Annotated in this window: 32 protein-coding genes (2 of these 32 only partly in view); 28 read left to right on the top strand and 4 right to left on the bottom strand. The window is 62.8% G+C overall.

All coding sequences use genetic code 11. The annotated features are described in order from the left end of the window. A protein-coding gene (locus tag ACZ9XP_RS03925; RefSeq protein WP_147684699.1) for an efflux transporter outer membrane subunit crosses the window boundary here: on the bottom strand, nt 1-825 show its 5' portion. 615 nt of this gene lie to the left of the window's left edge; only the first 825 of its 1,440 coding nucleotides appear in the window; the start codon lies at nt 823-825; its stop codon lies off the left edge, out of view. A 102-nt stretch (nt 826-927) separates the two neighbouring features. Between ACZ9XP_RS03925 and ACZ9XP_RS03930 the strand changes: the two genes are divergently transcribed. Beyond that, nucleotides 928-1,542 carry a TetR/AcrR family transcriptional regulator gene (locus tag ACZ9XP_RS03930; protein WP_465188022.1) on the top strand — a complete coding sequence of 205 codons (615 nt, stop codon included), beginning with the start codon at nt 928-930 and terminating at the stop codon, nt 1,540-1,542. Between the two features lie 69 nt (nt 1,543-1,611). Here the strand turns inward: ACZ9XP_RS03930 and ACZ9XP_RS03935 are convergent, their stop codons facing one another. Next, the gene (locus ACZ9XP_RS03935) at nt 1,612-2,718 is read right to left on the bottom strand and encodes a hypothetical protein (protein WP_465188023.1); all 1,107 of its coding nucleotides are present in this window, start codon (nt 2,716-2,718) and stop codon (nt 1,612-1,614) included. 209 nt (nt 2,719-2,927) lie between these two features. Continuing rightward, the gene (locus tag ACZ9XP_RS03940) at nt 2,928-4,610 is read right to left on the bottom strand and encodes an AarF/UbiB family protein (RefSeq protein WP_147685092.1); all 1,683 of its coding nucleotides are present in this window, start codon (nt 4,608-4,610) and stop codon (nt 2,928-2,930) included. A gap of 269 nt (nt 4,611-4,879) precedes the next feature. Here ACZ9XP_RS03940 and ACZ9XP_RS03945 point away from each other — a divergent pair, with 269 nt between their 5' ends. From ACZ9XP_RS03945 to ACZ9XP_RS03985, 9 genes are all read left to right on the top strand, one after another. Next, nucleotides 4,880-5,686 carry a C40 family peptidase gene (locus ACZ9XP_RS03945; RefSeq protein WP_147684706.1) on the top strand — a complete coding sequence of 269 codons (807 nt, stop codon included), beginning with the start codon at nt 4,880-4,882 and terminating at the stop codon, nt 5,684-5,686. A 115-nt stretch (nt 5,687-5,801) separates the two neighbouring features. Next, nucleotides 5,802-6,014 (top strand): hypothetical protein, encoded by a 213-nt coding sequence (locus tag ACZ9XP_RS03950; protein ID WP_147684708.1) that lies wholly within the window; start codon nt 5,802-5,804, stop codon nt 6,012-6,014. Between the two features lie 8 nt (nt 6,015-6,022). Continuing rightward, nucleotides 6,023-7,270, top strand: a complete 1,248-nt coding sequence (locus ACZ9XP_RS03955; RefSeq protein WP_147684711.1) for a lipoprotein-releasing ABC transporter permease subunit — start codon at nt 6,023-6,025, stop codon at nt 7,268-7,270. Further along, a complete protein-coding gene (lolD, locus tag ACZ9XP_RS03960) occupies nt 7,263-7,952 on the top strand; it encodes a lipoprotein-releasing ABC transporter ATP-binding protein LolD (protein ID WP_147684713.1) in 690 nt (229 codons plus the stop codon). Before ACZ9XP_RS03955 ends, lolD begins: the two co-directional genes overlap by 8 nt. 29 nt (nt 7,953-7,981) lie before the next feature. Further along, the gene (locus tag ACZ9XP_RS03965; protein WP_465188025.1) at nt 7,982-9,265 is read left to right on the top strand and encodes a mechanosensitive ion channel family protein; all 1,284 of its coding nucleotides are present in this window, start codon (nt 7,982-7,984) and stop codon (nt 9,263-9,265) included. Between the two features lie 9 nt (nt 9,266-9,274). After that, on the top strand, nt 9,275-9,898 hold the full coding sequence (locus ACZ9XP_RS03970; protein WP_465188027.1) for a response regulator transcription factor: 624 nt from the start codon (nt 9,275-9,277) through the stop codon (nt 9,896-9,898). Beyond that, on the top strand, nt 9,895-10,341 hold the full coding sequence (gene nudB / locus ACZ9XP_RS03975; RefSeq protein WP_147684720.1) for a dihydroneopterin triphosphate diphosphatase: 447 nt from the start codon (nt 9,895-9,897) through the stop codon (nt 10,339-10,341). Before ACZ9XP_RS03970 ends, nudB begins: the two co-directional genes overlap by 4 nt. An 88-nt stretch (nt 10,342-10,429) precedes the next feature. Then, nucleotides 10,430-11,143, top strand: coding sequence for a response regulator (locus tag ACZ9XP_RS03980; protein ID WP_465188028.1), 714 nt, complete (start codon nt 10,430-10,432; stop codon nt 11,141-11,143). Between the two features lie 25 nt (nt 11,144-11,168). After that, nucleotides 11,169-15,455 (top strand): ATP-binding protein, encoded by a 4,287-nt coding sequence (locus ACZ9XP_RS03985; protein WP_465188029.1) that lies wholly within the window; start codon nt 11,169-11,171, stop codon nt 15,453-15,455. Nucleotides 15,456-15,519: 64 nt separating this feature from the next. Here the strand turns inward: ACZ9XP_RS03985 and ACZ9XP_RS03990 are convergent, their stop codons facing one another. Continuing rightward, nucleotides 15,520-16,173, bottom strand: coding sequence for an SOS response-associated peptidase (locus tag ACZ9XP_RS03990; protein WP_465188030.1), 654 nt, complete (start codon nt 16,171-16,173; stop codon nt 15,520-15,522). A gap of 143 nt (nt 16,174-16,316) precedes the next feature. Between ACZ9XP_RS03990 and ACZ9XP_RS03995 the strand changes: the two genes are divergently transcribed. From ACZ9XP_RS03995 to ACZ9XP_RS04080, 18 genes are all read left to right on the top strand, one after another. After that, nucleotides 16,317-16,811 carry a hypothetical protein gene (locus ACZ9XP_RS03995; protein ID WP_465188031.1) on the top strand — a complete coding sequence of 165 codons (495 nt, stop codon included), beginning with the start codon at nt 16,317-16,319 and terminating at the stop codon, nt 16,809-16,811. A 99-nt stretch (nt 16,812-16,910) separates the two neighbouring features. After that, the gene (locus ACZ9XP_RS04000; protein WP_465188032.1) at nt 16,911-17,654 is read left to right on the top strand and encodes an endonuclease/exonuclease/phosphatase family protein; all 744 of its coding nucleotides are present in this window, start codon (nt 16,911-16,913) and stop codon (nt 17,652-17,654) included. 205 nt (nt 17,655-17,859) lie between these two features. Next, nucleotides 17,860-18,516: a PepSY-associated TM helix domain-containing protein gene (locus ACZ9XP_RS04005; RefSeq protein WP_465188033.1), complete on the top strand. Its 657-nt coding sequence runs from the start codon at nt 17,860-17,862 to the stop codon at nt 18,514-18,516. Nucleotides 18,517-18,522: 6 nt separating this feature from the next. Further along, entirely contained in the window at nt 18,523-20,283 is a 1,761-nt protein-coding gene (locus ACZ9XP_RS04010; RefSeq protein ID WP_465188034.1) for an efflux RND transporter periplasmic adaptor subunit, read from the top strand. After that, complete coding sequence (locus ACZ9XP_RS04015) at nt 20,280-22,226, top strand: MacB family efflux pump subunit (RefSeq protein WP_465188035.1); 1,947 nt, start codon at nt 20,280-20,282, stop codon at nt 22,224-22,226. Before ACZ9XP_RS04010 ends, ACZ9XP_RS04015 begins: the two co-directional genes overlap by 4 nt. Before the next feature lie 8 nt (nt 22,227-22,234). Then, nucleotides 22,235-23,623, top strand: coding sequence for an efflux transporter outer membrane subunit (locus ACZ9XP_RS04020; RefSeq protein ID WP_465188036.1), 1,389 nt, complete (start codon nt 22,235-22,237; stop codon nt 23,621-23,623). Nucleotides 23,624-23,804: 181 nt separating this feature from the next. After that, the gene (locus ACZ9XP_RS04025; protein WP_465188037.1) at nt 23,805-24,317 is read left to right on the top strand and encodes a DUF2271 domain-containing protein; all 513 of its coding nucleotides are present in this window, start codon (nt 23,805-23,807) and stop codon (nt 24,315-24,317) included. 15 nt (nt 24,318-24,332) lie between these two features. Beyond that, nucleotides 24,333-25,193, top strand: coding sequence for a DUF4198 domain-containing protein (locus tag ACZ9XP_RS04030; RefSeq protein WP_438698638.1), 861 nt, complete (start codon nt 24,333-24,335; stop codon nt 25,191-25,193). A gap of 96 nt (nt 25,194-25,289) precedes the next feature. After that, the gene (locus ACZ9XP_RS04035) at nt 25,290-26,303 is read left to right on the top strand and encodes an FAD:protein FMN transferase (protein ID WP_465188038.1); all 1,014 of its coding nucleotides are present in this window, start codon (nt 25,290-25,292) and stop codon (nt 26,301-26,303) included. Beyond that, a complete protein-coding gene (locus tag ACZ9XP_RS04040; protein WP_465188039.1) occupies nt 26,303-27,655 on the top strand; it encodes a sulfite reductase subunit alpha in 1,353 nt (450 codons plus the stop codon). The genes ACZ9XP_RS04035 and ACZ9XP_RS04040 overlap by 1 nt, the downstream gene beginning before the upstream one ends. A 216-nt stretch (nt 27,656-27,871) precedes the next feature. Then, nucleotides 27,872-30,115, top strand: coding sequence for a catecholate siderophore receptor Fiu (locus tag ACZ9XP_RS04045; RefSeq protein WP_465188040.1), 2,244 nt, complete (start codon nt 27,872-27,874; stop codon nt 30,113-30,115). 102 nt (nt 30,116-30,217) lie between these two features. Beyond that, nucleotides 30,218-30,406, top strand: a complete 189-nt coding sequence (hemP, locus tag ACZ9XP_RS04050; RefSeq protein ID WP_465188041.1) for a hemin uptake protein HemP — start codon at nt 30,218-30,220, stop codon at nt 30,404-30,406. Between the two features lie 131 nt (nt 30,407-30,537). Next, nucleotides 30,538-31,299, top strand: a complete 762-nt coding sequence (locus ACZ9XP_RS04055) for a hypothetical protein (protein ID WP_465188042.1) — start codon at nt 30,538-30,540, stop codon at nt 31,297-31,299. Between the two features lie 272 nt (nt 31,300-31,571). Beyond that, on the top strand, nt 31,572-32,309 hold the full coding sequence (locus ACZ9XP_RS04060; RefSeq protein ID WP_147684755.1) for a methionine ABC transporter ATP-binding protein: 738 nt from the start codon (nt 31,572-31,574) through the stop codon (nt 32,307-32,309). Beyond that, complete coding sequence (locus ACZ9XP_RS04065) at nt 32,310-32,996, top strand: methionine ABC transporter permease (RefSeq protein ID WP_147684757.1); 687 nt, start codon at nt 32,310-32,312, stop codon at nt 32,994-32,996. Between the two features lie 43 nt (nt 32,997-33,039). Then, the gene (locus ACZ9XP_RS04070) at nt 33,040-33,849 is read left to right on the top strand and encodes a MetQ/NlpA family ABC transporter substrate-binding protein (protein ID WP_465188043.1); all 810 of its coding nucleotides are present in this window, start codon (nt 33,040-33,042) and stop codon (nt 33,847-33,849) included. Between the two features lie 415 nt (nt 33,850-34,264). Further along, entirely contained in the window at nt 34,265-36,748 is a 2,484-nt protein-coding gene (locus ACZ9XP_RS04075) for a TolC family outer membrane protein (protein WP_465188044.1), read from the top strand. A gap of 87 nt (nt 36,749-36,835) precedes the next feature. Beyond that, nucleotides 36,836-57,671: the 5' portion of a VCBS domain-containing protein gene (locus tag ACZ9XP_RS04080; RefSeq protein ID WP_465188045.1), read on the top strand. The gene runs 8,489 nt beyond the window's last position; the window shows 20,836 of its 29,325 coding nt (coding positions 1-20,836); it begins with the start codon at nt 36,836-36,838; the stop codon falls past the right edge of the window.

A 57,671-nucleotide genomic window follows, 5' to 3' on the forward strand; every position in this document is an offset into this window, starting at 1 on the left:
GCGTTGCAGTGCCAGGCCGCGGTCGGGGCCAGCGCCCAGCAGGGCAGCCAGGGCCTGGCGCTGCAGGGTGATGGCTTCGTCGGCGGCCAGCAGGTCGGCGGCTGCGGCGGCGCGGCGCGAGGCGGCTTGTGCCACGCTGGCGCGGTTTTCCAGGCCCTGGCTTTCGCGCTCGCGTATCAGGCCTTCGCTCTGGGTACGTACTTTCAGCGCTTGCTGGCAGGCATCACGGTCGGCGAACAGCCGTGCCAGCTCGGCGTACTGGCTGGCGACGGCGGTGGTGAGCAGTAGCTGGCTTTGTGCCAGCTCGGCCTGGGCGGCGGCTTGCTCGCTGCTAGCGGCAGCAATCGCGCTGCGGTTTTTACCCCAGAAATCCAGCTCGTAGCTGACGTCCAGCGCCACGCGGCTACTGGTGTTGAAACCCGGCGGCACGAAGGCGGCCGGCATGCCGTTGTTCAGGCTCTGGCGCAGGCGGGTGAAGTCGCCGTTGGCGCTGACGCTGGGCTGCTGGGTGGCGCCGGCCTGTTGTGCCAGGCCTTCGGCTTGCAGCAGACGGGCGCGGGCACTGTCCAGCGATGGCGACTGCGCCAGCGCTTCCTGCATCAGCTGGTCCAGCTGCGGGTCCTGATAGCGCTGCCACCAGTGCGCGCCGGCCCACTCGCCGTGGCTGTCCGGCAGCGTCTGCTGGCTTTGCAACTGGCTGGCCGGCAGCAGGGTGGGGCTGGCAGGCAGGTCGGGAACGCTGGCGCAACCGGCCAGCAGGCTGCCGGCACCCAGCAGCAGGGCTAGCCGGGTACGCGCATGAGAAGCGGGAAGGGTCTGGTTCATGATCTCGCTCAATAATTAAACTGTACGGTACAGTTATAATCGTGGTGTACAATGGCTGTCAATAGAAAATTGAACTGACTGGTTCAGTATTGAGGGGTGAGCATGCGCGTCAAGACCGAAGCAAAGCGCCAGAGCATCGTGGATGCTGCGGCCGAGGTATTCATGGAGAAGGGCTACGAAGCGGCGTCGATGGCAGAAATTGCCAGCCGCGCCGGCGGTTCCAAGGCCACGCTGTACAGCTACTTTCCGTCGAAGGAAGAGCTGTTCCTGATGGTGATGAAAACGCTGGCGGAAGAGCGCATGAGCCAGGCCCACGCGCGCCTGACGGCCGATGGCGACCTGCGCGGCGCGCTGCTGCGCTTTGGCGAGCAGATGCTGCGCAACCTGCTGAGCCCGGAAATCGCCGCCCTGCGCGGCATTGTGCTGGGCGAGGGGCGCCGGTCCGGCGTGGGGCAGCTGTTTTTTGATAATGGCCCGGCCATCGGCTGGGGCAAACTGGCCACGTTTCTGGAAGGGCAGATGCAGGCCGGCCGCCTGCGCCAGGCCAAGCCGTGGACCGCAGCGGTGCACCTGCTGGCCTTGCTGGAGGCCGAGTTCATGGAGTGGTTTATTGTGGGGGCGCGCGAAATGCCCGCCGACGAGGCCATTACCGGGGCGGTAGTGGCGGCGGTAGAGGTGTTTATGGCCGGTTACGCGCCACCGTCTGGCGCGGCCTGAGGCGGGGGGTTAACGGCACAAGGCCAGTCTGCAGCGCAGGCCGGCCTTGTTGTTGCTGGCAGGGCAAAATCAGGCGGTAAGGTCTAGCTGCGAAATCAGCCCGGCCTGGCCGCCTTCGGTCAGGTAGACACCGGCTTTGCGCATCTGCGCTACGGTCTGGTTGGCCGCATCGGTGTGGCGGAATTCGGCGTCGACGTGCGGTAGCAGCAGAGCGCCGATGCCGACGTCCATCAGGCTGGTCAGCTGGTCTTGGCCACCCTGTTGGCCCTGCCATAGTTGCAGGCGGGCAAACAGCGGATCACCCTCGTCGATGGCGCCGTTGCCGTCGCTGTCCAGTGCGGCCAACTCGCCAAAACCGTTGCCGCTTTGTGGGCCGAACAGCTCGTTTTGCTGGTCGATCTTGCCGTTGCCGTTGCGGTCCAGCGCCAGCCAGCCGCCGTTTTTCGGTACCGGCAGGGTGTTTTTCTGGCCATCGTTATCGATGTCGAACTGCACGGTGGCGCCAGACAGCGTGCCGGCATCGCTGCCCAGGCTAATCATCAGCGGGTCGCGCGCGGCGGCGCCAAAATTCAGTGTTTCCTTGCTGCTGATGGCAAAGCTGCGCTGCAGGCTCACCTCCAGCTGAAAGCTGAGACTGCGCCCGTCTCGCGTGGTGATGTTGCCACTGGCGGAAAACTGCAGCGACTCCTGCTCGCTATGGCGGGTTTCGCGCTCGATGCGCAGCCCCCAGTCTTCGTTGCCCTGGTTGCGGCGCTGCTCGCCCTGTTGCTGCTGATTCCCCTGCATGGCCTGGTCTTGCGCGGCCGCTTGCAGGTGCTGCTTGTCCAGCGGGTACACGTCGGACAGGTCGATGCGGATGCCGAAGGTGGATTCCAGAATATTGCGCAGCAGCGATAGCGTGGGGCTCAGGTCGGTTTCCAGCGGGTTGTCGCTGGCGGCGACGCTACTGCTGGCCTGGCTGGCATTGCTCTCTGCCAAGTGCTGGCTGATGTCCCCCAGCGAGCCGCCTGGCTGGGCTGCGGCGGCGCGACGGCCGTCTTCGCTAATCTCAACCTGATCTTGCGGGCTATTTTGCCGCGCGCCCTCCTGCCAGAAGGTGACGCGCTGCTGTGTGCTGTGGGTCTGTTCCAGATAGTGCTGGCTACTCAGGTCTAGCGACAGGCTATCGATTCTCATAGCGATGCTCCTGCTGGCCTGTTTGGGCCGTGCTGGCCGCAATGCAGGCGATGTGATGCCCCTATATCGGCAGCATGCGGGGAAGGCTTAGCGTTTTTTAATAGCGAATGCTAATAAAAATGCCCGGCGCTGGCGCGACCGGGCAGTATGGCTGTACAGATGAAAAAACCTGCTGTATCAGCAGGCTGGCTGGTCGTGGTCTGCCGGGCTTACAGGTGCTTGCCGGCGCGCCAGATGGACCAGATTAACCACAAACTGTTTAAAAAAGCGGCCATAAAGCCAAGGAAACCGAATAGTGGCAAGCCAAACAGCGTGGGGCCGCCTTTTACCGTCATCACAATCGACGAGCCGATAATCAGGCAGCCAGTAACAATGCCCATGGTGAGGCGGTTCACGCTCTTGTCCAGTTGGTGGCCAAACTGTTCCAGTCGCTTCAGGTCCAGGTTGATGCGGAAGCGGCCGTGGCGGATGTCCTTGCCCAGGCGGATGATGTCGCCAGGCAGCCCTGCCAGCATGCCCAGGCCTTCGGTAACCGTGGTCTTGCCGCGCTTGAACAGGTTGCGCGGGTCGTAGCGCGCCAGGATCAGCTGTTTGACGAACGGTGCCAGGTGCTCTACCAGCTGGAAATCCGGGTCCAGCTGGCGGCCCAGGCCTTCCAGCGTGATCAGCGCCTTGAACAGCATGGCCATGTCGGGCGGCAGCAGAATGCCGTGGTTGCGGATCAGCGCCATGATGTCGTTGATCAGCTGGGTGATATTCAGGTTTTTCAGTGGTACGTGGTCGTACTGGAACAGAATCTCGCCAATGTCCTCGGCGAACTGTTCTTCGTCCACCGGCGTGCTGCCGGTCCACTCCAGCAGCACATTCATGATGCCGCGCTCATTGCGCTCGGCCAGTGCGGCCAACATGTCCACGATCTCGTCGCGGCGCTTGTGCGACAGCCGCCCCACCATGCCAAAGTCGATAAAGGCAATGCCGTTGTCGGCCAGGAAAATCACGTTGCCGGGGTGTGGGTCGGCGTGAAAAAAGCCGTTGAGCAGAATCATCTTCAGCACCGCGTCGGCGCCGCGTTTGGCCAGCAGCGGTGGCGACAGACCGGCTGCCGGCAGCGCGTCTACCGGTGTGGCCGACCAGCCGGCGATATAGTCCTGCACGTTGACCGCCGGGCGGGTGTAGTCCCAGTACACCACCGGTACGCGGATATGCGGGTCGCCGGCAAAATCCTTGCCGAAGCGTTCCATATTGCGCGCTTCTACTGCCAGGTCCAGCTCGCGCCGCAGCGAGCGCGAAAACTGCGCCACGATTTCGGATGGCTGAAAGCGCCGCGTGTCGGGAAACTCCAGCTCAATCAGGTGCGCGATGTGTTCCAGGATGCGCAGGTCGGCTTCCACTTTTTCCACAATGCCGGGGCGGCGCAGCTTTACCGCTACCACGGTGCCGTCTTTCAATACCGCGCGGTGTACCTGGGCAATCGAGGCGGAGCCGATGGGTTTGCGGTCGAATTCGGCAAACACGTCGTCTGGCTGGCAGCCCAGTGCCTGCGTCAACAGCGCGTCCAGAAAGCCGTCGCCAATGGGCGGCACCGTACTTTGCAGTTTTTCGAATTCGGTAATCCATTCCGGGCCGAAGACATCCACCCGCGTGGACAGGATCTGCCCCAGCTTGATAAAGGTCGGCCCCAGCTCTTCGAAGGCGCGGCGCACGCGGATAGGTGCCGGTATGGCGTTGGCCGGGTCGGGCAGGGTGATGTTCAGCCACTCGCCCGCCTTTTCTACTGCGCGTGGCAGCCGTAGCCGCTGGGCGAACTCCCCCAGGCCGTGACGGAACAAAATGCCGCTGATCTGTTTCAGACGGGGCAGGTCGCGCATGGCGATGAGGGTTTCTCTGAGCATGGCTATCGTCGTGGTAAGGCCGCTGGGCCGTTGCGTGGAGTATGCGCCCGGGGTGGTGGCGCGGCCAGTATCGCAATATTTCAGTTGCATCCACAATAGCCGCGCCAGCAGCCTGCATGGCCGCCGTTATTGGGTGGCAGCGATACATTGCCGCTTGGTGACAGGGGTGAACGATGGTATCTTTCAGCACTATTTTGTTCAAAACCAGCTAACAGAAGCGCTGCCAGCCTCCCCGTGGGTACGGCTTGGGCGGCGATCGTCTTGAACCTATGAAATTTTATCAATCCATTCTGGCCCTGTTTCTGGCCGGTTTCATGGTGGTGGCCCATGCCGCGCCGGAAACCATGCCGGACGGCGAGGCCGACCCGATAGCCCGCTTTGCCTCGCCCGGCGAAGAGGCCGCTGGCGACCTGCTTTTGCAGGCCATGAGCCTGATTGGTGTGGCGTATCGTTTTGGTGGCAGCAACCCGGAAAGTGGCCTGGATTGCTCCGGCTTTATCCAGTACGTGTTCAAAAAGTCCCTGCGCGTCAACCTGCCGCGTACCTCGGCCAGCATGGCCCAGGTTGGCCGCGAGATAGAGCGCGATGAACTCAAGGCAGGTGATCTGGTCTTTTTCAATACCCGCGGCTTTCGTTACTCGCACGTAGGCCTGTATCTGGGCAATAACAAATTCATTCATTCGCCACGTACTGGCAAGAGCATCGAAGTGGTCAATATGACCCAGAGCTACTGGGCAACCCGCTATAACGGTGCACGCCGCGTGGCGCGTGCCGGCATGCCGGTGGCGGCGGCCGAGGTGGAAAAACCGGCCAGCACCGCGGCGGCCAGCAGCAAGCGCAGCTACCGCAAGGTAGAGGCTGCCGAGACCGAACAGCGTAGCGTGAAAGGCAAAAAGAAAAGGAACGCGCGCGACGAGCAGCCGGTAGCGAAGGGCAAAAAAGGCAAGAAAGCCGAGCAGGGCAGTAGTGCTCGTAACAAAAAGAAAACCGGCAAAGGCGATGCTGCCAGCAAGAAAAGCAGCAAGTCGTCTGACAAAGCCAAGAAAAAGGCGCCGGTGAAAAAGAAAAAAGACTAGCCGCCCGCCGTAACACGGCATAACACCATGTGTAACCGAGGCCCCGCTTCCGCAGGGCCTCGCCCATTGCAGGGCGCAGACAGCCCTGACCGCAAGCGACAAGAAAGGCCGAACAATGAAACCGGACCTGCCAATCTGGCATGCCCCCGATGGTAGCGTGGTGTCCTGCACCGAGAAGGTAAAGGTCATGACCGAAAATATGGAAGAGCTGGCCCAGATGGCCCAGGATGCGTTTGAAGATGCCATCCTGATGGGCTGTGACGAGCATCAGGTGCGTGCTTTTCTGGTGGCCATGATGCAGCAGCTGGACAACCCTTACCGAGCCTGAGCCCGCCCATGTCTTTCCCTTACGAGGTCTTCATCGGCCTGCGTTATCTGCGCGCCCGCCGGCGCAACGGTTTTATCTCCTTCATTTCGCTGATGTCGGTGCTGGGCATTGCCTTGGGCGTGGCCGCGCTGATTGTGGTGTTGTCGGTGATGAACGGCTTTCAGCAGGAAATCCGAGGCCGCATGCTGTCGGTGGTGTCGCACCTGGAAATCGGTAGCTACGACGGCCAGATCGCGGGCTGGCAGCCGCTGCAGGCACAGCTGCGGCAGCAGCCCCACGTGGTGGCCGCCGCACCGTATGTCAATGCGCAGGGCTTGCTGTCCAGCCGTGGCAATGTGCGCGGCGCGCTGGTGCGCGGGGTAGACCCGGCAGCCGAGCAAACCGTGGTCAGCCTGGGCAAAGAGATGCTGCGCGGCAAGCTGGCCGATCTGGAAGCCGGCAGCTTCCGCATCGTGCTGGGTGTGGAGTTGGCGCGCCAGCTGGGGGTAGAGGTAGGCGACAAGGTCACGCTGATTACCCCGCAGGGCAATGTGACACCGGCCGGCATGATGCCGCGCCTGAAGCAATTCACCGTGGCCGGCGTGTTCAAGGCCGGCATGTTCGAGTACGACTCGTCGTTGGCCATGATCTCGCTGCGCGACGCGCAGGTGTTGTTCCGCCTGGGGCAGGACGTGTCCGGCATCCGCCTGAAGCTGGACGATGCCATGCTGGCGCCGCAAGTCAAAGCCGCCCTGCAGCCGCAGCTGGCGGCCAATCAGGTGGCCACCGACTGGACCGATATGAACGCCAACTACTTTCGTGCGGTACAGATCGAAAAACGCATGATGTTCATCATCCTGACGCTGATCGTGGCGGTGGCCGCGTTTAACCTGGTGTCCACGCTGGTGATGGTGGTGACCGACAAGCAGGCCGATATCGCCATCCTGCGCACGCTGGGTGCCAGCCCGGCCAGCATCATGAAGATATTCATCATCCAGGGCTCGGTTGCCGGTGTGCTGGGCACGCTGGCGGGTGTGGCGGGCGGCTTGCTGCTGGCGCATAACCTGGGCGCGGTACTGTCTACGGTAGAGCACATGGTGGGCGCCAAGCTGCTGTCCAGCGATGTGTACATGATCGACTACCTGCCTACCGACATCCAGCTGGGCGATGTGTCCACCATTGGCCTGATCTCGCTGGCGCTGGCGCTGCTGGCAACCCTTTACCCAAGCTGGCGCGCTGCCCGCGTGCGCCCGGCGGAGGCACTGCGTTATGAGTAATATCCTGAGCTGCCAGGGCCTGGCCAAACGCTACAGTGACGGCAAGCTGGCGGTAGAGGTGCTGAGCGGTGTTGATCTCTCGGTAGCGCGCGGCGAGTTTGTGGCTATTGTCGGTGCGTCCGGTTCGGGCAAAAGCACACTGCTGCACCTGCTGGGCGGGCTGGATGCCCCGTCGGCCGGCAATGTCACCGTGCTGGGCCAGCCACTGGCCGGCATGGACGACGCCGCGCTGGGGCGCTTTCGTAACCGCCATCTGGGCTTTGTTTACCAGTTTCACCACCTGTTGCCCGAATTTAGCGCACTGGAAAACGTGATGATGCCCCTGTTGATTGCACGCCAGCCACGTGCCCAGGCCGCCGAGCAGGCGCGGGCGCTGTTGGCGCAGGTAGGGTTGGCCGCACGCGCCGAGCACAAGCCGGGCGAGCTGTCGGGTGGCGAGCGCCAGCGCGTGGCCATTGCCCGTGCACTGGTGACGCGCCCGGACTGCCTGCTGGCCGACGAGCCCACCGGCAACCTGGACCGTGGCAATGCCGCCGCGGTATTCGAGCTGCTGCGTCAGCTTAACAGCGAGCTGGGTACCAGTATGGTGATGGTCACGCACGACCGCGAACTGGCGGCGCGCGCCGACCGCATGCTGACGCTGGGCCCGGACGGCCTGCAGCCCTTGCTGCAGCAGCCCTGATTAACGTTTTATCAAGATAAGGACCTGCCATGCTGGCACACGACTCTACCCTCACATTCGACCGACTGCTTGCCGCCATTCAAGGCCCCACCGGCTGGATGGAGCTATTGGTCGCCGCCGTGGGGGTAGGGCTGGCTTTCTGGCTGTCACGCCGTATCCACGCCCGCTATTTTGCGGCCAACCCGGCAGACTGGGGCTTTGGCAAATACCTGCTGTACCGCCTGGTGCTGCCGCTATCGGCCCAGCTGTGGACACAGGTAGCCGCCGTATTGTGGCAGCTGGCGGTGGGGGTACGTTCCGAGCTGCTGGTGGTATCGGCCACGCTGCTGTTCTGGATGTCCATCATCCGCGTGATGACCGCCGTGGTGCGCCATGCGCTGCCGGATGGCAAGCTGGAGCGCAGCACCGAACACTTCCTGGCCATGCTGCTGTGGACAGGTTTTGCCAGCTGGGCCGTGGGCGTGGACACCGTGGTGCTGGACTGGCTGGAGTCGATCAGCTTCCGCGTTGGCAAGAACCAGATCGACCTGCTGATGATCCTGTCGGCCCTGGTGTGGGTGTCGGTGATCATGGTGGGCGCGCTTTGGGTCAGCAAGCTCATCGAAAACCGCGTGATGAAGCTGTCCGATGTCGACCTGAGCCTGCGCATTGTCTTTACCAAACTGGCGCGTACCCTGCTGATGGTCACCGGTGTGCTGGTGGCGCTGCCCATCGTGGGTATAGACCTGACTGTGCTGTCGGTATTTGGCGGCGCGCTGGGTGTGGGTCTGGGTTTCGGCCTGCAGAAAATCGCCAGTAACTACGTGTCCGGCTTCATCATCCTGCTGGATCGCTCCATCCGTATTGGCGACCGCCTGATGGTGGACAACCGCGTAGGCTATGTCAGCAAGATCACCAGCCGTTTTGTCGTGCTCAAAAGCGCCGACGGTTCCGAGGCGCTGGTACCAAACGACACGCTGATTGCCAATACGGTGATCAACCAGTCGTATACCGATAAATCCCTGTGGATCAGCCTGCCCATCCAGGTAGCTTATGGTACCGACCTGCACCAGGCGCTAGCGCTGCTGTGCCAGGCCGCCACCCACCCGCGGGTGAAAACCGACCCGGCACCCTCGGCCTTTGTGGTGGCCTTTGCCGACTCGGGCATTAACCTGGAAGTAGGGCTGTGGGTCAGCGACCCGGAAAACGGCATGTTGTCGCTGCGTTCGGATATCAATCTGCGTATCTGGCAGCTGTTTAGCCAGCATGACATCCAGATCCCGTACCCGCAGCGCGAAGTACACGTGCTGAACCACGGCAACGGCGAAGCGTAAGGAGGGGCAATGAACAAACAGACCCTGGCCGTCATCGACGACGATCTGGCGGTAAGGCAGTCGCTCTTATGGCTGCTGGAAACACCTGGCCTGGCGGTAAGCGGCTTCGACAGCGGTGAGGGCTTTCTGGCGCTAGGCGCGGAGGCGGCCAACTTCAACTGCCTGATTGTCGACCTGCGCATGTCCGGCATCAGCGGCATCATGCTGCTGGAAAAAATGGCGCAATGGCCCTATTGCCCGCCGGTCATCATGCTGACCGCGCACGGAGACGTGCCACACGCCGTGGCGGCGTTCAAACTGGGCGTGGCAGACTTTCTGGAAAAGCCATTCGACGATGCCCGCCTGCTGGCCCTGGTAGACGAATGCCTGGCCCGTGACGTGCAAGAACGCGAGCGTTACCAGCGCCGCGTACGGGTGGCGGAGGCGCTGGCCACGCTTACCGAGCGCGAGCGCGAGGTCATGCAGCACATCCTGACCGGTTTGCTGAACAAGCAGATCGCCGAAGTGCTCAGCATCAGCATGAAAACAGTAGAAGTACACCGCGCCCGCGTATTCGACAAAATGGGGGTGAAATCGGCGGTAGAGCTGGCCGGGCTCATTACCGTACTGGACGAGGCTGGCAACAAAGCATGAAAACCATGAAGCAACCCGTGTCCGTGCTGGTGGTGATCCATACCGCCGACCTGCAAGTGCTGTTGATCGAGCGTGCCGACAAGCCGGGCTACTGGCAGTCGGTGACCGGTAGCCGCGAAGGTGATGAAGCCATCGCCAGCACCGCCCGCCGCGAAGTGGCCGAAGAAACCGGCTTTGCCGCAGAGGCAGGCCAGTGGCACGACTGGCAGCAGCAGAATGTCTACGAAATCTACCCGCACTGGCGCCACCGCTACGCCGAGGGCGTCACGCACAATACCGAGCACGTATTCAGCCTGCAGCTACCTGACACCCTGCGGCCAACCCTGGCCCCGGGCGAGCACCTGGCCTGGCAATGGCTACCGTGGCAGCAGGCGGCCGAGCAGGTGTTTTCCCCATCCAATGCTGCGGCCATCCGCGCGTTAGCCCAGCGTTTTTTGCCCTAATCTACATATTTCCCTTATGTATCCTTGCGCCATTTTGTAGCAGATACCATCATGTGAAGTGTCGGTGGGATAAAAGCAAGGAGGCACTATGACTATTGACTTTCCCAAGCTGAAAATACTGGTGGTCGATGACCAGATGCTGGTGCGCTCGCTGCTAACCCAGTCGCTGAAAGCCATGGGTGTGAGCCCGGACAATATTTACCAGGCGGTAGACGGCGCCACGGCCAAGCGCGCGCTGGACGGCAAGCCGGTAGACATCGTGCTGTGCGACCTGCAAATGGAGCCGATGAATGGCATGGATTTGCTCAAGGAAATCCGCTGTGGCCGCACCATGAACCCGCCCAACATGCCTTTCGTGTTTCTGTCCGGCCACGCCGAAAAACACAATATCGTACTGGCTGCCCAGCTGCACGCCGACGGTTTCGTCATCAAGCCCCCCAAGCCTGCCGAGCTGGAAAAAAACATCAGCGCAGCCATGCAGCGCGCCCGCCCGGAGCCGGACCCGTTTGCCTACTACGCCATTCCCACCGGCTCGGCCCACGACAAGTTTGTGTTTGGCGAGCAATTGCAGGCCGCGGCACGCAAGGTGGACGAAGATGGCCAGCCGGTAGAAACCGTCGCGCTCCGGGACGTGCAAGCCGGTCGCATACTGGGGGAAGACCTGTATAACAAGACCGGCCAGCTGCTGCTGCAGCGCGGCAGCGAGCTCACCATCACCCAGCTGCGCGTGTTGCTGAACTATCCGGACCGCTTCGGCGTACAGAAAGTGGTGTTGCGCAAGGACGCGCCCGTCGAGGCCTGAGCCCGATACCGCAGGCGGAGGTTGTATGAAAAAAACATCGCGTACTGCCGGGCAAACCTCCGACATTGGCCGCGCGGCCTTGTTTATCGTGCTGTTGCTGGGCGCCATCCAGCTGGTGGCTTCGGCGCTGCTGATTCACTCGGGCTATCAGGGTTACAAGCGTGCCATCGAGCACGAAGCGCTGAACCAGGCTAGCCAGCAGCTGTTTCTGGCCGCACAGGCCTTTAGCCGGGAAAACGACCACACCCTGGCACTGCTATCAGCGGCCAACCCGCCAAGCCCCGCCAGCCTGGCAGCCTTGCCGCCGCTACGCGCGCAAGCGGATCAGGCCTTGGTACTGGCGCTGGCGATGCCACGGCAGGATAAGCACAACGCAGACCTGCATGCCGAAATCGTGGCCAAGCATCAGCACCTGCGTAGTCGCCGTGTGGATCTCGACAAAATCCTGCAGCGCCAGCCCTACCAGATAGAAGAAAACGCCAGCTTTGGCTGGCGGCTTTCCATGGCGTCGGTGTTTGGCTCCATAGACAAAGCCCTGCGCCAGGACACTTATGACCTGGGCGACGAGGCCGACCCCAAACTGAACCGCATGGCCGAGGTGAAGTTCGACATCTGGAGCCTGAGCCAGGTGCTGAACGACGAAGCCCACGCGCTGAAGCTGCGTGCCGAGTTCAAGCGCAAATTGAACTCCTCCGATGAGTACCAGCTCACCCGCAACCGCGAGCGCGCCCTGCTGATCGTAGACCGCCTGCGCGACAGCATCCGCTTTCTGGAGCAGCCAGAGCTGCAAGACCGCCTGCGTCAGCTCAATAGCGCCATCCTGACCCTGAACCGGCAAACCGACCAGCAGCTGCAACTGCTGGACGGGCGGGATCAGCCGCTGTCTGGCAAAGGCAGCTATGACCAGGCGTGGACGGTGCTGAGCCAGCAGCTGGACGATTTTTTCCTGGCGCTGACGCGGCACACGCGTGACAGCGTCAATAGCTATCTGGACGAATACATTACCGGCCTGGCGCTGAATATCCTGTTTACCCTGCTGGTGATGTGTCTGTACATCTACCTGCTGCGCCGCTTGCGCACGCACATCCTGTATCCGCTGCACAGGCTGCAGCATCTGCTGGACGCCGCTGCCGATGCCATTCTCACCGTAGACGATGAGCGCAAGGTGGTGGTGGCCAATCAGGGCGCCGAGCGCATGTTTGGCCGCAGCAAGGAACACCTGAACAATGTGCCGATTGGCGAGCTGCTGATCATCGATTCGCAAGACAGCGACTGGATGGAAAACAGCGATGGCCTGGACCAGTCGCTACCCGGGCGCGGCATGCACGCCGATGGCAGTATCTTCTATGCTGGCGTGTCCATCAGTGCGCTGAACGAAAAAGCGCGCGGGCGCGACCATTACCTGCTGATTGTGCGTAACGAGCAAGAGCGGCGTGTAGCGGAAAAATCGCTGGCCAAGAGCCTGCAGCTGTTGTCCGGCATTCACCGTGTAGAGGGTCTGCTGTTTGCCCGAAGCCCGCGCCATGCCGTTTACCATGAAATATTGCGCATTCTGCTGGACTACTTCGGCCTGGACGCCGGCCTGATTCTGGCGCTGGAAACCGGTCGCGATAAAAATTCGTCGTTTCATGTACAGGCCAGCATCGGTGTGGCCAACCCGCCAGACTGGGTAGACGATTTCCGCCGCAAGCCGCACGTGCAGGCGCTGCAGCTGGGGGCGCAGCAGCGCATCGTGCGCGAGGAAGACTGGGTGTATTTGCCAGTGGAGGTAGACGCCCGCACGGTGATGGTGGCCGGCCTGCAAGACTGCCACCTCAGCGAAGAGCAATACCAGGCGCTGCAGCCCATGCTGGGCACCTGCGGCAGCATCGTCAGCTTTTACGCCGAAGAAGACCGCCGGCGTAACTCCGAACGCCACCTGCGCGAAGTACTGCAGCAAGAAGAGGCCATCTACAGCGCCTCGCCCGTGGGCCTGCTGCGCCTGAACCGCGACTACGCCATTGTGCGCGCCAACCGTACCGCCGAAACCCTGTTTGGCGCCGGGCAGGACGGTCTGCAGGGCTTGAGCCTGCAAGAAGTGCTGGCTACCGAGCAGGAATGGCATGCCCTGTTTACCCAGCTGGAACAGGCCCGCCAGCACGATCGCCAGCTCAGTACCGAAATAGAATGCGTGCGGGTAGGGGGGCAACCGGTATGGGTGATGTTTACCGGCCAGCTGCTGTTCCCCGGTATGGCCGAGCACGACATGATTCTGGCCTGTATGGACGTATCCGACCGCCGTGCAGCCGAAGAAGGCCTGCTGCATGCGCGCGATGAAGCTGCCGAAGCCCGCAGCCAGCTGGTAGCGGCCATCGAAACGCTGGAAGAAGCCTTTGCCTTTTTTGACGTGCACGACAAGCTGGTTCTATGTAACCGCCGCTTTGCCGAGCTGGTGGGCGTGGGCTTTACCCCCGAACAGCTGCGCGGGCGCACGTTTGAATCCATCGTGAAAGCCGCGCTGGAAGAGGGCGAGCACCCCGAAGTCGGCATGGATAACGCCAGCTGGGTAGCCGAGCGCCTGCGCCGTCATGCCAGTGGTAGTGCCTCGTTCCAGCTGCAAGTGGGCGAGCGCTGGTTCCAGGTCAGCGACCACGCCACGCCGGGCGGTGGCTCGGTGTGCATCCATGCCGACATTACCAGCCTGAAAATGCAAGAGGGCGACCTGCTGCTGGCGCGCGACCTGGCCGAGCAAGCCAACCGCGCCAAGAGCGGCTTCCTGGCGGCCATGAGCCATGAAATCCGTACCCCCATGAACGGTGTGCTGGGCATGCTGGAGCTGCTGGCACTGACCCGCCTGGAAGCCGAGCAGCGCGAATCGGTAGAAACCATCCAGGAATCGGCCCGCACCCTGCTGCGCCTGATCGACGATATCCTGGACTTTTCCAAGATCGAAGCCGGCAAGCTGGACATCACGCCGGAAACCGCGTCCATTGCCGACATCATGCACAAGGTGCACCAGCTGTATGAAGAAATGGCCACGCGCAAAAATCTGCAGTTCCACCTGGAAGTGGACCCGCAGCTGGCCCCGGCAGTGCTGGTAGACCCATTACGGCTGCGCCAGATCCTGCAGAATTTCTGCAGTAATGCGTTGAAATTTACCGCAGAAGGTGTGGTTACCCTGCGGGTGCGTAGCCTGGAAACCTATCCGGGCGAGCAGAGGCTGCGTTTCGAGGTGCAGGATACCGGTATTGGTATCTCGCGCGAGAACCTGAGCCGGCTGTTCGAGCCCTTCACCCAGGCCGAAAGCTCTACCGCACGCCGCTTTGGTGGTACCGGGCTGGGGCTGACCATCTGCCGCCGCCTGGCCATGCTGATGGGGGGCGAGGTGGCCATGGACAGTCAGGAAGGCGTGGGCACCACGGCGTCGCTGGACATTACCCTGCCGCTGGGCGACCTGGCCGATATTCGTACGGCACCAGTAGAAATTACGGCCGAAGACGTGCTGGAAAGCAAAGCGGAGGTAGCGGCCAACCTGCTACCGGTGCTGTTTGTGGAAGACAACCCCACCAACCGCAAGCTCACGCTGAAACAGTTCGAGCTGCTGGGCTACCCGGTAGACGCCGCTGAGAACGGTGTCGAAGCAGTGAACAAATGGCAGAAAGGCGAATACTCGCTGATTCTGACCGACTGCCACATGCCGGAAATGGACGGCTACGAGCTGGCGCGCACCATACGCTACTACGAAGGCATCGTGTTCGATTCGCGCCATATTCCCATCATTGCCTGCACGGCAAATGCCTCGCATGAAGAGCTGGAAAAAACCAGTGCCGCGGGCATGGACGATTTCATGACCAAGCCGCTGAGCCTGGGTACGCTTAAGGCCATGCTGGAAAAATGGATCACCCAGGCCAACGATGAAGCCATCAAGGAAAGCGAGCAGCGCAAGCTGCCGCAGGCAGACAACGACGCTGCCGATACGGTAAGTTTTGCCATGGCCATGCCGATAGACCGCAGCGTGCTGGAGGTGTACAGCAGCGGCGACTGGATGATGGAGCGGGCCATTCTGGATGAATTCCTGCTGGCCAATGACGAAGACGTCGCGGTGCTGCAAGCCGCGGTGGCCGAAGACAACGCCGAGCGTGTGGCGTGGAGCGCCCACCGTATCAAAGGGGCCAGCCGCATGGTAGGCGCCATGATGCTGGGTGACGCGGCCGAGCTGCTGGAAAAAGCTGGCAAAGCGGCCGACCTCCCCACCATCCAGACCGAGTGGCCCGGCTTTGTTCAGAACCTGGCGGTGCTGAAGGCCTGGCTGGCTACTCAGCCCACAGCCTAGTAGCGCGGGGGGCAGGGCCGGTTAACATGCTTTCTTGCTGTATTAAAAATAGCGTTAGCCGGCGCTAGAACAGCGCCATGGTCACCGGGCCAGTCGGTGCTGCCTCATGCTGCAGCAAGCTCGCCGGGTAGGGCTGTAGCAGGCTGTGCGCCTGTGCGGCAGTGCCAGCGTGCAGCCACTGCTGGTAGTGCGCCGGCGGCACGATCGCCAGGCTGCGTTTTTCTTCGCCGGGGCGGTGCATGCGCTGCAGCAGGGGGTGCGCGTCGGCGTTAATGGTGATCTGGCTAAAAGCATGGCTGATGCTGCCATCGGGCTCGGCCCAGCTGCGCCAGATGCCGGCTGCGGCAAACGGGCTGCCGCTCGTCAGGCCGATGCGGTGCCGTACCGCACGGCCGCTTTCATAGCAGGGTTCGAAAAAAGCCAGCATTGGCACCAGGCAGCGCTGGCCGCCATGCCAGGCATCGCGGTAGGTGGCGAGCCGGCCCAGCGTTTCGGCGCGAGCATTCATCGTCGTCAGGCGCAGGCCGCCGGGCAGGTGGCGCCGTGGCACAAAGCCATAGTTGGCCGCCAGTGCCTGCAGCGAGCCGTCTGCGGCGGGGGTAATGATAGGCGCCGCGTAGTCTTGCCAGCATTCGTCCGGCCAGTGTTCTGCTGGCGGGTTGACACCAAAATGCTCGGCCAGCTGACGGCGGTGGGCGGGGAGGTAGTTCACACACATGGCCGCCATCATAGCAGTGCTGGCCGTGGGCGGCTGCAGGTGGATGCGGATGTCGGCATGCTGGCCGGGTGGTTTTGTCTTATCATTTCAGCCCTTTGCCATGGCTGCATCCTGCTAGCCTTTACCCCATATCGGGCTATTTCATGCATAAACCTTTTCTGGCCGTCGCATTGTGTGCCTTGTTCGCGGTTGGCCCATGCGCCTTCGCTCAGCCTGCACCGCAGGCCTCTGCCGCTGCGGCCGAGCCATCCGATGCCTTGATCGATTTTCTGTCTGCCCCGGACTTTTCCCCGCAGCAGCAAAAGCGCCTGCAGCAAGCCCTGCAGCACAAACAGATGGTGCCGCGTGTAGCGGCTTTTGCCGGTATGACGCGCGCGCAGCTGGAAGCGCTACCATCCGAGCGTCAGTTCTGCCTGCTGTCCGGCTACCTGCTGCAGCAAGAGTTGGCCGCACAGCAGCGCCCGGCCAGCCAGCTGGCCCAGGCGCGAGGCTGGCTGCTGTCGCCCGGCTGGTGCGAGCGGGTAAGCCGCGAGCAAGCCCAGGGCATGACACAGGAGGAAGTGTTGGGTATCGATGGCGTGGTCACGCTGTACTACCTGCTGTATCTGGACATGCAACCCCGCCTGGCGGGCGGCTAGGGCGCCCCGGCCACCCCTGCGGCGTGTGGCCCGGCAAAAGCCGCCAGCACGCTTACACTGCCATTACCGCGCCTTGCTGGCGCCGTTTTTCGGGCTGATATGCATACCCTTACTGTTCTTACCTATAACCTGCACAAAGGCATGTCACCACTGGGCGGGAAGGTGCGCCTGCCGGATATGGCGGCTGCGCTGAAACGGCTGGGGCCGGACGTGCTGTTCTTGCAAGAGGTGCAAGGCAGGCATGACGCGCGGGCGGTGGGGCAGGAAGGTTGGCCGCAGCACAGCTATCTGGCACAGGCACTAGGGTATGACGCCTGCTATGGCATGAATGCGCGCTACGATCATGGACACCACGGTAATGCCGTGCTATCGCGCTTTGCGCAGCAGATGGCGGCCAACCATGACCTCTCGGTGAACCGGCTGGAGCAGCGCGGCCTGCTGCATACCATCCTCCAGCCGCAGGGCTGGCCCACGGCGGTGGCGTGCCTGTGTGGCCACTTCAACCTGCTGGCGCACGATCGCCGCCGCCAGTACCGTGTCTTGCTGGACTATCTGGCGCGGCACATCCCGCCGGCCATGCCGTTGATCCTGGCCGGCGACTTCAATGATTGGCGCCGCGAGGCCGACCATCACCTGCGCGAGGAAGCTGGCCTGTACGAGGCGCACGCCAGGCTGCACGGCCATCATGGCCGCAGTTTTCCGGCGCGCTTGCCCCTGCTGGCGCTGGATCGCATCTACGTGCGCGGCCTGGACGTAGAGCAGGCGGCGGTGTGCCGCGGCCTGCCATGGTCTGCGCTGTCAGACCATTTGCCTTTGCAGGCTACCGTGCGTTTGCCCGCCTAGTGACCGGGCTGCCGGCCAGACTTTGCCAGTATGTAAACACGGTGCGGCTTTTCATTAAGGATTGTGAAGCGGGCCGCAAAAAGCGCCCATCGGTTATTGCAAATCATTCCTGTTATATCTAACATCGCCCCTCGCTGTACAAGCCAGCCGCGCCCTGCGGCAAGCCAGTCAGTTCCTTTTTTGACACCAGAAACCGAACCCGTACATGGCTTTTCGACTCTTTTCGCGCCGCGCCCGCCCTGCGGCCAACCCGGCTGGCGGCCTGGCGCTGCGTACCTTGTTGCAATGGCACTGGATCAGCTCGGCTATCTGCCTGGGGGGCATGCTGCTGTTTGGCATTACCGGTTTTACCCTGAACCACGCCAGCCAGATTGAAGCCAAGCCGGCCATTACTACCAAGCAATACCCGCTACCCGCCGCCCAGCTGGACCGCCTGCAGCTGCTGGCCGAAAGCGAGGCGCCACCGCCCACGCTACCGCAAGACATCCAGACCTGGCTGGCCAGCCAATGCCAATGCAATGTGGCCGACGCCGTGCCGGAATGGTCGGCCGACGAGGTGTACCTGCCCATGCCGCGCCCCGGTGGCGATGCCTGGCTGCGCATCAGCCTGGCCGACAAGCTGGTCGAGCACGAGGTTACCGACCGCGGCTGGCTGGCCTATTTCAACGATCTGCATAAAGGTCGACATACTGGCGATACCTGGCGCTGGTATATCGATGTGATCGCTATCGGCAGCGTGGTGTTTTGTGTGACCGGCCTGCTGATCCTGCAAAAACACGCCGGCAACCGCCCGTCCACCTGGCCGCTATTCGGCCTGGGGCTGCTGCTGCCCGCCCTGATTGCCCTACTGACTATTCACTAAGCCCACATGAACCCGACTCCTTCTACCCCCCGTCGCCGTAGCGGCAAGCGCATGGCGCTGGCTGGCGGCATTGTTGCTGCGCTGGCGGCTGCTGGCTGGTATGGCTGGCAGCATTACCACGCCCAAGAGGACGCTTTGGCGCGCTACCTGACCGCCACCGTCCAGCAAGGTGATATCGAAGACCTGGTTACCGCCACCGGCAGCCTGCAGCCCAGCGACTACGTAGACGTGGGCGCCCAGGTGTCCGGGCAGCTGGAAAAGATCTATGCCGAGGTGGGCTCGGTGGTGAAAAAGGGCGACCTGTTGGCCGAAATCGACTCTACCGTGTACAGCGCCACGGTAGATGCCCGCCGCGCCGCCCTGAAAAACCTGCAAGCCACGCAGCAAGCGCGCGAGTCTGACCTGAAACTGGCCGAACAACAGCTGCAGCGCCAGCAAAACCTGGCGCGCGACAGCGCTACCAGCGAAGAGAGCCTGCAGCAAGCCCAGGCCAGCGTGCGCAGCGCCCAGGCGCAGCTGGCGTCGGTAAAAGCCCAGATCGAGCAGGCAGAATCCACTTTGCGCGTCGATGAAGCCAGCCTCAAGTACGCGCAGATTCTGGCGCCGATGGACGGCGTGGTGGTGTCCATCTCGCTCAAGCAGGGTCAAACCATCAATGCCAGCCAGTCGTCGCCCACGCTGCTGCGCATTGCCGACCTGTCCACCATGACGGTGCAAACCCAGGTATCCGAAGCCGATGTAACACGCCTGCGCCCCGGCATGCCGGTTTACTTCACCACACTGGGTAGCCGCAACCGCCGCTACCAGGGCGAGCTGCGCAAGGTAGAGCCTACCCCTACGGTGAACAACAACGTGGTGCTGTACAACGCGCTGTTCGACGTAAAAAACCAGCAGCGCAACCTGCTGCCGCAGATGACCGCGCAGGTATTCTTTGTGGCGGCCGAAGCGCATGACACCCTGGTGGTGCCGGCCGGTGCGGTAAAGCTGGCGCGTATGGCGCCGGGTAGCCGCCGTGGAGATAGCGAGGCATCCGGCCCGGCTGGCGCACCACCGCGTGGCGAGGCTAGCGCTGGCAAAGGCCAGCCGCCACGCGCCACCGCTGCGCGGCAAGGCCAGGAAACCAAAGCCCCGGTTGCGGCCAGCCGTCACAACAGTGCCAAGCCGGAGCATGCCGCTGCAGGCATGCCGCCTGCGGGTGAGCGCCCGGCCGGCTTTGGCGGTGCGCCGCTGTCCGATGCCGAGCGCGAAGCGCGCCGCAAACAGTTTGAAAGCATGACGCCGGAACAGCGCGAAGCGTGGCGTGCCCGCCGTGCCGAACAGCGCCAGGCGCAGGGCGAAGGCGGCATGCCGCCAGCTGGCCTGCGCGCAGCGGGTGCCGAGCCCGCGGCCAAGCGTGGCGACGCAACCGGCACCGGCAAAGCCGTTGCTGCGGCCAACCCTGTGGCCACCACGGCCCGCGTCAAGCCGCGCGAGTTGCCGGTATGGAGCGGGGTAGGGAATGGCCGCCAGCAGCGCGTGCGCGAAGGCACGGTGCGCGTGGTATTGCCGGACAACAGCATTGTGGAACGTAAAGTGACCGTGGGTATTACCGACCGTGTCAGCTACCAGGTACTGGGTGGCCTCAAGCCGGGCGAGCGCGTGATCGTGGGCGAGAAGGCACAAGACAAGGAAGCCGCGCGCAAGAGCACTAACCGTAGTGCCGATATGGGCCCGCCAGGCATGGGCGCACCAGGCATGGGCGCGCCAGGTATGGGGGCCGGCCGATGAGCCTGCCGCAGCAAGCCGTGCCGCTGATCCAGCTGTCGGCGGTCACCAAGTCTTACCGCCAGGGCGAGCTGGAAAGCACCGTGCTGCATGACATAGACCTGACGATTCACGAGGGCGAGTTTCTGGCCATTGTCGGTGCTTCCGGCTCCGGCAAGTCCACGCTGATGAACATTCTGGGCTGCCTGGACCGCCCCGGTAGCGGCAGCTACCGCTTTCGTGGCCAGGACGTCAGCGGCCTCAGCCGCGACGAGCTGGCGCGCTTGCGCCGCGAAGAGTTCGGTTTTGTGTTCCAGAGCTACCACCTGATCGCCGCGGGCACGGCGGTAGAAAACGTGGAAATGCCGGCCATGTACGCCGGTGTACCGCACGCCGAGCGCCGCGTGCGCGCCGTACAGCTGCTGCGCGAGCTGGGGCTGGAAGCGCGCTTGTACCACCGCCCCAGCCAGCTGTCTGGTGGCCAGCAGCAGCGGGTATCCATTGCCCGCGCGCTGATGAACGGCGGGCGCATCATTCTGGCGGATGAACCCACCGGCGCGCTGGACAGCAAGAGCGGCGCCGACGTGATGCGCCTGCTGAAAGAGCTGTCGCAGCGCGGCCATACCGTGATCCTGATTACCCACGCGGCAGAAGTGGCCGCGCACGCCAGCCGCGTGATCGAAATCCGCGACGGCCATATCCTCAGCGACAGCGGCAGCTTGGATAAGCCTGCGGCCAACTATCAGCCACCGCTGGTACACCGCGCCTTCAGCACGCTGGCCGACCTGCTGGAAACCGTGCGCCTGGCGCTGCGCTCGCTGCGCGGCAACCTGTTTCGCGCCGTGCTCACGCTGCTGGGTATCGTCATTGGCGTGGGCTCGGTCATTGCCATGATGGCCATCGGCGATGGTGCCAAGCAGCGCGTGGTGGACAATATCAGCGCCATGGGCAGCAACCTGCTGCTGGTGCGCCCCGGCGGCAGCAACCAGCGCGGCTTCAGCCCGTCCACACTGGTGCTGGAAGACGTGGCCGCCATCAACAAGCAGGTGGACAACGTATTGGCAGCGGTGCCAGAACAGCAGAACAGCGTGACGCTGCGTGCCGGCGAAAACGACGTCAGCACCACGCTGATTGCCACCTCGGCCAGCTACCCGCTGGCGCGTAACTGGGCGCTATCCAGCGGTACCTTTTTTACCGAAGACGACGACGAAAGCTACGCTGGTGTGGCAGTGCTGGGCAAAACCGCTGCCGAGAACCTGTTTCCCGGCAACCCCAGCCCGCTGGGCGAATTCGTCATGGCCAATAACGTGATGTTGCAGGTAGTGGGCATCATGAGCCGCAAGGGTGCCTCGCCCAGCGGCCAGGACCAGGACGACGTGATCATCGTGCCGTACGCCACCAATAACCTGCGCATCTCCGGCGCGCGCAGCCTGCGCAACGTGAACGTGGCGGTGAAAGATGTGGCCCGTATCGATGAAACCCAGGCCGCAGTAGAACAGCTGCTGGCCGAGCGCCACGGCAAGGTGGATTTCCAGATCCGCAATATGGCGTCCATCATCGCCACTACCGAAGAAACGCAAAACACCATGACGCTGCTGCTGGGCGCCATTGCCGCCATTTCGCTGCTGGTGGGCGGTATCGGCGTGATGAACATCATGCTGGTGTCGGTGACCGAGCGCACCCGCGAGATCGGTATCCGCATGGCTACTGGCGCGCGCGAGCGCAACATCCTGCAGCAGTTTTTGATCGAAGCACTGGTGGTGTCCGCCATCGGTGGTGTCATCGGCGTGGTGGCCGGGCTGGGTACCGCCTGGCTGATTGCCGCCTTCGATACCCCGGTCAAGATCACCCTGATGCCGGTATTGCTGGCCTTTGGCTGCGCGTTTTCCACCGGCTTGCTGTTTGGTTACCTGCCGGCACGCAAGGCCGCCCAGATGGACCCGGTGACGGCACTGGCGTCGGATTAGGAGTTTTCATGCACAACAAGACGCTTACCCTGGCCGTGTTGGCCACCCTGCTGGCCGGCTGCGCGCAAACCACGCCACCGCAAGACACGGCCTTGCCGCTGCCAGCAGCCTGGCAGGCAAATAATGCGGCCAAGCCTGGTGCGGCCGTACTGAATGATCGCTGGTGGCAGCTGTTTGGCGCCGCCGAGCTAAACCGCCTGGTAGACCAGGCACTGGCCGGTAGCCCGGATCTGGCCCAGGCTGCCGCACGGCTGCAGCAGGCGCAAGCCAGTGCCGATAGCAGCGCCGCCAGCCTGTTTCCGGCCGTCAGCCTGTCCGGCAGCAGCAACCAGCGCGAAACCGAGACCGCCAATGGCGCCAGCAGCACCAGCAAAAGCAGCAGCCTGTCTGCGGGCATTAGCTATGAGGTAGACCTGTGGGGCAAAGTGGCCGCCAGCCAGCGTGCCGCTGCGGCCAACCTGCAAGGCAGCCAGTACGACCTGGCCACGGCGCGGCAGACGCTGCTGGCTGCGGTGGTGAATGCCTACTTCCAGCTGCAAGCGGTGCGTGACCGCCTGGCGCTGGCGCAGGCCAGCCTGCACGACAGCCGCCAGCTGTTGGATATCAGCGAAGCCAAGCTACGGCACGGCGCCGCCACCGAGCTGGATGTCAGCCAGATCCGCAGCAGCTGGCTGGCACAGCAGGCCAGCGTGCTGAGCCTGCAAAACCAGCAGCAGCCGCTGCTGAACACCCTGGCCATTCTGGCCGGCCAGCTGCCGCAGGGCTTTAGTGTAGCCAGCGAGCCGCTGCTGGCGCTGGCGGTGCCGGACGTACCCGCCGGTTTGCCGTCCGAGGTGTTGCGCCGCCGACCGGACATCGCCAAGGCAGAAAGCGAGCTGGAAGCCGCTGCGGCCAACCTGGACGCCGCCCGCGCCGCGCTCTACCCCAGTCTGCAGCTATCCGGTAGCGCCGGCCTGGCCTCTAGCGCCTTGCTGTCGCTATCCGGCGCCACGCAAAGCCTGAGCCTGGGCGCTAGCCTGGCGCAAAGCCTGTTTGACGGCGGCAAGCTGCGCGCCCAGGTAGCCAGCAGCCAGGCCGCACGCCAGCAGCTATTGCACAGCTACCGCAAAACCACGCTGACCGCGTTGGGCGAGGTCGAAGACGCGCTGAATGCCGTGGCGTTGGCGCGTCAGCAGGAACGCCTGCAGCAACAGGCCAGCCGCGAGGCCGAGCGCACACTGCAGCTCACCCGCATTCGCCAGCGCGAAGGCCTGGTGGACATGGCCACGCTGCTGGCCGCACAAAAAAGCCACGCCAGCAGCCGCGACAGCCTGCTACAGCAGCGGCTGGTGCGGCAGCAGGCCACCGTCACGCTGATCAAGGCGCTGGGCGGCGGCTGGCCGGGGCGGCCCCGCTAGCTGATACATGCCCCTGCCGGCGCATGGCTGTGCGCCGGTAGTGGAGCGCAAATCGATTTTATATGATAATAATTATCAAATAGATTATCGTTTGTCCGTCGCCGCGGTGCCGCAGCGGCACACAACACAGCAATCGCAGCCCCGGCTGCACTTTATCCACCCCCTCCTAGCGAGTTTGAGCATGAAATACCGTTACCCCGTGGCGCTGGCGCTGGCGTCTGCCGCCGCACCAGGCATGGCGGCCAACCTGGCCGTGAAAGTAGAACTGCCGCAGCTGAATGTGGCCGAGTACCACCGCCCCTACCTGGCCATGTGGCTGGAAACCGCCGACCAGCAGTTCGCCGGCAACCTGTCGGTGTGGTACGACATGAAAAAGAAAGACAACGCCGGTACCAAGTGGGTAAACGACATGCGCCAGTGGTGGCGCAAGAGCGGCCGCGAGCTGACCCTGCCGGTAGACGGCGTGTCCAGCGCCACCCGTGCGCCGGGCGAGCACACCTTGGTGTTTTCCGACAATAAATCGGTGCTGGGCAAGCTGGCACCGGGCGCCTACCAGGTGGTGGTAGAGGTAGCGCGTGAAGCCGGTGGCCGCGAGCTGGTACGCGTGCCGCTGCAATGGCCGCCCAAGGGCGAGCAGCAAACCAGCGCCCAGGGTAAGGGCGAGCTGGGCAAGATTACCGTTACCGCCAAATAAGCAGGACGACCCGCCATGAACAAGAAAATCATTGCCCTGGCCGCCCTGGCCCTGGTATCGCTTACCGCCCAGGCCCACCGTGGCTGGTTGCTGCCTTCTGCCGGCGCCATTGAAGGCGACAAGCCGTGGGTGACCGTGGACGCTGCCGTGTCCGAAGCGTTGTTCGACTTTGAGCACCAGCCGCTCAAGCTGGATGGCCTCGCCATCACCGGCCCCGACGGCGCGGCGGTGAACCCGCAAAACATCACCAGCAGCCGCTTTCGCAACAGCTTTGATATCGAGCTGAAACAGCAGGGCAGCTACCGTGTTTCGCTGGTGAGCGAAGGTGCCATGGCCAGCTACAAGCTGGGCAACGAAGTAAAACGCGTGCGCGGCACCCCGGCCACCATCGACCAGCAGATCCCGGCCGGTGCCACCGACGTGAGCAAGTCGCTCAGCGTGAGCCGCATCGAGACGTTTGTGACTGCGGGCAAACCGAGCAACGGCGTGCAACAGCCGGTTGGCAAGGGCCTGGAGCTGCAAGCCATCAGCCACCCCAACGAGCTGTTTGCCGGTGACAAGAGCAGCTTCCGCCTGCTGATGGACGGCAAGCCGCTAGCCGGTATGCCGGTGAGCGTGGTGCGCGGTGGCGTGCGCCACAGCGGCCTGCTGGACGAGCAGGTGTACACCACCGATGCCAAAGGCGAAATCAAGGTGAGCTGGAAGCAAGGTGGCATGTACTGGGTCAACGCCAGCTGGCCCAAACGCGACGATATGCCGCAAGGCGGCCAGCCGCCGGTAGCCGGCAAGCCTGGCCAGGGCGCGCCGTCCGGCATGCCGCCTGCTATGCCGCCGTTCCGCGCCAGCTACACCGCTACGCTGGAAGTGCTGCCGTAACACGCTAGCCGGGCAGGTTGTGTGCGATGCCCTTTGCCCGTTATAACCCGGCAGGCCCTGAGCCTGCCGCTTGCCATTGAAAGAGTGAAAAACCGCATGAGCGCCATCCTGATTCCGCGCCATATCGACCCGGCTTGTCCGCCGGCCACTGCCCAAGTGGTGCGCTTTGCCGGCCACAGCATGGGCACCAGCTGGCAAGTGCTGGTGGCGATCGATGGTGACATCCCCGATTTTCTGGCCGCCGGCCTGCAGCAGCAGCTGGATGGCGTGGTGGCCGAGATGAGTCACTGGGAAGCGGGCTCCAATCTGGGCCGCTTCAACCGTGCCGCTGCGGGTAGCTGGCACACGCTGCCGGGCGGTTTTTACACCGTGCTGCACTATGCGCTGCAGGTGGCCGCGGCCAGCAACGGTGCCTACAACCCGGCCGCCGGCGCGTTGGTCAACCGCTGGGGCTTCGGCCCCGCCCCGCGCTACGATGCGCTCGGTTTTATGCCGCCATCGGCGGGAGAGGCCGCCGCGCTGCTGGCGCAGTGCCGCTGGCAAGACCTGCAGCTGGATGCGGCCAACCGCCGCGCCCTGCAGCCGGGCGGCGTACAGCTGGACCTGTCGTCGGTGGCCAAAGGCTTTAGCGTGGATTTGCTGGCGCGCTACCTGCGCCTGTATGGCTACCGCCATTTTCTGGTGGAGGTGGGTGGCGAGCTGCGCGGCGAGGGCATGAAGCCGGACGGCCAGCCGTGGTGGGTCGCACTGGCGCTGCCGGACGATAGCCAGGGCGCAGGGTTGGCCGCATCACGGCTGGCGCTGCACGGTTTGTCGGTGGCTACCTCGGGCGACTACCTGAAAGTGTTCTGGCACCAGGGCGAGCGCTGCGCGCACACGCTCGACCCGCGTAGCGGCCAGCCAGTACGCGGCGTGGCGTCGGTCACGGTGATCCACGCCGACTGCATGGCTGCCGATGCCTGGTCTACCGCGTTGACGGTGCTGGGGCCGCAGGCCGGCATGGCGCAGGCCGAGCAGCAAGGGTTGGCCGCGGCGTTCCTGTTGCGCGATGGCGAGCAGCTACAGGCGCGTTACAGCCGCGCCTTTCTGGACATGATGGAAGAACAATAATGGAACAAGCACGCTTGATCTGGGCCGCCGGTCTGGGGCTGGCTTACGCCGGTGTTTGCGTCATGGCCTGGCGCCAGTGGCGCCGTAGCCGCCAAACCGCCACGGTGGCAGCACCGCTGTTGGTGGCCTATGCCGGCCAAAGTGGCCAGGCCGAGGCGGTAGCACAGCAAACCGTGGCCACGCTGCAGGCGGCCGGCCTGCAGGTGCAGTGCCTGTCGCTGGCGCAGCTGGATATCACCGCGCTGCAGCAGGCCAGCCGCTTGCTGTTGGTGGCCAGCACGGCTGGCGAGGGTGAACCGCCCGATATGGCGCGCCGTTTTGCGGCCAACCTTGCCAGCCCTGCCGCACTGGCCGGGCTGCAATACGCCGTGCTGGCGCTGGGCGATCGCCGCTACGCACAGTTCTGCGCTTTTGGCCGCGCGCTGGATGGCTGGCTGGCCGATAGCGGCGCACAGCCGCTGTACCCGCGTATCGATGTAGACGCGCTGGACGAGGTGGCACTGGCCACCTGGCAGCACCAGCTGGCCGAGCTGGCTGGTCTGCAGGATACGGCGCTGGCCGCGCAGCCCTTGTTGCCGGTGCCCGGTCCCTTTGGCCAGTGGCAGCTGGTAGAGCGCCACTGCCTGAACGAGGGCAGCTGCGGTGCGGCTACCTATCACCTGGCGCTGCGCCCGGCCGATGGCGGCGCGCTGCCGCCGTGGCAGTCTGGCGACCTGGTAGAAGTGCAGGTGCCGGCCGAGCCGGGCCGGCCGCGCGAGTATTCCATTGCCTCGATTCCGGCGGACGGCAGCTTGCAGCTGCTGGTGCGCGTGCGGGTGGGCGAGCAGGGGCAGGTGGGCCTGGCCTCGCAGCATCTTACCCAGACCCTGGCGCTGGGCGAGCCGCTGAGCCTGCGCATCCGCCCGCACCGCCGTTTCCGCCTGGCCGACAATGCCACGCGCCCGCTTATCCTCATCGGTAATGGTACTGGCCTGGCCGGGCTGCGCAGCCACCTGCGCGCGCGCCAGCAGTTGGCCACAGCGCAGCCGGGCTGGCTGCTGTTTGGCGAGCGCCAGAGTACGCACGATTTCTACTATCGCCACGAGCTGCAGGCGCTGCAGCAGCAGGGTGTGTTGCAGCACGTCGATACGGCTTTCTCACGCGATCAGCCGCAGCGGCGCTATGTGCAGCACGTGCTGGCCGAGCAGGCCGAGCGGCTGCAGCAGTGGGTGGCCGATGGCGCCGCCATTTATGTTTGCGGCAGCCTGGCGGGCATGGCCAGCGGGGTGGATGCCGTACTGCGCCAGGTGCTGGGCGACGCCGTGCTGGACGAGCTGGCGGCCGAGGGCCGCTACTGCCGCGACGTGTATTGAGCAGGCGGGCAGCGGGCGAGCGTGGCGGCCTGCTGCGTGCCGGATTGTGGTGCAGATGTTTCGAAAGTGTGAACAGATGTTGCGAAAGGTTAATGATAGTTGTTATCATTAGCGAATCAATAACACTAGTAGCCAGCCAGCTGTGAGCCCTTGCCTGGGGTATGTCATGCAGTAAGCCAGCAAAAAACCACTCACGAATCATCACTGGAGAACCACTTGGCTCACTCTGCATACATCAAAAGCGGCAAGACCCTGGGTCGTCAAGCTGCTGCCATCGCCCTGCTGACCATGCCTGCCCTGGTGCTGGCACAAACCGAAGCTACCCTGCCTACCACCAAGGTGACGGCCCCGGAGCAAACCACCCCGGCCATCAAGAAAACCAAGTCTGCTTCGGTAAAACTGACACAGCCGCTGGTCGATACCCCGCAAACCGTGACCGTGATCAGCAAGGAAGTGCTGCAGCAGCAAGGTGCTGTATCGCTGATGCAGGCGCTGCAGAATACCCCGGGCATTACCATGCAGCTGGGCGAAGGTGGTGCTACCAGCGCAGGTGATACTTTCTACATGCGCGGTTTTGCAGCCCAGAGCAGCACTTTTGTCGATGGCGTGCGTGACCTGGGTGCGGTCTCGCGTGATGCCTTCAACCTGGAGCAAGTCGAGGTGGTAAAAGGTGCAGCCGGTGCCGATATCGGCCGTGGCGCTGCCAGCGGCTACGTTAACCTGATCAGCAAGAGCGCCAACCTGGAAGACAGCATTGCCGGTAGCGTGGGTGCCAGCACGGCCAACAACCAGCGCTTCACCCTGGATGCCAACAAAGTCATCGACGACACCACGGCGGTACGTGTGAACCTGCTGCGCCAGCAAGGCGAGGTGGCGGGCCGTAACAAGGTGGAAAAAAACACCGACGGCGTAGCGCTGTCGCTGGCTACCGGCCTGGGCACCAATACCGTGTTCAGCCTGAACCTGCAGCATGTGAAGCAAGACAATGTGCCGGATGGCGGCACCTCCACGCTGGGCATGCCAGGCTACTTCCATAGCAGTCTTGGCAGCCGTACCGCAGCAGAAGTCAATAGCGAGAACTTCTACGGTCTGGATTCCGACTACGAAGACGTCAGCGCCGACATGATCACCGGCAAGCTGGAACACACCTTTGCCAACGGCAACAAGCTGACCAATATCACCCGTTACGGTCGCTCCAAGGTAGACCGCGTACTGCATTCGCTGGGCGGCCATACTCTGGCCGACGTTAATAATCCGGCCAGCTGGACCGTGTCCCGCAGCGCACAATCCAACCTGCAGGACAATACTATCCTGGCCAACCAGACCAACCTGAACAGCCGTTTCAAGACTGGTAGCATCGAGCACGAGCTACTGACCGGTGTCGAAATGCTGCACGAGTCGCAAAACAGCTATGGCCGCAGCAATGCCAATAGCACGGCAGGCCCGGTGGCCAACTTGTATAACCCTAACAGTGCTGACAAGCCGACGGTGCTGCCGACCCTGACCGGTGCCAGCAACAAAGGCAGTACCGACACCCTGGCCCTGTACGCCTTTGACACGCTGAAGCTGAACGAGCAGTGGCAAGTGAGCGGGGGCTTGCGTGTCGAGCACTACAGCACCCAGACCAATAATGTCAGCATCTCGACAGCTACCAGCCACCCGACGCTGCCGGTGGGTACCAAGGTGCCGTCCAGCCTGGAGAAGTCCGGCAACCTGTTTAGCGGCAAGCTGGGCCTGCTGTTCAAGCCGGCCACCAACGGCAGCATCTACCTGTCGTACGCTACCTCGCAGAAACCGGCCGGTGGTGACAACTTCCAGCTGGATACATCCAATACCAGTGCCAACAACCCGGCGCTGGACCCGCAAGAAACCCAGAACATCGAGCTGGGTACCAAGTGGGATGTGCTGGATAACAAGCTGGGCCTGACCGCCGCCATCTACCAGACTACCAACAAGAACGAGCTGGCCAAGCTGGATAGCAACACCAATACTTTTGCCCAGTACGGCAAGCGCCAGATCCAGGGTGTCGAGCTGGGTCTGGTGGGTCAGCTAACCCCGGCTTGGGAGCTGAGTACAGGTGTAGCCTATATGGAAACCGAGGTGAAAGAAGGTGCGACAGCCGCGTCGACCGGCATCCCTTCCGACTGGTCGCCCAAGCTGAGCGCCACGCTGTGGAGCAGCTACAAGATCAACAATGACCTGACCATCGGCGGTGGCGTGCGTTACATGGGCAAACACAAGAATGCCAAGAGCCGGACCAGCGATGCCATCCCGGGTATCGAGGACTACGCTGTGGTAGACGCCATGGCCAGCTACAAGCTGAACAAGAACGTCAATCTGCAGCTGAACGTGTACAACCTGCTTGACGAGAAGTACATCGCCACCCTCAACAACAACCGTACCCGTTATCTTCCGGGTGCCCCGCGTACCGCCAACCTGACCGCCAACTTCACCTACTAAACTGAAGCCGGTCTGAACCGCGCAGGCATGGCAGCTATCCGCTGCCATGCCTGTTGCTGATAGCAAGGCCAATAGGTTTTTCCCGTCATTCAGGGCAATAACATGCATTCCACCCCCGTAAACCATGCCACCGCGCCCAGCGCGCAGGAGACTGCACTGCCTGCCGAGCTGGTGGACGTCATCAGCAGCGACAGCCTGTTTGCCCAGCGCAAGGCGTTGCTGATCGAACATAACGGCCAGCAATACCGGCTGCAGATTACCAAGCAGAACAAACTCATCCTGACCAAATAAGGGTGGCTGGCAGGCTGTGCCGCCGTGCGCTTGGCCTGGCCGTGCTCGTGGCCTGCGGTGTGGCCGGGGCTTGCCAAGCCGGCAGCTTGCCGGTAAAAAAGCCCACCTTCATCTGACGAAAGCCACCTTTTATGGACAGCACCGCCATCCAGCAAGCCGCCATCACCCTGGCATCGCGCCGCCTGGCCGGGCAGCCGGGCCCGCTGTTGGCCGCAGCACACGCGCCCGCCACCTTGCAGGACGCGCTGGCTATCCAGCAGGCTGTTAGCCATCTGCTGGGTAATGGCATTGGCGGCTGGAAGTGCGGCATGCCGTCCGACGAGCGGCTGGTGCTGGCACCCATTTACGCCAGCACCATCAGCCATGGCGATACCTGTCAGGCGTGGGTGCGGGATGGTGTGGTACGCGTCGAGCCGGAGCTGGCGTTTGTGTTTGCCGAGGGGCTGCCGCTGCGCGCCACGGCGTATAGCAGGGAAGAGATACTGGCTGCCGTCAGCAGTGTGCATTTGGCGCTGGAGCTGATCGACAGCCGTTTTGAAGCCGAGCCCAAACCGCCGTTTTTGCAGTCGCTGGCCGATGGGCTGGTCAACCAGGGCTTGCACCTGGGGCCGGCTGTGCCGTTGGCCGCAGCGTTGGCCGCATCTAGCCTGCCGCTGCGCGTGCGGCAGGGCGAGCGCGACGAGCTGCTGGCGGGTGTGCACCCGGCGGGCGACCCGCTGGCGCCGCTACTGTGGCTGGCAGACTACCTGCAGCAGCAGGGGCAGGGTATCCTGCCGGGGCAGGCGGTGATTACCGGCTCTTATGCCGGGGTTATCCAGCTGCAGCCCGGCCAGCAGGCTACGCTGGGCTTTGGCGATCTGGGGCAGCTGGGGGTGAGCTGCCTGCCGCGCTAGCCTGGCTGCGGCGGCCCGCCCGGCCAGGTTGGCCGCAAAGGCATGTTATAGAGTGGTACCAATGTGGTAATAAGTTCTTGACACAAATGAACGGGTGATGTTCAATTGCGATCAAGATTTTGATTTAACGCCGATTTGACACAGCTTGCGGGCGTAAAACAGCTAAAGCGTGGGGGTAGTGCCTGCCACTATCACCAGAATTTTCAAAAGTGAAAATTCCCCAGCTTAAAGCCCGCCAGCGATACGGCGGGCTTTTTTGCTTTGGAGTTCACATGATTCACCTCAAAAACGTACACAAGCGTTTCCAGAAGCCGGAAGGCGGCTGGTTTGATGCCGTACGTGATACCAGCCTGCATATCCGTGCCGGCGAGATTTTTGGCCTGATCGGGTTTTCCGGCGCGGGTAAATCCACGCTGCTGCGCCTGATCAACCTGCTGGAGCGCCCTGACAGCGGCAGCGTCACCGTAGACGGCCAGCAGCTTACCGCGCTGTCTGCCAGTGCGCTGCGCCGCGCTCGCCAGAATATCGGCATGGTGTTTCAGCAGTTCAACCTGATGGCCAACCGCACCGTGGCCGACAACATTGCCTTTCCGCTGGAAATTGCCGGCTGGCAGCAGGCCGATATCGACGCCCGCGTGGCCGAGTGTCTGGACATTGTCGGCCTGGCCGACCGCGCCCAGCACTACCCGGCGCAGCTGTCCGGCGGCCAGAAGCAGCGCGTGGGCATTGCTCGTGCGCTGGCGCCGCGCCCGCACGTGATTCTGGCCGACGAGCCCACCTCGGCGCTGGACCCGAAAACCACTCAGTCCATTCTGGATTGCCTGCAGGACATCAACGCCCGCTTTGGCGTGACCGTGGTCATCGTGACCCACGAGATGCACGTGATCCGCTCCATCTGCCACCGCGCCGCGCTGCTGGACGCTGGCGAAGTGGTGGAAATCCTGACCGTGCAAGACAAGCAAGTCAGCGCGCAGTCTGCACTGGCCAAATCCCTGCTGGAGGTAGCGTAAATGGAAGAGCTGACTTTGGCGCAGGCGCTGGCCAACCTGTCCGACCTGGCGCCGGAAATCTGGCAAGCCAGCCTGGAAACCGGCCTGATGCTGGGTATTGGCCTGACCGCCGCCATCCTGCTGGGCGGCCCGCTGGGCGTGCTGCTGTACCTGACGCAGCCGGGCCAGCTGTTTGCCCACCGCACGGTGAATGGTGTGCTGGGCTGGCTGGTGAACCTGGTGCGTTCCTTCCCCTTCATCATCCTGATGGTGTCGCTGGTACCGCTGACCCGCGTGCTGGTGGGCTCCACCATCGGACCCATCGCGGCAGCGGTGCCGCTGTCGTTTGCCGCCATCCCGTACTTTGCCCGCCTGGTAGAGCAAACCCTGCGCGAGATCCCGCGCGGCGTGGTGGAGGCGGCAGAGGCCATGGGTGCCAGCCCGGCGCAGATCATCGTCAAGGTGTTGATCAACGAAGCGCGTGCCGGCCTGATTTCCAGCCTCACCATCCTGACCATCAGCTTTCTGAGCTACTCGGCCGTGGCCGGCGTGGTGGGTGGCGGCGGTATTGGCGATTTGGCCATCCGCTACGGCTACTACCGCTTCCAGAGCGAAGTGATGATCGCCATGGTGCTGCTGCTGGTGGTGATCGTGCAGCTGATCCAGTTTGCCGGTAACCGCCTGGCGGCCCGCCTCGATAAACGTTAACCCCGATCAAGACAAAGAGATCTCTCTCACAAGGAGCATGAAAATGCGTCGTTTTTCCCTCAAGACACTGGCTGTAGCCACCCTGGGTCTGGCCTTTGCGGCCAACGTACACGCCGCTGACCCGGCGAAAAAAGAAATCGTGTTCGGTACCACCGTGGGCGATTTTGGCGACCAGGTAAAGCAGGCCATCAAGCCGATTCTGGAGAAAAAAGGCTACACCGTAAAACTGGTGGAGTTCACCGACTACGTGCGCCCGAACCTGGCGCTGCAGGAAGGCTCGCTGGACGTAAACGTGTTCCAGCACAAGCCTTACCTGGATAACTTCTCCAAAGAGCACAAACTGAGCCTGAAAGAAGTGTTTCAGGTGCCTACCGCGCCGCTGGGCGTGTACCCGGGCAAGCTGAAAGCACTGAAAGACGTGAAGGAGGGCAGCACCGTATCCGCCCCGAACGACCCGTCCAACTTTGCCCGCGCCCTGGTAATGTTCAACGACCTGGGCTGGGTCAAGCTGAAAAAAGGCATCAACCCGCTGACGGCTTCCGAGCGTGACATTGAAGTGAATGTGAAGAAAATCAAGATCGTGCCGCTGGAAGCTGCCCAGCTGCCACGCTCGCGCGCTGATGTGGACTTTGCCGTAGTCAACGGCAACTACGCCATCTCGTCCGGCATCAAGCTGACCGAAGCCGTGTTCCAGGAAAAGAGCTACGCCTACGTCAACTGGGGCGTGATCAAGGCGGCCGACCTGAACAAGCCATGGGCCAAAGACGTGATCGCGGCCTATAAATCGAAAGAATTCCGCGCCTGGGCCCAGCCTAAGTACCCTGGCTACAAATTCCCGGCAGACTGGAAATAAGCGTTTTACCCGTGCTGCCTGGCGGCACGGTACCTTTTCCTTGAAAACTCCTGGCATTCAAGGCTTCTACAGCGGACTTCGGTCCGCTTTTTTTTATGCCCGCGGCGGATGGGTGGCCTTTTTTTGGTATTTGATTGGTATTTTCGATAGGGGCGGTATCAGCACGGCGGCAAGCTGCTGCCGCTTTTGTGATTTTTTAGCATTAAGGTGATTCACTTTGTACGTTTTGCTTAAAGTAATGTAGCAGTATTGCCTCTATTTCAATACAATTGCCTAACTAAAAAATCCGGCTTCCTTGCCCGTTACGGGCCGCCGGCATACCGATACATAGCAAGGGTGGCACACTTTGGATATCTGCAAGAAACCCCTGAGAATTCTCACTGTGGCCCTGATGTTGTCGGGCCTGGCGCCTGCAATGGCAGCTGGTCTGGCCCATGTCAGCATCCAGGCCGAAGGCCAGGCTTTGCGCCTGCAGCTGGACGTCCCCGCCGGCACCTTGCATAGCGGCCTGCAAGTCCAGGACAGCACCGAAGTCGTGTTGCTGCTGAAAGATATCGATGCTGCTGCGCTGAATGCCAGCCTGGCCAAGCTCAGTGCCCATCCCTTCATCAAACGTATCGACACCCTGCTGCCCAGCCAGGGCCTCACACCGCTGCGCATCGAGTTTGCGCGCCCGGTAAAAGTGCTGGACGAGAAACTGGTTTCCTCGCTGGACAAACGCTCACGCTGGGAAATGGTCTTTGCGCCAGACGCCAAGCGTGTACTGCCGCCCAAGCCGGCGCTGGAGCAAATGCTGGTCGTGAACCGTGAAGGGCGTGCCGATCTGCGCCTGATCGGCTCGGCCACGCTGGAAGCCGCCATGTCGTTTGATTCGGATGGCCGCCAGGTGGTGTTCGAGCTGACCGGGATCAGCCGTAAAAGCCTGGAACGCGTCATTGCCGCCACCGATCTGGCACGCAACCCCTTGTTGAAGAAAATGTCGGCGCTGGATGGCGAAAACGGCGGAAGCCGCCTGTTGGTGCAGCTGGCCGCCGACGCCGACGTGGTTGCGGGTGATGGCGTGGTGAGCGCAGGCAAGGGCGAGATTCTGGTGTCGTTTGTGCCGGATGCCCCTGTTGGCGAGCAGGCTGCCAGTATGTCGGCCATGCAAGTGGCCGAATCGGCCGGCGCCTTGTCGGTGTTTGCCGATAACCTGGATGGCCGCCGCTACAGCGCCTTTACCCTGGACAAGCCGCCACGCCTGGTGGTGGATGTGCTGGGCGCGCGAGCCGAAGACATCAAGCCGCTGCTGCCCCGCATCAGCAGCCAGAGCGACACCCTGCGCGGCGTGCGCCTGGAAGAAACCCGCCTGGGCTCGGCCCGGGTGATTTTCGATTTGCAGCGCCCGCAGTCCCTGCTGGCGTCCGGCCTGCAAACGCAAGGCAACCGCTGGATAGTGTCACTCAATGGCAAAGGCCATATCCCGGGCGATCACGGTGCCAATGCGCTGGCGGCGTTTGCCGGCGAGCCGGTATCGCTGGAGCTGCGCCAGCGCCAGGACGCTGCCGACCTGCAGCGCCCCAAAATGCTGATCAAGCCGGTTGTGCTGTCGGGCCAAGCCAGCCAGCCCCGTGCGGCCAACCCGGCACTGGTGCAGTCCGGCCTGCCATCGCTGTTTGAGCGCGCGCTGGAAAACGACCCGAAATACCTGGCTGCCAAAACCGATTTCCTGATCACGGCCGAAGGCGTCCCGCAAGCACGTGCCGCCTTGTTGCCTACAGCGGTGATCGATGTCAGCCGCTCGATGGCGCACCAGAAAATTACCGAAGCACCCAATAAAGCCTTCCCGACCGGTAGCACTTCCTACCCGTCCAGCAGCTGGTCGCTCACCATCAGCCAGCCAGTGCTGAAAATGCCCGCCATCGTCAAGCTGGACCAGGCCGGGCTGGCGGTAGAACAAGCCAAGCTGAACGTGGTGGCTGCCGAGCAAGACCTGCTGCTGCGTACCGCCTCCAGCTACCTGAGCCTGTTGGCCGCACTGGACGGTGTAGAGCTGTCCACCGCCGAGCGCGAAGCCACGCAAAAGCAGTACGAGCTGGCCAAGTCCCGCCTGGACAACGGCCTGGGTACCATCGCCCAGGTACACGATACCGAGTCGCGCTACAGCCTGTCGCGCGCGCGCGAGCTGGAAGCCCGCAACCGCTTACAAGACGCCCGCAGCGCGCTGAAGGAAATCGTAGGGAGCGATGTGGCCGCTTTGCTACCCTTCAAGGCACATTTCGACCCTGCCATGCCGCAGCCAGCCAGCCTGGAAGCCTGGGTAGACGCCGCGGTAAGCCAGAATATTGCGCTGCAGTCGCGCAAGCTGGCCGAGCAGATTGCCGCGCTAGAGATCCAGCGTCAAAAAGGGGGCTACTACCCCACGCTGGCGCTGGTGGGCACCGCCAATGGCCAAAGCACCAAAGGCTCGTTCTACGGTGGTGGCCAGAAGCAGCAAAACACCGAGCTGGCGCTGAAGCTCAGCATGCCTGCTTTCGAAGGCGGCATGACCAGCTCGCTGGTGCGTGAAGCCGGTGTCCGCCTGGAAAAAGCCATGCTGGAGCGCGAGCAGGAAGAGCGTAAAACCGAGCGCGCCGCCCGCGCCGCCTACCAGAGCGTAGAAAGCAGCGCCTCGATGCTGGACGCCCTGCGCAAGGCGGTGATCGCCCAGGACAGCGCCCTGCAAACCCGTCAGGAAGGCTACAAAGCCGGCGTGGCCAGTGTGGTTGCCGTGGCCGATGCCTACCGGCTGTATTACTCCGCCCGCCGCGACTACCTGCAAGCCCGATACGACTATCTGGTGAACCGCCTCAAGCTGAAACAGGCAGTAGGCGCGCTAAGCCGCGATGATCTTGTCGATCTTGCCGACCTGATGCAGTAAGCCGCAGTGCGGCGTAAAAAACGATAAAAAACAAAAACCTGCCAGCCCTCACCCGGCTGGCATTGCAGCACTTGCTGGAGCGACAACATGAGCCGTCAACCGAAGAAAAAACCGCACACTGGCCGTAATCCCGCCCTGTGGATTCGTTCCTTGCTGAAAGTCCCTTCGGGTGGGCGGGCTCGCCAGGTTGGCCGCCAGCCAAGCCTGTTTGTCGAGCAGGTAGAGCCAAGGCTGTTGTTGTCGGCGGATGGCCTGGTGCTGCCACCCACGCCGCAGCAGCAAAATCACGAAGCCATCGTGGTGCCGCAAGACCTGCTGCTGGGCCAGTTTGCCGGCAGCCTGGCCGGCCAGCATGCCGCGCTGCGCCAGACAGTAAACGAGGTGGTGTTTGTCGACCCCGCCGTGCAGGACTACGAGCAGCTGCTGGCGCAAGTGGTGTCGCGCCCGGATGAAGGTCGCGCTCCGGGCCAGCTGGAAGTGGTGGTGCTGGACGCCAGCCGTGATGGCCTGGAACAAATGAGCGGCTGGCTGCGCCAGTATCAGGGCATACGCGCCGTACACGTGATTTCCCACGGTAGCGAGGCCTCGCTGCAGCTGGGCAGCAGCGTGCTGGACGACATGAACCTGGCCGAACGCGCCGACACGCTGCTGGGCTGGCGCAGTGCGCTGGCCAGCGGCGCCGACGTGCTGCTGTATGGCTGCGATGTGGCCAAAGGCAGCCGGGGGGCCGCGTTTGTCGAGGCCCTGTCGCGTGTGGTGGGTGCCGATGTGGCCGCGTCCGACGACCGTACCGGCAACCTGGCACAGGGCGCCGACTGGCTGCTGGAAATGGCCACCGGCCAGCTGCAAGTGCAGCCGCTGTTTGCCATGAGCACGCTGGACTACCTGGGCGTACTGGCCAGCCACCCGGTGGCCAATGGCCTGCCGGACAGCAGCCTGAGCGTTGCCGATGGCGACACGGTAGACCTGAGCCAGGTCGCGGGCGATCTGGTGGTAACGGCTAGCCAGAGCGGCCTCACCGTGCGCTACGCCGACCCCACGCGCCTGGGCACTCTTACCATCACCGGCGGTGCCGGCCTGCACCTACTGGGCGGGCAGGGCAGCAACCGTTTTGTGATCGAAGACGCCAGCCGTATCGCCAGCATCAGCGCCGGCCAGGACGCGCAAGACCGTGTAGAGCTCAAAGGCCTGGCAGGCCTGAGCAAAGACGGCAGCGGCAAGACTGTCGTCAGCATGGGTGGCCGCACTTTTACCGTGGACAAGGTCGAGCAGTTCAGCGGTGATATCTCGCTGGGTGCCTCTGCCCAGTCGGCACTGGGCCAGGCCATGGATAAGTGGAACGCCGCTGCCGCCCAGCTGGTGAACCTGCCGCAGCTGCAACACAAAGTACCGTTGCTGGACAAAACCCTGGGCGAGCTGCTGGGCAGCGCCCTGTCGGCCACGCCGGGCGTGCTGGATAACCTGGGCAAGGTGCTGGGCTTTGATAAAGCCGCCGCCGCCATTGCCGCCGCCACCAATCTGGGCAGCCTGGCCAGCGCCTTGCAAGACGAAATCAATAGCGGCGTAGCCGGTAGCCCGTTTACCGTGAGTGCGCTACTGGCGGGCGACTGGAGCGAGCTGCGCCTAAGCCTGCAATTTGACGCCAGCCGCACGCTGACCGTCAGCCCGGTGCTGTCGCAGGACATCAGCCAGAAGTTGGCCGCAGCCGGCTTTGCCATTGATGCCCTGTCCGAGCTGGACGCCGTGCTGGGCCTGCGTGGCCAGGTGGATATCGGTCTGAGCCTGGCGGGTTTGGCCAGTCTGGATGGCAATGTCAGCCACGCCGCCTTCCTGCGCGTGGCCCCGCTGGTGGTGGGGCTGGACCTGGCCGCGCGCAATGTCAGCGCCACCGTTGGCCTGTCGCGCCAGGTGTTTGGTAGCGGGGCGGCCGCCGTATCGGTCAATAATGGCAGCATCGACCTGAGCTGCCGCACCGAGCTGCGTTTTGCCGAAGGCTTCTGCGACGAACAAGGCCGCCTGCCGCTGGCCAAGCTGACCAGCGAGGTCATCGCCAGCGGCTTTGCAGTGAATGCCACCGGCAGCCTCAACGCCACGCTGCCGCTGAACGCCACCCTGGGCAATTTCAACCTGTCGGCTTACGGTACCCCTACGCTGATTCTGGAAACCGACGAGCTGTTCCGCGTCGCCAGCGGCGAGAAAATCAGTGTGACCAGCCCGGCGGTATCGCTGGATGTGTCGCTGAGCGCCGAGCTGCAGCAGTCCATTCTGGACATGCTCGGTGGTGCCAAAGAGCTGGGCGAGAAGCTGCCGTTCGGCCTGTTTGACCAGGAAATCCCCGGCGTGGGCAAGTCGCTGGCCCAGCTGCTGAACGACAGCAACGACAAAGCCGCCGCCGGCATTGGTGGTGTGTTCAACCTGAAAGACGCTGCCAAAACCTACTTTGATGGTTTCAGCGGCGGCAGCCTGCCTAGCATCCGCGGCTTGGTGGCCAGCCTGTCGGCCACCTTGAGCAATGCCTTCAAGAAAGCCTTTGATGCCACCCAGTTCAACTGGTCTGGCAAGAGCCTGAGCGGCTTCAACTTTGCTGCTTTTGCCAGCGACAAAAGCCTGAGCCTGGATTTCCTGCGCGGCATGAACTTTAGCGGTGCCGACCTGCGCGGTGCGCGTTTTGATGGCCTGGACCTGAGCGGTATCAACTTTAGCGGTGCCCGCCTGAACGGCGCCAGCTTTAGCCTGGCCACCCTGCGCGGCGTGAATTTCAGCGGGGCCTGGCTGGACGGCGTGAGCTTTGCCGGCCTGGACCTGCGCGGGGTGAACTTTGCCGGCGCCAGCATTGCCGGGGTGAATTTCACCGGCGCGGCAGCGTTTGGCGTGAACTGGGCGGGTGTACGCTTCCCGCAGCTGAAGCTGCCGGATGTCACCCACCTGATCAGCGATATCAACCTGGGTAGCCTGTTTGGTGCCAACAGTGGCTGGAAGCAGCTGCAATGGGGGCTGGACCTGTCTGCGCTGAAGCTGGACTGGTCACGTTTCGATTTGTCCGGTATCGATTTTTCCGGTGTCAACCTGTCCGGCTTCAAGCTGGCCGGTGCCAACCTGCGCGGCGTAACGTTTGACGGCGCCAACCTGTCCGGCGTAGACCTGAGCGGCGCCTTTGGCTGGCAGGTGAAGTGGGGCAGCGTGCTGACCGACGCGCTGACCAAGCTGGATAACCTGATTACCGACATCAACCTGTCGCTTGGCGGAACAGGCAGCTTCAAGCTGTGGCACACCACTACCAACTTCAACGGTTTCAATTTCAGTGGTTGGGATTTGTCCGGCCTGGATTTCAGCGGCAAGTCCTTCCTGGGTTCGCTGTTCCGTGGTGTGGATTTCGGTGGCGCGCGCCTGGGCGGTGCCACATTTGACATCAGCACCGATTTTTCCTGGGCCGACTGGCGCGGTATCGACCTGTCCGGCATCAGCAGCTTGCTGGGCAAGTTCCGTGGCGTGAATTTCAGCGGGCTGAACTTCAGCGGCATCAGCTTTGACAGCTTGGTTGTCGACCTGTCCGGTGCCCGCTTTACCGGCACCAGCAACCTGGCCGGCCTGTTCAGCGGCCTGTCTGTCAGCGTGAAGCGCTGGTTTACCGGCGCCGATTTCAGCGGGGTGGATTTTTCCGGCCTGTCAGCGCTGACCACCTTCAAGTTTGCCGGCTTCAAACGCGTCAATTTTAGCGGTGCCAACCTGTCCGGCCTGGATTTCAGCGGCGTAGACCTGTCGTTTGCCAACCTGCGCAATGTGTCGCTGGCCGACCTCAAGCTGGACGGTGCCTTGCTGTCCGGTGTGGATTTCAGTGGTGTGGTGGGCGCCATCAAGAGCGCGGCCCAGGCGTTTTACGACGCGCTGACCAAGCTGCCGTCGCTGCTGAGCGCCGACCTGCTCAAGAGCATGAACAAGCTGGTGGTCGAAGACATTCTGGCGACCGGCGCCAGCGGCCCGGCATTTGCCTTCTCGGGCGGCCTGAGCTTTAACGGCAACGCGCTGGACCTGCGCCTGAACCTGCAAGCCAACCTGGACCGCAGCTTCGAGGCCAACTTCCATTTCAGCACGGCCGACCTGGCCAATAGCAGCATGTTGCCGGTGTTTGATGTCAGCGGCACGGCGCTGGGCCGGGCGGTGTTTGCGCTGAATTTCGACATTGGCGCGCGTATCGGCCTGCTGGATAAAAACGTGGCAGGGGTGGTAAACATCCCGCTGCCGGCGTCGATCGACCCGTATTTGCGCCTGAACCGCCTGGACGCAGCCGCCTCGCTGGGCGTAGCCAACCTGGCTGCCAGCATCAGCCTGGCCAACCTGGGTAGCGCCAGCCTGGTCAACGGCCAGTTTGCGCTGGCAGTGGGCGGGCGCATGTCGCTGAATGGCCCGTCTGGCGAGGGTCTGCTGCGCTGGAGCGAGCTGGCGGCGCTAAAAGCGGCCAACCCTGCCGACTGGTGGAAACAGCTGGCCACGCTGACGCCATCTACCAAGCTGGATGCGTCGTTTGGCGTCGCGCTGGACGTGCAGCCGACGATTGGTGGCCAGAGCTTTACCGATATTTTTGGTACGCCGTACATCACGCTGGATACAGACCATCTGTTCCGCCTCAGCGACGAAGGCCTGGTGGTATACCAGGCACCGTCGGTGAGCGTGGACGTGCTGCTGTCTGCCACGCAGAAAACCCAGCTGCTGAACGTGCTGGACAAGCTGAAAGCGGCAGGCGAAGGCGCGTTTAACCCGGATTTCCTGTCCATCAAGCTGCCCGGCATTGGCAAGAGCCTGTCCGAGCTGTTTGGCAACAAGAGCGCCGACCCCGGTAGCAGCTTCTTCAACCGCTTGCTGAACCTGAGCGATGCGGCCAATGCTTACTTTAACAGCACCAAGCTGGCGGCTACCCCGCCGGCCGATGCCGCCGATGCCACGCTGCTGGGCCTGGTGAATGCGCTGAATACGGCGCTGTCGCAAAAGGTTGCCATCGATTTCGACGCCAGCCAGAGCGACTGGTCGGGCAAAAATCTGGCCAACGTCAGCTTTGCCGGCCTGAACCTGCGCGGCTTCAATTTTAACGGTGCCGACCTCACCGGCGCCGACTTCAGCGGTGCCGACCTTACCGGTGCCACCTTTGCCGGGGCCAACCTGAGCTTTGCCGTGTTTGCCACCCGCAAACCGGATGGCAGCGTAGACCGCAGCACGGGCAAAGCCGGCGCGGCACGCCTGGAAGGAGTGAATTTTAGCGGTGCGCGCCTGAAGGGCGTGAACCTGGGCGGCCTGGACCTGCGTGCGGCCAACTTCGAGCTGGCCGACATCAGCACCACCTTGTTCGACAAAGCCTCGCTGGTCGGCGCCAGCTTTGTCGGTAGCGTGGTCTCGGCCAGCACCAGCCTGGCCAACGCGCTGTTTAGCGGCGTGTTGCCTGCCGAGCTGCTGCGTGCCACCGGCACCGCTATCGACCTGGACCCGCTTACCGGCGCGGCCGACCTGAGCGGTTTTGACCTGAGCGGTTTCAATTTCAGCGGCCTGGACCTGTCCGGTATCAAACTGGCCAATGCCAAGCTGGTGGCGGCCAACCTGTACGGCGTGAAATTCGGTGCGGCCAACCTGGCCGGTGCCGACCTGAGCACCGCGTACCTGGCCAAAGCCGATCTGGCCACCGCCACGCTGAGCAGTGCCACCAAGCTGGACGGTGCGCTGTTCGCCAAAACCGATAGCGTGCCCACTACCGGCAGCGGCAGTGCGCTGGTGATCAAGCAGGGCACCTCGCTGGCCGGGCTGAACCTGTCCGGCTACGATTTCAGCGGTATCGACTTTAACGGCGTCGACCTGTCCGGCACACGCCTGGTAGGCGCCGTGTTTGCCGGTGCCAGCCTGGCGGGCGCCACACTGAGCGACACCAGTGATTTCAGCCAGGCAGACCTGCGCGGTTTGGCGGCGGTTACCGCAGCCAGCGGCGACCCGCAAATCAGCCTGCCGGCCACGCTCAAAGGCGTGTTTGCCGGTGCCGACTTGTCCGGCCTGAACTTGTCCAATATCAGCCTGAGCGGCCTGAACCTGGCGGGTGCCAACCTGCAAGGGGCTACCGTGACCGGCGCCGATTTGTCCCTGGCCAACCTGCGTGAGGCCAACCTGCTGCTGGTAAGCGGTACGCCAGCCAGCGCCAAAGGTGCCCTGTACGATAGCGATACCCGCTGGTATGCGGGCGCGGCCAAATGGGCCGGTGTGCAAAAAGCAGCCGAGGCGCCAGCCAGTGCCCACCTGTACGACGGCCCGCTCTTCGACTTCCGCGGTACGCTGGATACCAGCGGTACCGAGATCCGCATTGCGCTGAATTTCCAGATCAACCTGAACCGCCAGGTGGCCATGGGCTTTGCGCTGGGTAGCAGCGACCTGCCCGAGGCCGCACGCAAGCTGCTGCCGCAGTTTGCCCTGTCCGGCACGGCGCTGGCCGATATCAAGGCCGCAGCCGATATCGACCTGGGCGTGGTACTGGGTAGCAAGACCGTGGGCAATGGTGCGGCCAACTTCACCGTGCCCAGCGCCGACCAGATACAAACCTATATCAATGTAAACCGCCTGCAAGCCGAGGCCGAACTGCAGCTGCAAAACCTGCAGGCACTGCTGAATGTGGCCGGCCTGCTGGACGTGGGCATCGAACAGGCGGATATCAGCCTGAAAGCCGCGGTTAAAGCTGTGCTGGACGACCCGGACAACCGCGATGGCAAAGGCCGCGTGTACTTGTCCGAAATCGCCGCCGCCCAAGGCGGCCTGGCGGGCCTGATTCACAGCGACAGCGTTGCCAGCCTGTCCGGTGCCATTACCTTGAACGCCAAAGGCCAGGGCTTTAACCTGAACGATTTCGGCCTGCCGGTCATCAACCTGGACGCGCCCGTGCTGTTCAAGCCCGATGCCACCACCGGCAAGCTGGTACTGCAGCGCCCCGACGCCACGCTGGACGTGCGCCTGACAGAGACCCTGCGCGACAAGCTGCTGGAGGTGCTGGACAAGGTAGACAGCACGGCCAACCAGAACGTGCTGGGCGTGGGGTTGCTGAACAGCAAAGTGCCTGGCCTGGACCAGAGCATCAACGAGCTGCTGGGCTTTGACAGCGACGACACCGACGCCGTCGATATCAAGGTATTTGCCCTGAAGCAGGCTGCGCAGGAGTTCTTTGCCAAATACACCTTCAGCGATACCGCCGAAGCGAACAAAAAAACCGGCTGGCCCACCCTGCGCGAGGCTACGCAGCACCTGAAACGCGAGCTGGCCAAGAAGTTCGGCCTGCCGCTGGATGCCAACCGCCACGACTGGTCTGGTGAAGACCTGGCCAATTACGATTTCAGCAAGCAAAGCGCTAATCACCTGCGCGGCTACGACTTTAGCGGCGCCAACCTCAGCGGGGCCAATTTCAGCGGCCTGAACCTGGACGGCGTGAACTTTAGCGGCGCCAACCTGCAAGGCGCGATTTTTGACGCCAAGACATCGCTACGCGGCGCCAATTTCGACGGTGCCGACCTGCAGGGCATCACCTGGACGACAGTCGACCTGCGCGGCGTAAACATGGCGAATGCCAACCTGAGCGCGGCCAATCTGGTGGGTAAAGACCTGTCCGGGGCCGACCTCAGCGGTGCGCTGCTGGAAGGCGCCGACCTGAGCGACAGCAACCTGCGCAATGCCAGCCTGGCGCGTGCCGACCTGTCCGGTGCGCGGCTGGAAAACGCGCTGGCCATTGGCGCCAGCTTTGCCTGGGCCAGCTACGACGGCAATACTTTCCTGGACGGCATGGTGGTAGACCGCACCGTGAAGGCGGTATTCGGTACCGAGCTGTCTGAAAACGTGATCTACCTGGGTAAGCGTGGTGTCACACTGGATGGCCAGGGCTACCACTGGCAGGGCTGGGACCTGTCGTTTATCGACTTCTCGGTGTTCCAGAACCTGACCATCAAGAACTTCGACTGGTCCGGCGTGAACCTGCGCGGGGTGAACTTCAGCGGTGTTACTTTTGCCGGCAGCATCAACCTGAAAGGCGTGTTTGCCGTAGACGTGACCTGGCCGAGCATCGACTTCTCCAGCGTGTTCAAGTTTGATGGCGGCAGCGGCTTCTTCTTCAACAGCAGCGGTAGCGGCCTTTCGCTGCCAAGCTGGCTGACCGGTATCAGCGGCTACCTGCCGTCGCTGGATTTCAATTTCAGTGCCAACGGCCTGTTGTCGCTGCGCGGCTGGGATTTGTCCGGCCTGGACTTCAGCGGCCTCAAGCTGAACCTCTCCGGCATTGATCTGAGCTTTGCCAACCTGAGCAAGCTGAAGTTTGGCGAACTGGTGCTGAACTTTGACACCAACTGGGCAGGCAGTATCTGGTCTGGCCTGAGCTTTACCACCGGCAAGTGGCCAAGCCTGGCGGGTATTTTCCGCGATGTGGATTTCAGCGGTTTCGATTTCAGCGGCTTCAAGTTGCCGGGTAGCTGGGGTTTTGATGGCGTTCACCTGCCAGACTTCAGCGGTGCGCGCTTTGCTGGCGCCCTGAACGTGGGCGAGTTCCTGATCGGCCTGAAGCTGAAGCTGCAAAAGCTGAACCTTGACCTGAGCCTGCCACAGATCAATTTCTCGTTTGCCGACTTCCGTGGCCTGGACCTGAGCGGCCTGCGTGGCCTGTTCGACAGCATCAACTGGACCTCGGCCGGCATGACGCAGCCTGCGGATGCCAGCGACTGGCTGGGCAAACTGTTCCAGGGCTTCAAGCTGCCGTCGATCAACCTGTCGGGTATCAAGCTGCCGGATATCACCTTTGATTTCAGCAAGCTGGACCTGTCTTTTGCCAACCTCAAAGGCATCAGCTTTGCCACGCCTGCTTTCAAAGGCTTCAATTTTGATGGCGCCAACCTGCGCGGCATCGACCTGTCCGGCCTGCTGGGCTGGATCAAGTCGGCCTCCAAAGCCATGTTCAACAAGGCGGATGCCTGGGTAAGCGGCGTAGCCGATGCGCTCAAGACGCTGGACATGGATGCCGTAGTGCTGGACGAGGTGTTTGCCGGCGATGTCAGCGGCCCCGAGTTTGCCGTGCTGCCAATGTTCGATACCACTGGCAACGAAATCACTCTGGGTCTGGGCGTAAAGATCAACCTGGATCGCAGCCTGCAGCAGCAATTCGAGTTTGGCTTGGCCAACCTGGCCGGCGACGCCGCCACCAAGATTGCCAACTTTACTGCCAGCGGTAGCGCCATTGGCCGCTTGGTACTGCACGCCGACCTGGAAGCCGGTTTGGCGGTAGGCACCAAGAGTGGCGACAACAGCTTGAACCTGCCGGTGCCGACCAACGCCGACCTGTATTTCCGCATCAACCGCTTTGACGCAGGCGCGGCGCTGAATGTTTACGGCCTGCAAGCCAGTGCCAGCCTGCTGGGCGACCTGGCCCAGGTCAAACTGGTGGATAGCGATTTTGCGGTAAAAGCTGCTGCCAAAGTGGTGGTAACCGACCCGGACAATAGCGACGGCAAAGGCCGCATTACGCTGAAAGACCTGGCGGCGCTGTCCGGCCAGGGCAAGACCGTGGGCAGCCTGTTTGCCGTGACCCCAGCCGCATCGCTGGAAGGCAATCTGGTATTTGATGCCAGCGTGGGCAGCGTGAACATGGGCATGTTCGGCAACCCGACGCTGGCGATCCGCTCCGACATCATCAAGGGCAAGCTCACCCCGCAGTATTTCTTTGATGTCAGCATCGACGGTGTCGATGCCCAGAAAAACCTGAAAGCCATTTTCGATCAGGCGGCCAGCGTGGGCGACTCGCTGGACGGCATGGGGTTCATGTCCAGCCAGCTGCCGTTTGTCGGCGAAAGCCTGGGCGGCATCATGCAAAGCGAAGATGGCCGCAAGCTGGGCGACGTGCTGTCTTTCCGCCGCGTGGTAGATGGCACCAAGTTCTCGGTACTGGACGACTACTACAACAAGACTGGCACGCATACCTACAGCGGCCTGATCAGCCTGCTGAAAGACTATCTGTCTGCCAGCGGTGACTACAGCGGCTTGCAGTCGCTGTTCCCCAACCAGTATGGCGAAACGCAGGCAGGCCCGTTTACCGTGGGCGGCGGCCTGGAGTTCCAGGGCAGTAACGAGCAGCAGATTGTCGACCTGGGCGGGGCAAGCGGTGGCAGCTTCAAGCTCACCTTCAGCCACGACGGCGACGACTACAGTACAGAAGCCATTCTGCACAGCGCTTCTGCCGACGATGTGAAAACAGCCTTGTTGGCCGCCAAGACTAGCGGCGGCACGGCGCTCAATGGCTTGCTGCTGGATGTGGTGAAGCTGGATGGCCGTTATCAGGTGAGCTTTGCCGGTGTGCTGGCAGGCCGCAATGTGGCGGCCATGCAAGTAGACGGCACCCAGCTGAGCAAGGGCGCCAGCAGTGTCAGCGCTACGGTGCGTACCCAGCGCGAGGGCGCCAGCAAAGAGCTGCGCCTGGACCTGAAGCTGGACCTGAGCAAGACCACCAGCCTGCCGTTCAACCTGGGCACCGGCCTGGACAGCCTGGGCCTGAAACTGAAGGGCAGCGGCGATATCGACCTGACCGGCGAGGTGAAGCTGGATCTGTCGTTCGGCTTTAACTTCGACACCCTGGCCAATGCCGCCAGCGGCAAGCTATTCATGCAGGCGCGCGAGATATCGGCCAAGGCCAGCGCCAGCATGCAGAACTTCAACGCAGGGGTATCGCTGGGTATTCTGGATGGCCAGATAGACAACGGCACCATGCAGTTCCAGGCCAACGCCAATGTGGGCCTGTCGGCGCAGGCCGGCAATGCCGACCGTAACGGCGAGCGCGTGATGCTGGGTGATGTGGGCAAGCTGGGCGACCACGTCAATGCCAAGGCCGACGTGTACGCCGTGGCCGACCTGCCGATCAAGGCCAACCTGTTTGGTGGCGACCTCACCAAGCTGACCGGCGGGGCCAACCCGAAAGTGGTGGTGGAGTGGGGTACCGAAGCCACCCCGCTGGCGCTGGAGGACATCAAGACCGCCAAGCCGGTTATCCGCAAGGAAAACTTCACCAACCTGGCCAGCCTGTCCAATATGACACCGGCGCAGATGGTGCAGCTGCTGGCCAATGTGGGCGACTTCCTCAACCAGTTCCGCGACTCGGACCTGTTCGACATCAAGGTGCCGTTCAGTGGTGCCGACCTGGGCGATGTATTCGACTTTGGCTACGGCTGGACCAAGGTGCTGAACGAGCGCCTGCAGGGCATCACCGCCATGGACCTGACCGCCAATAAAGCCATTTCGCCGGTACTGGCCGACGACGTGGCGTTTGACCTGGTGCTGCAACGCCCGGGCGATACGGTGCCAAGCAAGTACACCGTGACCGTGAAGGCGGCAGAAACGGCCGGCTTCAAGAGCATTAACGAGCTGGCAGAGCTGATCAACGGCAAAGTGGCCGAGGTAATGAACGGCGCGCTGAAGCTGAACAACAGCCTGCCGGTATGGGTGACCGAAGGCCAGAGCAATAGCAGCACGCAGGGCAGCCAGCAAAGCGCTAACGGCGATGCGGCCAAGGTGACCCAGCTGCAGCAGGGCGGCGAGGCCGATAACGCGGTGCTGTTGCTGGATATCGGCACCGCCAATGGCACGCTCACGCTGAAAAACGTGGGCAACGCTACCACGGCTAGCGTCGTGCTGGGCGCTGCCGATAGCGACGCCACCATCGCCAGCAAGCTGCAGGCAGGTGTGGCCACGGTATTTGGCACCCATGCGGCCAACCTGAAAGTGACGGGCAGCCGCGCCGATGGTTTCCGCATCGAGTTTATCGGCAGCCTGGCCGGCAAGGCCTTCATGGCCAAAGAAAGCGTGGCCGGCCTGGTGGTGACAGCGGGTAGCAGCAGCTTCCTGTTCAAGCCGGGCATGCGCGAAGGCCAGGTCAATTTTGCGGCGACCAACGGGGGCGTCGCCACGAGCTTCTCTTTGCTGGCAGACAAGAGTCTTGCTGCGTTGCAAAGCGATATCCAGCAGGCGGTTGCTACGGCCACCAATATCAATGCCAGCAAGATCACGGTAAGCGGCGACCGCAGCAATGGTTTCCGCATTACCTTCGCCGATACGGTTCCGGCGCAGCTGGCAGCCAGCATGGAGGTTGGCGGCGTCAACGCCATGTCGGTCAGCTTTGTGGCCCCGGCTAACGCTACGGCAGCGGTGAGCGAGACGCTATCGCACAGCGTGGGGGTAAGCGAGGTCAAAGTACTGGCCTTTACCGGCTACGAGCGCGGCACCTTCGAGCTGGAGCTGTACGGCAAGAAAACCGGCCCCATCCGTTACCTTAATAACGCGGTAGACGCCCAGGCGCTGGCGGTCCAGCAAGCGCTGGAAGGCATCGTGGGCAAGGGTAATGTGGAGGTGAGCTTCCCGCAGAAAGACCCGCTGGACGCCAGCGGCAAGAAGGCCAACTACGGCTCGGCGCCCAAGTTCAAGATTACCTTCAAGGGTAGCTACGCCCAGCAGAACATCCCGGATATGACCGTCTACTTTGGCGGCCTGAAAGCGGGCAGCTACGTGCCGGCAGGGGACGTGCGCGGCGTAGAGCTGATCGAGTTCAAACCGGGCGTGAACAAGCGTGGCGAGGTGCAAACCGTGGCCGTGAGCGCGGCGGCCACCACACCGGCCAGCTTTACCCTGTCGTTTACGCACGACGGCAAGACCTACACCACCGGCACGCTGAACAGCAATATGGGCTCGGGCGATATCCGTAGCCAGCTGCTGGCCGCTACCGCCGCAGGCGGTGCCAAGCTGGGTGATATCAAGGGTATCGAGCTGGGCGTATCGCTGGCCGAGCGCGGTGCCTGGAAAGTGAGCTTTGGCGGTAGCCTGGCCGGTGTCGAGCTGGCCGAGCTGCAGGTCGGCAACCTGGCCAACACCGTGAACCCTACCGTGACCCTGGCCTCGGTGCAGGAAGGCCGCTTCCGCAGCGAAGTGCAGCAGGTCGTGCTGGCCGCTTCCAGCGGCCTGATGCGCGTGCAGCTGGGCGAGGGTGCGCTCTCGGCCACCTTCCCGGCGCTGGCCACAGCCAAAGAACTGCAAGCCATTCTGGAAGCCATGCCGGATATCGGTAGCGGCAATGTGGTGGTAAGCGGCAGCCCGCAAAAATGGACCATCAGCTTCCAGGGCCGCCTGTCCGGCCGTGATGTCCCCGAGCTGGTATTCAGCCCGGTGCAGGAGCTGGCCTTGCAAGCCGCCGCCAGTGGCAGCACCAGCTTCAGCGTGAAACTGGCTGGCAGCACCGCGGCCAGCAAAACCGTCACCATTACCGGCTTCGATGACGAGCAGGTGCGTGCCGCGCTGCAAGATGCGCTGGCTAGCCTGGACGGTGTGGGGGCGGGCAATGTCAGCGTTGCCGGCCAGGACGGCCAGTGGCTGATTACCTTCACCGGCGAGCTGGCCGGCCAGGTGGTAGCCGGCGTGGAGCTTACCCGCACCGTAGACACCACCGTAGAAAAGGTAAAAGCCAAAGCCGTATCGGCGGCCATGCTGCAGGTCAGCGCCATCGAGCCGCAGCTGAAAGCCGGCGGTATCACCTGGGGCAAGCTGCAGTTCAAGCCGGTGAATGTGGACGATTTTGCGTACTTTGCCATTCGGCCCTCTGCTGGTGTGTCTATCGATGTGGTTACCCCTGGTACCGCCCAGGTGGCCGAGGTGCAGCGCTTGCGCATTGTGAATGCGGCCATGGGCGCTGCATCGCAGTTCGAGCTGCAGTTCACCGACAAGGCGGGCAAGAAAGCCGAGATCAACGGCCTGGCGGTGGATATCAGCGCCAGCCAGCTGCAAGAGCGCATCAATACCGCCTTCACCAATGCCGGCATCGACGGCAGCGTGACCGTAGCCGTGTCGGTGATGAACGAGCCGGTAGGCACCCGCGTACCTGAAGGCACCCGTGCGTTTGACATTACCTTTGCCGGCAAGCTGGCCACGGGCGACCAGCCTGCCTTTACCACCACCTATCAGAGCCTGCGCGCCAAGCCCGGCGCCCAGATGGTGGCCTACAGCCTGCAACAGGGCGCAGCGGCTACCGCCACCAGCGTGACCAAAAACGAAGTGCAGCGCCTCACCATCAGCAACGCGGTAGGCGGCACCTACGGCTTTGCCCAGCGTGTGGGCAGCGAGTACTACACGCTGAACGAGCCGTTTGCCTACGGCGCCAGCGCCGAGCAGCAGGAGGCCGAGCTGAAAAAAGCCGGCCTGGACGATGCCGCCATCGCGGCACTGAAAGACGGCAAAACCGCCGAAGAAGCGCTGGCTATCCGCCAGGCCAAGCTGATCGAGCTGGGCCTGCGCAAAGCCTTTGCAACCGGGCCGAAAGCCATTGCCGGTGCCGATGTTACCGTGACGGCTGTGGCCGGCCTGCCGGATACCTTTGACATCGTTTACGGTGGCAGCCTGGCCGGTGAAGACCTGCCCACGCTGCTGCTGAACAGCAGCCAGCTCAAGAGCGCGGCACAAGCTGCCGGTGACAAAGGCTACGCCGGGGTAGACCTGCTGGGCCTGGACGTACTGGGACAGGAAGCGCGCACGCAGAGCGGGCCGAAGTTCAATACCCTGGAAGAGTTTGCCGCCGTGCTGCAAGACGCGGTCAACGAGCTGTTGCCCAAGGGTGAAACCTTCAATGTGACAGCCCGCTTTGACGCTCAGGCCATGGACTTCATGTTCGACCTGCGCTTTACCCCGGCCATGCCGCAGCAGCTGGTACCGCTGGACTTCGGCTTTGATCTGGCACCGGTGGGGGATTTCAGCGCCAAGGGCAACCTGGTGCTGAATGCCGGTATCGACTTTGTCACCACCATCGGCCTGGACTTCAACCGCCCGGATAATTTCAGCGCGGTAGGCGGCACGGTGAACAAAGCCGAGCTGGTGGCCAATGCCAGCGCCGGCGTGGCCAACGTTGGCCGCGTACTGTTCAACCAGGCGGCAGCGTACAACGCCACCTCCAACCCGGCCATCGATGCCAAATTCACCATGGATATCGACGGCGAGCGTTACGAGCTGACGCTGGACGCCGCCCGCCAGGCCGACAACAACAGCGTGGAAGACCTGCTGGCAGACCTGAACGCCGTGCTGGAGGCCACCGCAGTCAAAGCCAATGGCAAGCTGGCCGTGGTGAATTACAGCAAGCTGGGCCAGGCCGCCCGTTTTAGCCTGGTAGAGGTGGCGGGCAAGAAGCAGCTGCAGCTGAGCCTGTCGGGCACCGGCCTGCAGGAAGTCACGCTGTCCGGCCAGGCCGTCAGCGTGACCGTGGATGGCCAGACCCGTAGCATCAATGCCGCCACCAATGTGCTGGGCCTGAGCGGCAGCCAGAAAATGGCCGCCGTCAACGTGGACATGCCCGCCAATGGCAAGCTGTCGGCCAATACCACCTTCGATCTGATCATCAACGGTGCCGACGACCAAGCCACCGGCGGCATGACCGCCACCGGCGAAGACAACGCCATCAACGTGGCGATCAACCAGTCTGCCTTTGCCGACAACACCACACCGGAACACCTGGCGGCCGATATCCAGGCCGCGCTTGACGCCATCACCACACTGGGCCCGCTGGAAGGCAAAGTGCAGGCCAACGGGCAGGCCATCAGCAACCTGGGCCAGGTGCTGAAGGTAAAAGTGCTGACCCAGGGCCAGGGCAAGGTGCTGGCGTTTGTTACCCAGGGCCAGGTCATCAGTACCCTGAGCTTCCGCGTGGCGGATACCGACCCGCTGGTACAGCAGCTGGGTATCCAGCCTGGCGTGACCTACAAGGCGCGCGGCGTGTCGCTGTTCCTGCAGGACACCCTGCTGGGCGGCAAGATCGTGGCCGGGGTGGAAGACTTCAGCGCCACCGGCAAGCTGGGTTTTGTGTCCATGACTATGGACCAGATGAAAGCCGCGATTGATGCCGGCGTGAACGTGCAGATGCAGAACGGCGCGTCCGGCCAGGCTGGCGACCGCGTGTACGTGAGCGACCTGCTGGACGCCGGCAGCCGCAACGACAGCCTGCTGGGTTCGCGTTCCGACATTACCCTTAACGCCGGCCAGAGCAAAACCCTGGGCGCGCTGGCTGTCGACCCGCTTACCGGCCAGCTGCCGCTGGACGTGGGCCTGCGGGTGACGCTGACCGACCCGGCCGTAAACGGCGGCAAAGCCATTGCGCTGGATGTCACCGTGCTGGCTGCCGATGCGGCCAACAATACCTCGCTGGCCGACCTGGCCGGCGACGTGAACGCCGCCATCAAGGCCGAGCTGACCGCCTGGGCCGGCAAGCAGGTGCCGCCGCTGGCGACCGTGCCGTTTGCCAGCCACACCTTTGTCACGCTGGGCGATTTGTACAAGCTGGATGGCAGTGTGGAGCAACAAAACGCGGTGCTGAAGTTTACCGCGCCCACTGCCGCCGCCATGACCGTGGTGGGCCGTAGCCTGATCAAGGACTACTTCACCCCGATTACCTTTAGCGATTCCACCTACGGCGCGGGTACCCAGCCGACCGCCAGCCTGACGATCGAAGGCATCAAGGTCGACGCTGGCGGCCTGAACCTGCTGCCGCCGGATGCTAACCCTAGCATTGATATCAGCCTGCCTATCATCGACGTATGGAAAGGCGTGAGCAGCCTGAAAGACGCGGTAGACGTGCGCGTAACCGGTGCCGACGTGCTGATGGGTTTCCGCAAGCTGTCGTGGGTACAGCTGATCGACGGCCTGAAAATGGTGGGCAACCTGCTGGGCCAGATGGACAGCTTTGCCTTCCTGAACCAGAACATTCCGCTGATCGACCGCAGCGTCAACGACATGCTGGACGTGGCGTCTGCGCTGGCGCACGCGCTGGACAAACTGGGCAGCAACCCGGCCCAGGGCGTGACCGAGCTGCGCAAGGTGCTGTCGGAAAGCTTTGGCATGCCGATTTACGACGCGGCGCGCCCGGACGTGTTCGGCATCAATATCGATTACGACGCCAAGACCAATGCGCTGGCCATCACCATCCCGTACGTGATCAAGCTGGCCGACCAGAACTTCTCGCTGGCCATGGACCTGGAAAAACTGGGCGACCTGATCGGCGGCGATACCGTGAAGCAGCTGATGGGCGCGGTCAGCACACTGGCCGATGTGGGCGGCAGTGCCAAGATCGGCCTGAAATCCAGCGCCATGCTGAATATCGCGCTGGGCGTAGACCTGGATTCCGGCGAGCTGTTTGTCTTTGACCACGACAATAACGGCACCGCCGATAACTACAAAGACGACAAAGGCACCTTTGCCCAGCTGGGGCTGGAGGTCGATGGCCAGGACCTGAACTTTGCCGCCGGCCTGGGGCCGTTGTCGCTGAAGATCAGCAACGGTATCGCCAGCGTACTGGCCCGTGCCGGCCTGTACCTGAACGACGAAGCCGCCGGCAGTGCCGGCCATGGCGACGGCCGCCATTATCTGTCGTCTGCCGTGGCAGTAAGCGTGCTGCAGCAGGGCGATAGCGTGGCACTGCAGTGGCAGGAGGCTGCGGCCAACTTCAGCATTACCGGCAATACCGGCGGTGCAGTCATCAAGCTGGTGCCGCCAGCCGACGATACCGCCTCGACGGCAGATGAAACCTACCGCCTGAAGCTGGTGGTAGGGGGCAGCACCTTCTACACCGACAGCTTTAGCCGCAGCTACGACGCCGACGCCATGCAGGCGCTGCTGGAAAAAGCGCTGTTCTTTGGCCCGCAGGCTATCAAGGGCAGCGTGAGTGTGACGGCGGTGAACCCGTCCGACCTGAGCCAGGGCTGGAAAGTGAACCTGGGCGGGAGTGCGCTCACCGGCAAAACCATTACCGTGACCGCCCACGCCCTGAAAGCCGGCGAGGCCGCGCTGGGTAGCGCCGATACCATCCAGTGGGTGCGCGTGCCTAGCGGCTCGGGCGGCAGCTTTACCTTGTCGGTAGAGATTGCCGGCAAAACCTACACCACCGACGACATCGCCTGGAACGCCAGCGCTGCCGACGTGGCCAGCGCGCTGAACGCCAAACTGGCGGCAGTGAAAGTCGGCGAGGTGGCGGTAGCCGTTAGCGTGGCCGCCCACAATGCGGCCAACCTGGCCCAGGGCTGGGACGTACGCTTTGCCGGTGGCCTGGCAGGCAAGTCCGTGGCGGCCATGACCGCCAATACCGCCAAGCTGACCCACCAGGGCGCGGTAGCCGTGGTACCGGTGGTGGCGGGTAAAGACCCGAGCGGTCTGCAAACCGCCACCGTGGCGCGCGTGTCGGTGGTGGCCGGCAGCAGCGGCACCTTTGATCTGAAGTTCAGCGCTGGTGGGGTGAATTATGTTGCGGCCAACCTGGCCTACGACATTGGCGCCACCGAGCTGCAAACCCGCCTGAACCAGGCGGTGGGCGCAGGCTATAGCGGTATCGAAGTGGTGGTAGACAAGAACTACGGCGGCTTCAGCATCCGCTTTGGCGGCGCCACCCTGGCGGGCAAGATGGTGACGGTAAGCGCCGACACCACCAAGCTGAAAGCCAGCCCGTTCGGTACCCTGTTCAATAACCTGGATGTGGACTTTGACGGTACCGCCAGTGTGCTGCTGCCTGCCAGCGTAGAGCTGGACAGCGAGCTGGTCGAGCTGGGTCAGGTGCTGATTCCGGGCCTGGAAAGCACCTATCAGGTGGGCAATGTCGAAGTCCGCATCAACAGCCTGAAAGCCCTGACCCAGGCCATGCTGCAAGGTGTGGCGGTCAGCTCGGCGCAGATCAAGACTGCGGGCGACTACGACGCCACCAAGATCATCAACTACGCGCTGCCAAACCTGGACAAGGTTTACAGCGTGATGGCGCTGAAAAACCCGCTGATCCAGCTGATCCGCAACCCGGCCATCATCATTGACGGCATCGATTACGCCCTGAAGGGTATCCAGAAGAGCCTGGACGCCATGGCCTCGCTGCCGCTGCCGCTGATTGGCAGCCAGTTGAAAAAGGGCACGCAGTTTGTCGGTGATTTCCGCAGCAGCGTGATTGCCAAGATCAGCGACTTTGTGAACAGCACGGTAGACACCTACGGTGGCATGGACAACGCATTGCGCCAGGTGCTGTTTGAAGCCTTTACCAATGACAGTAACGGCGATGGCAAGATTCAGGCCGCATCGCTGGACCAGTGGCTGGAAAAAGGCGAAGACGCCGGCGATAACCCGTTCCTGAACTTCCTGAAAGACTACAACGGCGACAACCTGATTACCGCCGACGACATCGTGGTGGAATTCCTGGCCATGGGTCTGACCGGCGTGGCCAACGGTACGCGCCTGGGCTACACCCTGGCCGGTACCAAGGACGACAAGCGTGGCGACAAGAAAGGTGGCGACGTCGTCAACACCCTGGCAGGCCACGACGCCCTGCAAGAAGCCAAGGCGCTGCAGTTCCGCATGCACCTGGGGCAGAACCTGCTGTCGCGCGATATCGACCTGTCGTTCGACATGGGCCTGCCGGGCCTGTCGCTAGAGGTAGAAGGCGGCGTACAGCTGGACCTGGGCTGGGATTTCTACCTGGGCTTTGGCGTGAACACCACCGACGGCCTGTACCTGGTCAGCAATATGGCCGGCAAGGCCGGCCTGCCGGACGGGCAGTACGTGGTAGCGGCAGACCAGCAAGCGGCCTACACCGCGGCTAACCCGGAAATCATCAACCCGTGGCAGCTCACCGAAGCGCAAACGGTCAAAGAGATCAGCATCAGCTTTGATGCCTACCTGATCGGCAGCGGCGGTGGCCAGCTGGACGTGACCAATGGTGCCACGGAAAGCAGCTTTAACTTTACCAAGGGCGATGCCGGCACCTACACGCTGAGCTTTAGCGATGGCAGCAAGACCTACACCACGGCGGCCATCAGCCGCAGCGCGTCGGCCAGCCAGATTCAGGCGGCGCTGAACAAGGCGGTCAGCAAGTCGTACACCGGCATTACGGTTACCGCGCAAGCCGACCCGGCCACCAAGAAGATTACCGGCCACAAAGTGGTGTTCGCGGGTGACAAGTTTGTTGGCAAGACCGTAACCCTGTCGGCCGATGCGGCCAAGCTCAAAGACAGCACCCAGCCGGCTTCGATGACAGCGAAGATCTTCTTCCTGCAAGGCAAGCTTACCGACGACCACGGCAATTCCATTGTCGGCCCTGACGCCAGCAACCTGACCTCGTACACCAAGAACAGTGCCGGCGGTCTGTTTGACGCAGGCAACCGCGGCGATATCGGCTCGCGCACCTGGTTCCATGGCAGCTTTGCCATCGACATGATCGACCGTGCCGGCAGCAACGACGGCCGCATCACCTTTGGCGAGATGACGCGCGGCAAGTTTGGCGATCTGTTCAAGTCCGAAGTCACCGGCAAGGCGCAGGCCAACTTCAAGATGGACCTGTCCATCGAAGGCAGCAAGGTACTGCCGCGCCTGGTGGCCGACTTCCACCTGACCTGGGGCCTGAAGAACAACCCGGCGGCCATCGGCTACGACAGCTTGTTCACCACCTCGCCGCAGGTGTGGATTACCGAGCTGGGCATTGATGTCGGCAGCTTCTTCAGCGACTTCCTGGGCCCGATCGTGTCCAAGGTACAGAGCATCACCAAGCCGCTGCAGCCGATTATCGATGGCCTCACCACGCCGATTCCGGGCCTGTCCAAGCTGGCAGGCAAGGATTACACCCTGCTGGACCTGGCTTCCGACCTGGGCAAGGGTGACAAGCGCATCGAGTTCATCAAGACCTTTGTCACCATGCTGGACCTGTTCAACAGCATTCCGGTGGATGCCGAAGGCCTGATTATCCCGGTAGGGCGCGTGTTCAACCTGGCCGGCGACCTGACCAATGCCTCCAGCCGTAAAGGGGCGTCGCTCACTGGCCAGACCCAGGACGTGAACAAGGCGCTGGATGCCCCTAAACCGGCAGCCAGCAGTGGTAGCAGCACCCCGGCCAAGA

The organism is Vogesella perlucida (assembly GCF_979366545.1).

What these genes read in the sequence shown, in the direction of transcription:
- ACZ9XP_RS03930 (WP_465188022.1), top strand. Translation starts at nt 928, where the DNA reads ATGCGCGTCAAGACCGAAGCAAAGCGCCAGAGCATCGTGGATGCTGCG.
- ACZ9XP_RS03935 (WP_465188023.1), bottom strand. Translation starts at nt 2,718, where the DNA reads ATGAGAATCGATAGCCTGTCGCTAGACCTGAGTAGCCAGCACTATCTG.
- ACZ9XP_RS03940 (WP_147685092.1), bottom strand. Translation starts at nt 4,610, where the DNA reads ATGCTCAGAGAAACCCTCATCGCCATGCGCGACCTGCCCCGTCTGAAA.
- ACZ9XP_RS03945 (WP_147684706.1), top strand. Translation starts at nt 4,880, where the DNA reads ATGAAATTTTATCAATCCATTCTGGCCCTGTTTCTGGCCGGTTTCATG.
- ACZ9XP_RS03950 (WP_147684708.1), top strand. Translation starts at nt 5,802, where the DNA reads ATGAAACCGGACCTGCCAATCTGGCATGCCCCCGATGGTAGCGTGGTG.
- ACZ9XP_RS03955 (WP_147684711.1), top strand. Translation starts at nt 6,023, where the DNA reads ATGTCTTTCCCTTACGAGGTCTTCATCGGCCTGCGTTATCTGCGCGCC.
- lolD (WP_147684713.1), top strand. Translation starts at nt 7,263, where the DNA reads ATGAGTAATATCCTGAGCTGCCAGGGCCTGGCCAAACGCTACAGTGAC.
- ACZ9XP_RS03965 (WP_465188025.1), top strand. Translation starts at nt 7,982, where the DNA reads ATGCTGGCACACGACTCTACCCTCACATTCGACCGACTGCTTGCCGCC.
- ACZ9XP_RS03970 (WP_465188027.1), top strand. Translation starts at nt 9,275, where the DNA reads ATGAACAAACAGACCCTGGCCGTCATCGACGACGATCTGGCGGTAAGG.
- nudB (WP_147684720.1), top strand. Translation starts at nt 9,895, where the DNA reads ATGAAAACCATGAAGCAACCCGTGTCCGTGCTGGTGGTGATCCATACC.
- ACZ9XP_RS03980 (WP_465188028.1), top strand. Translation starts at nt 10,430, where the DNA reads ATGACTATTGACTTTCCCAAGCTGAAAATACTGGTGGTCGATGACCAG.
- ACZ9XP_RS03985 (WP_465188029.1), top strand. Translation starts at nt 11,169, where the DNA reads ATGAAAAAAACATCGCGTACTGCCGGGCAAACCTCCGACATTGGCCGC.
- ACZ9XP_RS03990 (WP_465188030.1), bottom strand. Translation starts at nt 16,173, where the DNA reads ATGTGTGTGAACTACCTCCCCGCCCACCGCCGTCAGCTGGCCGAGCAT.
- ACZ9XP_RS03995 (WP_465188031.1), top strand. Translation starts at nt 16,317, where the DNA reads ATGCATAAACCTTTTCTGGCCGTCGCATTGTGTGCCTTGTTCGCGGTT.
- ACZ9XP_RS04000 (WP_465188032.1), top strand. Translation starts at nt 16,911, where the DNA reads ATGCATACCCTTACTGTTCTTACCTATAACCTGCACAAAGGCATGTCA.
- ACZ9XP_RS04005 (WP_465188033.1), top strand. Translation starts at nt 17,860, where the DNA reads ATGGCTTTTCGACTCTTTTCGCGCCGCGCCCGCCCTGCGGCCAACCCG.
- ACZ9XP_RS04010 (WP_465188034.1), top strand. Translation starts at nt 18,523, where the DNA reads ATGAACCCGACTCCTTCTACCCCCCGTCGCCGTAGCGGCAAGCGCATG.
- ACZ9XP_RS04015 (WP_465188035.1), top strand. Translation starts at nt 20,280, where the DNA reads ATGAGCCTGCCGCAGCAAGCCGTGCCGCTGATCCAGCTGTCGGCGGTC.
- ACZ9XP_RS04020 (WP_465188036.1), top strand. Translation starts at nt 22,235, where the DNA reads ATGCACAACAAGACGCTTACCCTGGCCGTGTTGGCCACCCTGCTGGCC.
- ACZ9XP_RS04025 (WP_465188037.1), top strand. Translation starts at nt 23,805, where the DNA reads ATGAAATACCGTTACCCCGTGGCGCTGGCGCTGGCGTCTGCCGCCGCA.
- ACZ9XP_RS04030 (WP_438698638.1), top strand. Translation starts at nt 24,333, where the DNA reads ATGAACAAGAAAATCATTGCCCTGGCCGCCCTGGCCCTGGTATCGCTT.
- ACZ9XP_RS04035 (WP_465188038.1), top strand. Translation starts at nt 25,290, where the DNA reads ATGAGCGCCATCCTGATTCCGCGCCATATCGACCCGGCTTGTCCGCCG.
- ACZ9XP_RS04040 (WP_465188039.1), top strand. Translation starts at nt 26,303, where the DNA reads ATGGAACAAGCACGCTTGATCTGGGCCGCCGGTCTGGGGCTGGCTTAC.
- hemP (WP_465188041.1), top strand. Translation starts at nt 30,218, where the DNA reads ATGCATTCCACCCCCGTAAACCATGCCACCGCGCCCAGCGCGCAGGAG.
- ACZ9XP_RS04055 (WP_465188042.1), top strand. Translation starts at nt 30,538, where the DNA reads ATGGACAGCACCGCCATCCAGCAAGCCGCCATCACCCTGGCATCGCGC.
- ACZ9XP_RS04060 (WP_147684755.1), top strand. Translation starts at nt 31,572, where the DNA reads ATGATTCACCTCAAAAACGTACACAAGCGTTTCCAGAAGCCGGAAGGC.
- ACZ9XP_RS04065 (WP_147684757.1), top strand. Translation starts at nt 32,310, where the DNA reads ATGGAAGAGCTGACTTTGGCGCAGGCGCTGGCCAACCTGTCCGACCTG.
- ACZ9XP_RS04070 (WP_465188043.1), top strand. Translation starts at nt 33,040, where the DNA reads ATGCGTCGTTTTTCCCTCAAGACACTGGCTGTAGCCACCCTGGGTCTG.
- ACZ9XP_RS04075 (WP_465188044.1), top strand. Translation starts at nt 34,265, where the DNA reads ATGGCAGCTGGTCTGGCCCATGTCAGCATCCAGGCCGAAGGCCAGGCT.